The sequence below is a fragment of the Herbiconiux gentiana genome, from assembly GCF_024978135.1.
GTDB classification, from domain to species: Bacteria; Actinomycetota; Actinomycetes; order Actinomycetales; family Microbacteriaceae; genus Herbiconiux; species Herbiconiux gentiana.
This window is the reverse complement of the sequence record NZ_JANTEZ010000003.1, coordinates 509,028-566,103: the sequence shown is the minus strand read 5'-3', so window position 1 is coordinate 566,103 and position 57,076 is coordinate 509,028. Positions and strand designations below refer to the sequence as shown.

General features: G+C 70.4%; 55 protein-coding genes (2 of these 55 only partly in view). 45 read left to right on the top strand and 10 right to left on the bottom strand.

The features are described from left to right. From NVV95_RS09805 to glmM, 13 genes are all read left to right on the top strand, one after another. Positions 1-716 carry the final stretch of a PTS mannitol transporter subunit IIBC gene (locus NVV95_RS09805; protein ID WP_259486349.1) on the top strand. The gene continues 877 nt to the left of window position 1, outside the view, so 716 of the gene's 1,593 nt are visible here — the last part of the coding sequence; its start codon lies beyond the left edge, outside the window; it ends in the stop codon at positions 714-716. 28 nt (positions 717-744) lie between these two features. Then, positions 745-1,176, top strand: coding sequence for a PTS mannitol transporter subunit IIA (locus tag NVV95_RS09800; RefSeq protein WP_259486348.1), 432 nt, complete (start codon positions 745-747; stop codon positions 1,174-1,176). A 19-nt stretch (positions 1,177-1,195) separates the two neighbouring features. Then, complete coding sequence (locus NVV95_RS09795) at positions 1,196-2,350, top strand: mannitol-1-phosphate 5-dehydrogenase (protein WP_259486347.1); 1,155 nt, start codon at positions 1,196-1,198, stop codon at positions 2,348-2,350. A 117-nt stretch (positions 2,351-2,467) separates the two neighbouring features. Further along, positions 2,468-2,689 (top strand): translation initiation factor IF-1, encoded by a 222-nt coding sequence (gene infA, locus NVV95_RS09790; RefSeq protein WP_022883252.1) that lies wholly within the window; start codon positions 2,468-2,470, stop codon positions 2,687-2,689. An 83-nt stretch (positions 2,690-2,772) separates the two neighbouring features. Then, on the top strand, positions 2,773-2,889 hold the full coding sequence (rpmJ, locus tag NVV95_RS09785) for a 50S ribosomal protein L36 (RefSeq protein WP_066041129.1): 117 nt from the start codon (positions 2,773-2,775) through the stop codon (positions 2,887-2,889). Between the two features lie 127 nt (positions 2,890-3,016). After that, on the top strand, positions 3,017-3,394 hold the full coding sequence (rpsM, locus tag NVV95_RS09780) for a 30S ribosomal protein S13 (RefSeq protein ID WP_171703640.1): 378 nt from the start codon (positions 3,017-3,019) through the stop codon (positions 3,392-3,394). Positions 3,395-3,425: 31 nt separating this feature from the next. Continuing rightward, positions 3,426-3,824, top strand: a complete 399-nt coding sequence (gene rpsK / locus NVV95_RS09775; RefSeq protein ID WP_022896808.1) for a 30S ribosomal protein S11 — start codon at positions 3,426-3,428, stop codon at positions 3,822-3,824. 122 nt (positions 3,825-3,946) lie between these two features. Continuing rightward, a complete protein-coding gene (locus tag NVV95_RS09770) occupies positions 3,947-4,936 on the top strand; it encodes a DNA-directed RNA polymerase subunit alpha (protein ID WP_194679260.1) in 990 nt (329 codons plus the stop codon). Positions 4,937-4,995: 59 nt separating this feature from the next. Next, positions 4,996-5,565, top strand: a complete 570-nt coding sequence (gene rplQ / locus NVV95_RS09765; RefSeq protein WP_259486346.1) for a 50S ribosomal protein L17 — start codon at positions 4,996-4,998, stop codon at positions 5,563-5,565. A 66-nt stretch (positions 5,566-5,631) separates the two neighbouring features. Next, positions 5,632-6,516 carry a tRNA pseudouridine synthase A gene (locus NVV95_RS09760; protein WP_259486345.1) on the top strand — a complete coding sequence of 295 codons (885 nt, stop codon included), beginning with the start codon at positions 5,632-5,634 and terminating at the stop codon, positions 6,514-6,516. A 163-nt stretch (positions 6,517-6,679) separates the two neighbouring features. After that, a complete protein-coding gene (rplM, locus tag NVV95_RS09755; RefSeq protein ID WP_259486344.1) occupies positions 6,680-7,126 on the top strand; it encodes a 50S ribosomal protein L13 in 447 nt (148 codons plus the stop codon). Positions 7,127-7,173: 47 nt separating this feature from the next. Beyond that, the gene (gene rpsI, locus NVV95_RS09750; RefSeq protein WP_259486343.1) at positions 7,174-7,659 is read left to right on the top strand and encodes a 30S ribosomal protein S9; all 486 of its coding nucleotides are present in this window, start codon (positions 7,174-7,176) and stop codon (positions 7,657-7,659) included. A 26-nt stretch (positions 7,660-7,685) separates the two neighbouring features. Beyond that, on the top strand, positions 7,686-9,050 hold the full coding sequence (glmM, locus tag NVV95_RS09745; RefSeq protein ID WP_259486342.1) for a phosphoglucosamine mutase: 1,365 nt from the start codon (positions 7,686-7,688) through the stop codon (positions 9,048-9,050). A gap of 61 nt (positions 9,051-9,111) precedes the next feature. Here glmM and coaA read toward each other — a convergent pair whose 3' ends face one another. After that, entirely contained in the window at positions 9,112-10,059 is a 948-nt protein-coding gene (gene coaA, locus NVV95_RS09740) for a type I pantothenate kinase (RefSeq protein ID WP_259486341.1), read from the bottom strand. A 58-nt stretch (positions 10,060-10,117) separates the two neighbouring features. On the opposite strand from coaA, the gene glmS reads away from it, so the two are divergent. From glmS to NVV95_RS09690, 10 genes are all read left to right on the top strand, one after another. After that, a complete protein-coding gene (glmS, locus tag NVV95_RS09735; RefSeq protein WP_259486340.1) occupies positions 10,118-11,965 on the top strand; it encodes a glutamine--fructose-6-phosphate transaminase (isomerizing) in 1,848 nt (615 codons plus the stop codon). 6 nt (positions 11,966-11,971) lie between these two features. After that, complete coding sequence (locus tag NVV95_RS09730) at positions 11,972-12,331, top strand: holo-ACP synthase (RefSeq protein ID WP_259486339.1); 360 nt, start codon at positions 11,972-11,974, stop codon at positions 12,329-12,331. A 29-nt stretch (positions 12,332-12,360) separates the two neighbouring features. After that, positions 12,361-13,467, top strand: coding sequence for an alanine racemase (gene alr / locus NVV95_RS09725; protein WP_259486338.1), 1,107 nt, complete (start codon positions 12,361-12,363; stop codon positions 13,465-13,467). Further along, on the top strand, positions 13,464-14,612 hold the full coding sequence (gene alr, locus NVV95_RS09720) for an alanine racemase (RefSeq protein WP_259486337.1): 1,149 nt from the start codon (positions 13,464-13,466) through the stop codon (positions 14,610-14,612). Before alr (NVV95_RS09725) ends, alr (NVV95_RS09720) begins: the two co-directional genes overlap by 4 nt. Beyond that, on the top strand, positions 14,609-15,244 hold the full coding sequence (gene tsaE / locus NVV95_RS09715; protein ID WP_310796063.1) for a tRNA (adenosine(37)-N6)-threonylcarbamoyltransferase complex ATPase subunit type 1 TsaE: 636 nt from the start codon (positions 14,609-14,611) through the stop codon (positions 15,242-15,244). Before alr (NVV95_RS09720) ends, tsaE begins: the two co-directional genes overlap by 4 nt. A 113-nt stretch (positions 15,245-15,357) precedes the next feature. Further along, complete coding sequence (gene tsaB / locus NVV95_RS09710; RefSeq protein WP_259486336.1) at positions 15,358-15,969, top strand: tRNA (adenosine(37)-N6)-threonylcarbamoyltransferase complex dimerization subunit type 1 TsaB; 612 nt, start codon at positions 15,358-15,360, stop codon at positions 15,967-15,969. Continuing rightward, a complete protein-coding gene (rimI, locus tag NVV95_RS09705; protein WP_310796062.1) occupies positions 15,966-16,535 on the top strand; it encodes a ribosomal protein S18-alanine N-acetyltransferase in 570 nt (189 codons plus the stop codon). Before tsaB ends, rimI begins: the two co-directional genes overlap by 4 nt. Further along, positions 16,532-17,599 (top strand): tRNA (adenosine(37)-N6)-threonylcarbamoyltransferase complex transferase subunit TsaD, encoded by a 1,068-nt coding sequence (gene tsaD, locus NVV95_RS09700; protein ID WP_259486335.1) that lies wholly within the window; start codon positions 16,532-16,534, stop codon positions 17,597-17,599. The genes rimI and tsaD overlap by 4 nt, the downstream gene beginning before the upstream one ends. A gap of 103 nt (positions 17,600-17,702) precedes the next feature. After that, positions 17,703-17,987, top strand: a complete 285-nt coding sequence (locus NVV95_RS09695) for a DUF4190 domain-containing protein (protein WP_259486334.1) — start codon at positions 17,703-17,705, stop codon at positions 17,985-17,987. A 95-nt stretch (positions 17,988-18,082) separates the two neighbouring features. After that, on the top strand, positions 18,083-18,631 hold the full coding sequence (locus tag NVV95_RS09690; protein ID WP_259486332.1) for a DUF4190 domain-containing protein: 549 nt from the start codon (positions 18,083-18,085) through the stop codon (positions 18,629-18,631). 49 nt (positions 18,632-18,680) lie between these two features. Here NVV95_RS09690 and NVV95_RS09685 read toward each other — a convergent pair whose 3' ends face one another. Beyond that, positions 18,681-19,868 (bottom strand): THUMP-like domain-containing protein, encoded by a 1,188-nt coding sequence (locus NVV95_RS09685; protein WP_259486330.1) that lies wholly within the window; start codon positions 19,866-19,868, stop codon positions 18,681-18,683. A 139-nt stretch (positions 19,869-20,007) separates the two neighbouring features. Here NVV95_RS09685 and groES point away from each other — a divergent pair, with 139 nt between their 5' ends. The 3 genes from groES to NVV95_RS09670 all read left to right on the top strand — a co-directional run bounded on the left by groES (position 20,008) and on the right by NVV95_RS09670 (position 22,823). Next, positions 20,008-20,304, top strand: coding sequence for a co-chaperone GroES (groES, locus tag NVV95_RS09680; RefSeq protein WP_173183376.1), 297 nt, complete (start codon positions 20,008-20,010; stop codon positions 20,302-20,304). Between the two features lie 99 nt (positions 20,305-20,403). Then, a complete protein-coding gene (gene rarD / locus NVV95_RS09675) occupies positions 20,404-21,309 on the top strand; it encodes an EamA family transporter RarD (protein WP_259486329.1) in 906 nt (301 codons plus the stop codon). A gap of 155 nt (positions 21,310-21,464) precedes the next feature. Then, positions 21,465-22,823, top strand: coding sequence for an ABC transporter substrate-binding protein (locus tag NVV95_RS09670; RefSeq protein ID WP_259486328.1), 1,359 nt, complete (start codon positions 21,465-21,467; stop codon positions 22,821-22,823). A 69-nt stretch (positions 22,824-22,892) separates the two neighbouring features. Here NVV95_RS09670 and NVV95_RS09665 read toward each other — a convergent pair whose 3' ends face one another. From NVV95_RS09665 to NVV95_RS09645, 5 genes are all read right to left on the bottom strand, one after another. Beyond that, a complete protein-coding gene (locus NVV95_RS09665; RefSeq protein ID WP_259486326.1) occupies positions 22,893-23,363 on the bottom strand; it encodes a hypothetical protein in 471 nt (156 codons plus the stop codon). Between the two features lie 67 nt (positions 23,364-23,430). Next, complete coding sequence (locus NVV95_RS09660) at positions 23,431-24,255, bottom strand: ABC transporter ATP-binding protein (RefSeq protein ID WP_259486325.1); 825 nt, start codon at positions 24,253-24,255, stop codon at positions 23,431-23,433. After that, complete coding sequence (locus NVV95_RS09655; protein WP_259486476.1) at positions 24,252-25,211, bottom strand: ABC transporter ATP-binding protein; 960 nt, start codon at positions 25,209-25,211, stop codon at positions 24,252-24,254. The genes NVV95_RS09660 and NVV95_RS09655 overlap by 4 nt, the downstream gene beginning before the upstream one ends. A 31-nt stretch (positions 25,212-25,242) precedes the next feature. Continuing rightward, the gene (locus NVV95_RS09650) at positions 25,243-26,220 is read right to left on the bottom strand and encodes a branched-chain amino acid ABC transporter permease (protein ID WP_259486324.1); all 978 of its coding nucleotides are present in this window, start codon (positions 26,218-26,220) and stop codon (positions 25,243-25,245) included. Between the two features lie 14 nt (positions 26,221-26,234). After that, a complete protein-coding gene (locus tag NVV95_RS09645) occupies positions 26,235-27,515 on the bottom strand; it encodes a branched-chain amino acid ABC transporter permease (protein WP_259486323.1) in 1,281 nt (426 codons plus the stop codon). Between the two features lie 258 nt (positions 27,516-27,773). Here NVV95_RS09645 and guaB point away from each other — a divergent pair, with 258 nt between their 5' ends. The 8 genes from guaB to guaA all read left to right on the top strand — a co-directional run bounded on the left by guaB (position 27,774) and on the right by guaA (position 37,532). Beyond that, complete coding sequence (gene guaB, locus NVV95_RS09640; RefSeq protein WP_259486322.1) at positions 27,774-29,276, top strand: IMP dehydrogenase; 1,503 nt, start codon at positions 27,774-27,776, stop codon at positions 29,274-29,276. Between the two features lie 47 nt (positions 29,277-29,323). Then, positions 29,324-30,442 (top strand): GuaB3 family IMP dehydrogenase-related protein, encoded by a 1,119-nt coding sequence (locus NVV95_RS09635; RefSeq protein ID WP_259486321.1) that lies wholly within the window; start codon positions 29,324-29,326, stop codon positions 30,440-30,442. A 46-nt stretch (positions 30,443-30,488) separates the two neighbouring features. Continuing rightward, the gene (locus tag NVV95_RS09630) at positions 30,489-32,219 is read left to right on the top strand and encodes a glycerol-3-phosphate dehydrogenase/oxidase (protein WP_259486320.1); all 1,731 of its coding nucleotides are present in this window, start codon (positions 30,489-30,491) and stop codon (positions 32,217-32,219) included. A 181-nt stretch (positions 32,220-32,400) separates the two neighbouring features. Continuing rightward, positions 32,401-32,931: a cation:proton antiporter regulatory subunit gene (locus NVV95_RS09625; RefSeq protein WP_173183386.1), complete on the top strand. Its 531-nt coding sequence runs from the start codon at positions 32,401-32,403 to the stop codon at positions 32,929-32,931. A gap of 8 nt (positions 32,932-32,939) precedes the next feature. Then, positions 32,940-34,631 (top strand): cation:proton antiporter, encoded by a 1,692-nt coding sequence (locus NVV95_RS09620; protein ID WP_259486319.1) that lies wholly within the window; start codon positions 32,940-32,942, stop codon positions 34,629-34,631. After that, on the top strand, positions 34,628-35,479 hold the full coding sequence (locus NVV95_RS09615) for an SURF1 family cytochrome oxidase biogenesis protein (protein WP_259486318.1): 852 nt from the start codon (positions 34,628-34,630) through the stop codon (positions 35,477-35,479). Before NVV95_RS09620 ends, NVV95_RS09615 begins: the two co-directional genes overlap by 4 nt. 9 nt (positions 35,480-35,488) lie before the next feature. Then, positions 35,489-35,938, top strand: a complete 450-nt coding sequence (locus NVV95_RS09610; protein ID WP_259486317.1) for a DUF3817 domain-containing protein — start codon at positions 35,489-35,491, stop codon at positions 35,936-35,938. 28 nt (positions 35,939-35,966) lie between these two features. Beyond that, entirely contained in the window at positions 35,967-37,532 is a 1,566-nt protein-coding gene (gene guaA, locus NVV95_RS09605) for a glutamine-hydrolyzing GMP synthase (protein ID WP_445727692.1), read from the top strand. 138 nt (positions 37,533-37,670) lie between these two features. On the opposite strand, the gene NVV95_RS09600 is transcribed toward guaA, so the two are convergent. After that, the gene (locus NVV95_RS09600; RefSeq protein WP_259486315.1) at positions 37,671-38,654 is read right to left on the bottom strand and encodes a DUF418 domain-containing protein; all 984 of its coding nucleotides are present in this window, start codon (positions 38,652-38,654) and stop codon (positions 37,671-37,673) included. A 176-nt stretch (positions 38,655-38,830) separates the two neighbouring features. Continuing rightward, positions 38,831-39,640, bottom strand: a complete 810-nt coding sequence (locus NVV95_RS09595; protein ID WP_259486314.1) for a Bax inhibitor-1/YccA family protein — start codon at positions 39,638-39,640, stop codon at positions 38,831-38,833. A 161-nt stretch (positions 39,641-39,801) separates the two neighbouring features. Here NVV95_RS09595 and NVV95_RS09590 point away from each other — a divergent pair, with 161 nt between their 5' ends. Together NVV95_RS09590 and NVV95_RS09585 are read left to right on the top strand one after the other, a co-directional pair. Continuing rightward, a complete protein-coding gene (locus NVV95_RS09590) occupies positions 39,802-40,839 on the top strand; it encodes a glycerophosphodiester phosphodiesterase family protein (protein ID WP_259486313.1) in 1,038 nt (345 codons plus the stop codon). A 32-nt stretch (positions 40,840-40,871) separates the two neighbouring features. After that, positions 40,872-43,334, top strand: coding sequence for an ATP-dependent helicase (locus tag NVV95_RS09585; protein WP_259486312.1), 2,463 nt, complete (start codon positions 40,872-40,874; stop codon positions 43,332-43,334). 91 nt (positions 43,335-43,425) lie between these two features. On the opposite strand, the gene NVV95_RS09580 is transcribed toward NVV95_RS09585, so the two are convergent. Beyond that, entirely contained in the window at positions 43,426-45,690 is a 2,265-nt protein-coding gene (locus NVV95_RS09580) for a hypothetical protein (RefSeq protein ID WP_259486311.1), read from the bottom strand. 231 nt (positions 45,691-45,921) lie between these two features. On the opposite strand from NVV95_RS09580, the gene sucC reads away from it, so the two are divergent. From sucC to NVV95_RS09535, 9 genes are all read left to right on the top strand, one after another. Then, the gene (sucC, locus tag NVV95_RS09575) at positions 45,922-47,094 is read left to right on the top strand and encodes an ADP-forming succinate--CoA ligase subunit beta (RefSeq protein ID WP_259486310.1); all 1,173 of its coding nucleotides are present in this window, start codon (positions 45,922-45,924) and stop codon (positions 47,092-47,094) included. Positions 47,095-47,122: 28 nt separating this feature from the next. Then, positions 47,123-48,025, top strand: coding sequence for a succinate--CoA ligase subunit alpha (gene sucD / locus NVV95_RS09570; protein WP_259486309.1), 903 nt, complete (start codon positions 47,123-47,125; stop codon positions 48,023-48,025). Positions 48,026-48,167: 142 nt separating this feature from the next. Beyond that, positions 48,168-48,698: a hypothetical protein gene (locus tag NVV95_RS09565; RefSeq protein WP_259486308.1), complete on the top strand. Its 531-nt coding sequence runs from the start codon at positions 48,168-48,170 to the stop codon at positions 48,696-48,698. A gap of 46 nt (positions 48,699-48,744) precedes the next feature. Then, a complete protein-coding gene (locus NVV95_RS09560; protein WP_259486307.1) occupies positions 48,745-50,034 on the top strand; it encodes a cell division protein PerM in 1,290 nt (429 codons plus the stop codon). Between the two features lie 2 nt (positions 50,035-50,036). Continuing rightward, positions 50,037-50,630, top strand: coding sequence for a phosphoribosylglycinamide formyltransferase (gene purN, locus NVV95_RS09555; protein WP_259486306.1), 594 nt, complete (start codon positions 50,037-50,039; stop codon positions 50,628-50,630). After that, positions 50,627-52,285: a bifunctional phosphoribosylaminoimidazolecarboxamide formyltransferase/IMP cyclohydrolase gene (gene purH, locus NVV95_RS09550; protein WP_259486305.1), complete on the top strand. Its 1,659-nt coding sequence runs from the start codon at positions 50,627-50,629 to the stop codon at positions 52,283-52,285. Before purN ends, purH begins: the two co-directional genes overlap by 4 nt. Before the next feature lie 69 nt (positions 52,286-52,354). Beyond that, positions 52,355-53,560 carry a dimethylargininase gene (gene ddaH / locus NVV95_RS18390; RefSeq protein ID WP_269909042.1) on the top strand — a complete coding sequence of 402 codons (1,206 nt, stop codon included), beginning with the start codon at positions 52,355-52,357 and terminating at the stop codon, positions 53,558-53,560. 211 nt (positions 53,561-53,771) lie between these two features. Next, on the top strand, positions 53,772-55,586 hold the full coding sequence (locus NVV95_RS09540) for an ABC transporter ATP-binding protein (RefSeq protein WP_375163798.1): 1,815 nt from the start codon (positions 53,772-53,774) through the stop codon (positions 55,584-55,586). Then, positions 55,583-57,076 carry the 5' portion of an ABC transporter ATP-binding protein gene (locus NVV95_RS09535; protein WP_259486304.1) on the top strand. The gene runs 330 nt beyond the window's last position, so only the first 1,494 of its 1,824 coding nucleotides appear in the window; it begins with the start codon at positions 55,583-55,585; its stop codon lies beyond the right edge, outside the window. The genes NVV95_RS09540 and NVV95_RS09535 overlap by 4 nt, the downstream gene beginning before the upstream one ends.

Genomic DNA, 57,076 nt, shown 5'->3' with positions numbered 1-57,076 from the left:
TCCACGAGATCTACTTCCCGTACGTGCTGTCCAAGCCGATGACCATCCTCGCCGCCATCGCCGGTGGCGCGACCGGTGTCGCCGTGAACGTGCTGTTCAATTCGGGCCTGCGTGCCCCTGCCTCGCCCGGCAGCATCATCGCCGTGCTGCTGCAGACCGCGCCCGACAGCTACGTCGGCGTCATCCTCTCGGTGATCGCCGCCGCCGCGGTGTCGTTCCTCGTCACCGCCGTCATCCTCCGGGCGAGCCGCAAGCGCGACCTCGAGAACGAGGACGCCGGCGACCTCTCCGCCGCCATCGCGAAGACCCAGGCCAACAAGGGCAAGGAGTCCAGCGTTCTCGGCACCCTGAGCGCCGAGGGTGTCCCCGCCCGCGACGCCGAGGTCGTCGCCGAGCAGAGCTCGCTGCTGACGGATGCGCGTCCCATCGCGAACATCGTCTTCGCCTGCGACGCCGGAATGGGCTCGAGCGCCATGGGCGCATCGGTGCTCCGCAATAAGATCAAGAAGGCCGGCATCGAGGGTGTGACCGTCGTCAACAAGGCGATCGCGAACCTCGACGACGACGTGGATCTCGTGATCACGCAGCGCGAGCTCACGCCCCGGGCGCAGGAGCGCACCCCGAGCGCCGAGCACGTGTCGGTCGACAACTTCATGAACAGCCCCCGTTACGACGAGGTCGTCGAGAAGCTGAAGAACCAGCACGCCGCCAGCTAGGCGACGCGCACAGACGAAGGAGGAGCCCATGTCCGTCATCGAAGCCTCGCAGATCCGGTTGAGCGGTACCGCGCGCACCAAGGAGGAGGCGATCCGAGAGGCCGCCGACATCCTGGTGGCCGCCGGAGCCGTCGAGTCCGGGTACCTGGACTACATGCTCCAGCGCGAGGCGACGGTCTCGACGTACATGGGCAACCTCCTCGCCATCCCGCACGGCACGAACGAGGGCAAGGACACGATCCTCGACTCCGCGCTCTCGTTCGTGCGGTACGACGAGCCGCTCGACTGGGGCGGCGAAGAGGTGCGCTTCGTCGTCGGCATCGCCGGCAAGGACGGCGGGCACATGGACATCCTGACCAAGATCGCCATCGTGTTCAGCGATGAGGACGAGGTCGCCAAGCTGCTCGCCGCCGGAAGCCCCGACGAGGTCCTGCAGATCCTCGGCGACGTCAACGAGTAACCAACCCAAGGAGCACCACATGAAGGCCGTCCACTTCGGCGCAGGCAACATCGGCCGCGGATTCGTGGGGCTGATCCTCCACGACGCGGGCTACGAACTCGTCTTCGCCGACGTGAACGCCGAGCTGATCGACGCGCTCGCCGCCTCGACCAGCTACGACGTGCACGCGGTGGGGGAGAACTCCTCCACCCGCACGGTGACCGGCTACCGCGCCCTGAACAGCGGCTCCGACGAAGACGCCGTGGTGGCCGAGATCGCCACGGCGGAGATCGTCACCACGGCGGTCGGCCCGAACATCCTGAAGTTCGTCGCCCCCGTGATCGCGCGGGCGATCGAGGCGCGTGACGCCGCGCTGCCCCCGCTCACGGTGATGGCGTGCGAGAACGCGATCAACGCCACCGACGTGCTGAAGGGCGAGATCGAGGGCCGGGTGGGCGACGCGTCCGCGCTGTCGAAGGCCGTCTTCGCCAACACCGCCGTCGACCGCATCGTGCCGAACCAGGAGCCGGGCCACGGGCTCGACGTGACGGTGGAGGACTTCTTCGAGTGGGCGATCGAGGAGACGCCGTTCGAGGGCGCGCCGCCGGTCATCCCCGCAGCCCACTTCGTGCCCGACCTCGCCCCCTACATCGAGCGCAAGCTCTTCACGGTCAACACCGGTCACGCCACAGTGGCGTACCACGGCTGGGTCGAGGGGGCGACGACCCTCGCCGACGCCCTGGCGGTGCCGAGCGTGTTCACCGAGGTGAAGGCGGTGCTCGAGGAGACGAAGGCGCTGCTCGTGGCCAAGCACGAGTTCGACCCCGCCACCCAGGAGGCGTACCTCGAGAAGAACCTCGTGCGCTTCGCGAACCCCTACCTCACCGACACCCCCGAGCGGGTGGGGCGGCAGCCGCTGCGCAAGATCTCCCGGCACGAGCGCTTCATCGGTCCGGCCGCCGAGCTCGCCGAGCGCGGTCTGCCGACGGATGCGCTGCTGCGCGCCGTGGCGGCGGCGCTGCGTTTCGACGCCCCGGCCGATCCGCAGTCCGCCGAGCTGGCGGGCCTGCTCGACACGCTCACCCCGGAGGAGTTCACCGCGCAGGTCACGGGCATCGAGCCCGGGCATCCGCTGCGCGAGCGACTGCTCGAGACCGTGCGCGCCGCAGTTGCTTTTCGCTCGCCCGAGGAGTAATGGGCTCCTTGCAGAAAGGGCGCCCGTAGCGTAAGCTCGATCCTTGGTGTTTTCGGCCCGTTTTCGTGGGCCGATTTCGCATGACCAGCAGAATCTATTTTTAGTGACAGTGAGGCTATGGCCAAAAAAGACGGTGTTATCGAGATCGAAGGCGCGGTCGTCGAAGCGCTCCCCAACGCGATGTTCCGCGTGGAGCTGACGAACGGGCACAAGGTTCTTGCCCACATCTCGGGCAAGATGCGCCAGCACTACATCCGCATCCTCCCCGAGGACCGCGTGATCGTGGAGCTGAGCCCCTACGACCTCACCCGTGGCCGGATCGTCTACCGCTACAAGTAGGCCGCTCCTTCCGAGGAGCGCTGGAAAGTAACGGCCCGACGGCATTCCGCCGGGTACGAGGACAGCGAAGAAAGAAAAGAACGATGAAGGTCAACCCCAGCGTCAAGCCCATCTGCGAGCACTGCCGCATCATCCGCCGCAACGGCCGAGTGATGAACATCTGCAAGTCGAACCCGCGCCACAAGCAGCGCCAGGGCTAAGAAGTACCACCCCTCAATGGCAGTGTCAGAAGCCGCCCGGTGAGAGCCGGGCGGCGGACACCTTCGGTCGGAGGCCGGAGCACATTCACTGTCACAGACCTCCACACATCACCAGGAGATAGCCACAATGGCACGTCTAGCAGGAGTTGACATCCCCCGCGACAAGCGCGTGGAAGTTGCCCTCACGTACATCTACGGGGTCGGGCGCACGCGTGCGCTGAAGACCCTCGCCGACACCGAGATCTCGGGCGACATCCGCGTCAAAGATCTCACCGACGACCAGCTCGTCGCTCTCCGCGACTACATCGAGGGCAACTACAAGGTAGAGGGTGACCTCCGCCGCGAGGTCGCCGCCGACATCCGCCGCAAGGTCGAGATCGGCTCCTACGAGGGTGTCCGTCACCGCAAGGGCCTGCCCGTGCGTGGTCAGCGCACCAAGACCAACGCTCGTACCCGCAAGGGCCCGAAGCGCACCGTCGCCGGCAAGAAGAAGGCCGGCCGCTAAGCGCGCCGACTGACAGGACCAGGAGAGAATTATGGCAACCCCCAAGTCGGCTGTTCGCAAGCCGCGCAAGAAAGAGAAGAAGAACGTCGCCGTGGGCCAGGCCCACATCAAGTCGACCTTCAACAACACCATCGTGTCGATCACCGACACGACCGGTGCCGTCATCAGCTGGGCCTCCTCGGGTGGCGTCGGCTTCAAGGGCTCGCGCAAGTCGACTCCGTTCGCCGCGCAGCTCGCCGCCGAGTCGGCCGCCCGCCAGGCGCAGGAGCACGGCATGAAGAAGGTCGACGTCTTCGTCAAGGGCCCCGGCTCCGGCCGCGAGACCGCGATCCGCTCGCTCCAGGCCGCCGGCCTCGAGGTGGGCTCGATCAACGACGTGACCCCCCAGGCGCACAACGGCTGCCGGCCGCCCAAGCGCCGCCGCGTTTGACCTTTCCGCTGTAACCGCCGACGGAGCACCTCTGGGTGCTCCGTCGGTGAGGTCGTTTCTCACAACTCAATACCTCTGCCTATGAACGTCATATAGCGGACGTTCAGCCGAAAGGAATAACAGTGCTCATTGCACAGCGCCCCACTCTCACCGAGGAGAACATCTCGGAGTTCCGTTCGCGGTTCATCATCGAGCCGCTCGAGCCCGGCTTCGGCTACACCCTCGGCAACTCGCTCCGCCGCACCCTGCTCTCCTCGATCCCCGGCGCTGCCGTCACGAGCATCCGCCTCGACGGCGTGCTGCACGAGTTCAGCACGATCCCCGGTGTGAAGGAAGACGTCACCGAGATCATCCTGAACGTCAAGGGCCTGGTCGTCTCGAGCGAGCACGACGAGCCGATCACCGCCTACCTGCGCAAGCACGCGTCGGGCGAGGTCACCGCGGCCGACATCCAGGCTCCGGCCGGTGTCGAGATCCACAACCCCGAGCTCGTCATCGCCACGCTGAACGACAAGGCGAAGTTCGAGCTCGAGCTGATCATCGAGCGCGGCCGCGGCTACGTCTCGGCGACCCAGAACCGCAGCGAGTTCTCCGAGGCCGGTCAGATCCCGATCGACTCGATCTACTCGCCCGTGCTCAAGGTCACCTACCGCGTCGAGGCCACCCGTGCCGGTGAGCGCACCGACTTCGACCGCCTCGTGGTCGACGTCGAGACCAAGCCGGCGATCACCCCGCGCGACGCCATCGCCTCGGCCGGTCGCACGCTGACCGAGCTGTTCGGCCTGGCCCGTGAGCTGAACACCGCCGCCGAGGGCATCGAGATCGGCCCCGCGCCGGTCGACGCCGTGCTCTCGTCGGAGCTGTCGGTTCCGATCGAGGACCTCGACCTCTCGGTGCGCTCGTACAACTGCCTCAAGCGCGAGGGCATCAACACCGTGTCGGAGCTGGTCGCCCTCTCCGAGACGCAGCTGATGAACATCCGCAACTTCGGACAGAAGTCGGTCGATGAGGTGAAGGACAAGCTCGTCGAGCTCGGTCTCTCGCTGAAGGACACCGTTCCCGGTTTCGACGGCGCCCACTTCTACGGCGGCTACGACGACGAGAACGTCTGAGACGCTCGTTCGCCTGCTCCGACTCACCTGATCAACTGACCCACCTCTGGAGATAAGAAATGCCCAAGCCAACCAAGGGACCCCGTCTCGGCGGCGGACCGGCACACGAGCGCCTGCTCCTCGCCAACCTGGCTGCCGCCCTGTTCACGCACAAGAGCATCAAGACGACCGAGACGAAGGCCAAGCGCCTCCGCCCCGTCGCTGAGCGCCTGATCACCTTCGCGAAGCGTGGAGACCTCCACGCCCGTCGTCGCGTGCTCGGCGTGATCGGCGACAAGTCGGTCGTGCACGAGCTCTTCACCGAGATTGCTCCGCTCGTCGCCGAGCGCGACGGCGGCTACACCCGCATCACGAAGCTCGGTTTCCGCAAGGGCGACAACGCCTCGATGGTGCAGATCGAGCTCGTGCTCGAGCCCGTCACCCCGAAGCGCAAGTCGGCGAAGCCGGCTGCCGCCGCGGCTCCTGCCGAGGCCGAGGCCGAGGTCGTCGAGGAGGCTCCCGCCGAGGAGACCACCACCGACGCCGCTGCCGACGAGACCGGCACCGACGAGACCACCGAGGCTCCGGCCGAGGAGTCGACCGAGGCCGCTGCCGACGAGGCGCCCGCCGAGGAGAAGGACGCCAAGTAGGCTTCCCCCCTTTCGAAGGCCCCGCACCCGCAAGGGTGGCGGGGCCTTCGTCGTAGACTGGCTGCCGTGGATTCGACGACGGGGGAGTGGCGCCTCCGCCTCGACATCGCCTACGACGGCACCGACTTCTCGGGCTGGGCGAAGCAGCCCGGCCTCCGCACCGTGCAGGGTGTGCTCGAAGACGTGCTGGCCACCCTCTTCCGCCGCTACCCGCCCGCACCGCAGCTCTGGGTCGCGGGGCGCACGGATGCGGGGGTGCACGCCAGCGGTCAGGTGGCGCACCTCGACCTGGACGACGCGCAGCTGCGCAGCCTGCGGCGACGCGGCGACGACGCCCGGGGCATGGCGCCGGCCACCCTGGCCGCCCTGCTCGGGCAGCGGATGAACGGCATCCTCGGCGCGGACAGCGACGTGATGGTGCTCGCGTCCACGATCGCGCCCGCGGGCTTCGACGCGCGGTTCTCGGCGGTCTGGCGCCGCTACCGGTACCGGGTCAGCGACGTGCACGGGCGGCGCGACCCGTTGCTGCGACGAACCACCGTCCGGCATCCGGCGGCCCTCGACCTCGACGCCATGGACGCGGCGGCCCGCGCTCTGCTGGGCCTCCACGACTACGCGACCTTCTGCAAGCCCCGGGCGGGGTCGACGACGATCCGCACGCTGCAGTCGTTCACCTGGCGGCGCGACGACGACGGTGTGCTCGTGGCCGAGCTGCAGGCCGACGCGTTCTGCCACAGCATGGTGCGCTCGCTGGTAGGCGGCACGGTCTCGGTGGGCGAGGGGTCGCTGAGCGGCGAGGAGCTCGTGCGGCTGCGGGACGAGAAGGCACGGACGGGCGCCTTCCTCGTGATGCCGGCCAAGGGTCTGGTGCTCACCGAGGTGGGCTATCCGGCGGCCGCCGAGCTGGCCGATCGGGCCGAACGCACACGGGCGCGGCGCGAGCTCATTTGACCGGGTGGGTGGTATCGCCTATTCTTGATCTTTGGTGTCTGCGCCTCGTGCCGTTCACCCGAAGTTGAGCCCTCCATCGGCTGCCTTGCGACTGATCCAGTCCGCAAGACCCACCGGAGCGGGATTCACGAACTCCTCACTCGAACAAGAAAGCAGCACTACTGTGACGCGCACTTACTCCCCCAAGGCAAGCGAGGTCCAGCGCGGCTGGGTCGTCATCGACGCCACCGACGTGGTCCTGGGCCGCCTGGCCACCCACGCGGCCGCCATCCTCCGTGGCAAGAACAAGGCCACCTTCACCCCGCACATGGACATGGGTGACTTCGTCATCATCGTGAACGCCGACAAGGTCGCGCTCACCGGTTCCAAGCTGGCCCAGAAGAAGGCCTACCGTCACTCGGGCTACCCGGGTGGCCTCAAGGCCGTCGGCTACGCCGAGCTGCTCGAGAAGAACCCCGAGCGCGCCGTCGAGAAGGCGATCCGCGGCATGCTGCCGAAGACCTCCCTCGGTCGCGACCAGTTCCGCAAGCTCAAGGTCTACGCAGGCCCCGAGCACCCCCACGCGGCGCAGCAGCCGACCCCCTTCATCCTCGACCAGGTCGCCCAGTAGCGTCCCGCGTTCGTTCAGCAGACTCAGACAAAGGACTCATCAGTACCGTGGCGAAGATCGCAGACCAGATTGACGTGGCTCCCGAGAGCTACTCCACCGAAACCCCGGCCGACGAGGCGCCCCGCGCCCCCCGTGCCGTCCTCAACGTCTCCGGCGCTGCCGTGGGCCGTCGCAAGCAGGCCATCGCCCGCGTGCGCCTCGTTCCCGGCGCCGGCACCCTCGTGGTGAACGGCCGCGAGTTCGCGGACTACTTCCCGAACAAGCTGCACCAGCAGCTGATCACCGACCCCTTCAAGGTGCTCGACCTGATCGGCTCGTACGACGTCGTCGCGAAGATCACCGGCGGTGGCCCCTCCGGCCAGGCCGGCGCCCTGCGCCTCGCCATCGCGCGTGCCCTGAACGAGATCGACCGCGAGAACAACCGCGCCGACCTCAAGAAGGCCGGCTTCCTCACCCGTGACGCCCGCGTCATCGAGCGCAAGAAGGCCGGTCTCAAGAAGGCCCGTAAGGCATCGCAGTTCTCGAAGCGCTGATCGCTCTTCGGCTCTACGCTTAGCCTATGGCTCGCCTTTTCGGCACCGATGGGGTGCGTGGGCTCGCGAACCAAGACGTCACGGCCGACCTCGCCCTGCGCATCGCGCAGGCAGGCGCCCGTGTCCTTGGTGCCGCGGCCCGGGACGCCGGTCGACGACCGGTCGCCGTGGTCGCCCGCGACCCCCGTCAGTCCGGTGACTTCATCGCGGCCGCCGTCTCGGCGGGGTTCGCGAGCTCCGGCGTCGACGTCCTCGACGCCGGAGTGCTGCCGACCCCGGCGGCCGCGTTCCTGATCGCCGACATCGGCGCCGATTTCGGCGTCGTCATCTCGGCCTCGCACAACCCGGCGCCCGACAACGGCATCAAGTTCTTCGCCGCCGGGGGCAAGAAGCTGCCCGACGACGTCGAGATCGCCATCGAGGCGGCCCTCGAGCATCCGCAGCTCACCCCGCTCGGCGGCGACATCGGCCGCATCAGGCGCTTCGCCGACGCGGAGGACCGCTACGTGGTGCACCTGCTCACCACGCTGCCGCACCGCCTCGACGGCCTGCACGTGGTGCTCGACTGCGCCCACGGCGCGGCCGCCGGCGTCTCGCCCGAGGCCTTCAACCAGGCCGGCGCGCGCATCACGGTGATCGGCAACGACCCCGACGGCATGAACATCAACGACGGCGTCGGCTCGACGCACCTCGGTCAGCTGGCCGAGGCGGTCGTGGCCGCGGGCGCCGACGTCGGCATCGCCCACGACGGTGACGCCGACCGCTGCCTCGCCGTCGACGCCGACGGCAACGTCATCGACGGCGACCAGATCATGGCGATCCTCGCGCTCGCCCAGGCCGATCGCGGCCAGCTGCGGGAGAACACGCTCGTGGCGACCGTCATGTCGAACCTCGGCCTCAAGGTCGCCATGGCCCACCACGGCATCGAGATGCTCGAGACCCGGGTGGGCGACCGCTACGTGCTCGAGGCCATCAACGAGCGCGGGCTCAGCCTCGGCGGCGAGCAGTCGGGCCACATCATCTTCGCCGACCACGCCACCACGGGCGACGGCATCCTCACCGGCCTGCAGCTGGTGAGCCGGATGGCCGCGACCGGCAAGACCCTGGCCGAGCTGGCGGCGGTCATGAAGGTCTACCCCCAGACCCTCGTCAACGTGCGCGGCGTCGACCGCGACGGGGTGTCGAGCGACACCGTGCTCGCGAACGCGGTAGCCGAGGCCGAGGCCGATCTCGGTGAGACCGGCCGCGTGCTGCTGCGCCCGTCCGGCACCGAGCCGCTCGTGCGCGTCATGGTCGAGGCGGGCGACCAGGCCACGGCCGACCGCATCGCGGAGTCCCTCGCCGAGGTCGTGCGCCAGCGCCTCTCCACGGGCGTCGAACGCTCCTTCTGAGCCGATCGCGGGCCAGCTGGTCGCGGGCCAGCTGACCGCAGGCTAGCGGCCTGCGAGCTGCCTAGAGCTTGCGGAGGAGGACCTTGCCGACGCGGTGGTCGGCGTCCTTGCGGAGGACGAGGGTGGCGCGGGAGCGCGTGGGAAGCACGTTCTCCAAGAGGTTCGGCAGGTTGATCGAACGCCAGATCCGTCGGGCCGTCTGACGCGCCTCGTCGTCGGACAGGCTCGCGTAGCGGTGGAAGTACGACTTCGGGTTCGCGAAGGCGCCGTCTTTCAGGGCCATGAAGCGGGTCTCGTACCAGTCGGCGATGTCGTTCGTGCGGGCATCCACGTAGACCGAGAAGTCGAACAGGTCGCTCACCGCCAGGCGGTTGCTCGCCGGCGGCTGCAGCACGTTCAGGCCCTCGACGATGAGGATGTCGGGCTGGCGCACCACGATCTGGGCCTCGGGCACGATGTCGTAGCTGAGGTGCGAGTAGAACGGGGCGCGCACCTCGGGGTTGCCGCTCTTCACCGCGGTGACGAAGCGCAGCAGCGCGCGCCGGTCGTACGACTCGGGGAAGCCCTTGCGCTGCATCAGCCCGCGTCGTTCGAGCTCGGCGTTCGGCAGCAGGAAGCCGTCGGTGGTGACGAGCTCGACCCGGGGCGTGTCGGACCAGCGGGCGAGGAGCTCGCGCAGGAGGCGGGCCGTCGTGGACTTGCCGACGGCCACCGAGCCCGCGATGCCGATGACGAAGGGTGTGCTCTTCGAGGTCTCGCCGAGGTAGTCGGTGGTGGAGCGGTGCAGCTGCTTCGCGCTCGTGGCGTAGAGGTTGATCAGGCGGGCCAGCGGGAGGTAGACCTCCTCGACCTCGCGGAGGTTGAGCGGGTTGCTGAGACCCCTGAGCTGCACGATCTCCGTCTCGGACAGGGGCAGCGGGGTCGACGGCGCCAGAGCAGCCCAGTGCGCCCGATCGAACTCGGTGAAGGGGCTGAACTGCGCGAGGCCGGTCGAAGCGGAATCGGGCATAGGACTCCTATTCTGCACTGTCAGGGTCGCCCCGGATGCCTCGGATAGACTCGGGCCCATGTGTGGAATCGTGGGATACGTCGGTAACAACAGCTCTCTCGAGGTGCTCCTCGGTGGCCTCCGGCGACTGGAATACCGCGGCTACGACTCCGCCGGGGTGGCCGTCATCGCCCCCGACGGAACGATCTCGACCCGCAAGCGCGCCGGCAAGCTGGCCGTGCTCGCCGACGACCTCGAGGCGCGGCCGATGGCCGACGGCCAGACCGGCATCGGGCACACCCGCTGGGCGACGCACGGCGGCCCGACCGACGTGAACGCGCATCCGCACCTCTCGGCCGACGGCCGCATCGCGCTGATCCACAACGGCATCATCGAGAACTTCGCGGGGCTCAAGCAGGAGCTGCTCGACGACGGCTACGTCTTCGACAGCGAGACCGACACCGAGGTGGCCGCCAAGATGCTCGGCCGCGAGTACGAGGCCGGCGGCGGGCTCGCCGCAGCCCTCGGCCGGGTCGTCTCGCGCCTCGACGGCGCCTTCACGCTGCTCGCCGTGCACCAGGACGAGCCGGGTGTCGTGGTCGGCGCTCGCCGCAACTCGCCGCTCGTGATCGGCCTGGGCGAGGGCGAGAACTTCCTCGGCAGCGACGTCGCCGCCTTCGTCGAGCACACCCACCGCGCCCTCGCCATCGGCCAGGACCAGATCGTCGTGATCACCGCCGACGACGTCACCGTCACCGACTTCGACGGCGAGCCCGTCGAGACCCAGGAGTTCGAGGTCTCGTGGGACGCCTCGGCCGCCGAGAAGGGCGGCTGGTCGAGCTTCATGGCGAAGGAGATCAGCGAGGAGCCGGAGGCCGTGGCCAACACGATCCTCGGCCGCGTGGTCGACGGCCAGGCCGTGCTGCCCGAGCTCGAGGGCCTCGACGGGATGCTCGCGGGCATCGACCGCGTGATCGTGATCGCCTGCGGCACCGCCAGCTACTCCGGCCTCGTGGGCAAGTACGCCATCGAGAAGTGGGCCCGCGTGCCCGTCGAGGTCGAGCTGTCGCACGAGTTCCGCTATCGCGAGCCGGTGCTGAACGAGCGCACCCTCGTGGTGTCGATCAGCCAGTCGGGCGAGACCATGGACACGCTGATGGCCGTCAAGTACGCCATCGCGAACGGCGCCCGCACCCTCTCCATCTGCAACACGCAGGGTGCGACGATCGCCCGCGAGTCCGACGCCGTGGTCTACACGCACGCCGGGCCCGAGGTCGCCGTCGCCTCGACCAAGGCGTTCGTCGCGCAGATCACCGCGCTCTACCTCTTCGGCCTGCACCTCGCCCGCGTGCGCGGCACGCTCGACGCCGAGACCTCGGCGCACCAGCTCGCCGAGCTGCAGGGCATCCCCGCCAAGATCGAGCAGGTGCTCGGCAACGGTGAGGAGATCACGCAGCTGGCCAAGTGGATGTCCGACAGCCGTGCCGTGCTCTTCCTCGGCCGTCATGTCGGCTACCCGATCGCGCTCGAGGGTGCGCTGAAGCTGAAGGAGCTGGCGTACATCCACGCCGAGGGCTTCGCCGCCGGCGAGCTGAAGCACGGGCCGATCGCCCTGATCGAGCCCGGCCAGCCTGTGTTCGTCATCGTGCCGAGCCCGCGCGACCCGAACTCGCTGCACGCCAAGGTCGTGTCGAACATCCAGGAGATCCGCGCCCGCGGCGCCCGCATCCTCGCGATCGCCGAGGAGGGCGACGTGGCCGTGCTGCCGTTCGCCGACGAGGTGATCCGCATCCCGCTCGCGGCCCCGCTGTTCGAGCCGCTGCTCACGGTCATCCCGCTGCAGCTGTTCGCGATGGAGCTCGCCACGGCGAAGGGGCTCGACGTCGACCAGCCGCGCAACCTCGCCAAGTCGGTCACGGTCGAGTAGGCCGTCGTGATCGTCGGAGTCGGAGTCGACCTGGTCGACGTCGCCCGGTTCGAGCGCGCCCTCGAGAAGACCCCGCGCCTGCGCGAACGGCTGTTCACCGAGGGGGAGCGCGGCCTGCCCGTGCGCTCGCTGGCGGCGCGCTTCGCCGCGAAGGAGGCTCTGATCAAGGCGGTCGGGCACTCCACCCAGTTCCGCTGGCACGACATGGAGGTCGTCTCGAACGACGACCGCAACCCGGCCTTCGCCGTGGCGGGCGGGGTGGCGGCGGCGCTCGCCGAGCTCGGCGCGGCCCACCTGCACCTCAGCCTGACCCACGATGGCGGCACCGCGATGGCGTTCGTCGTCGCCGAGAGCGGTGCGGCGTGAGCGCGCCCTCCACACCAGAGGCTCCCACCGTGCCCGCGCTGCGTCGCGCCCACGTCGACGTCGCCGCCCTGCGGCGGAACGTCGCCACGGTCGCCGCCGCCGTCGCCCCGGCCGCGGTGATGGCCGTCGTCAAGGCCGACGGCTATGGCCACGGTGCCGAGCGCGCCGCCCGTGCCGCGCTCGCGGGCGGGGCCACCATGCTCGGCGTGGCCGACGTCGACGAGGCGCTCGCGCTGCGAGCCGCCGGGGTCGACGCCCCGGTGCTGGCCTGGCTGCACGACTCCGACCCCGACTTCCGCCGGGCCGTCGAGGGTCGGGTGACGCTCGGCATCAGCACGCGGCGGCAGCTCGACCGGGCGGCCTCGGCGGGGTCCGCCGCGTCGCCCGCGGTGCTGCACCTCAAGATCGACACGGGGCTCGGCCGGAACGGGGCCGCGCGGGGCGACTGGGCGGAGTTCTTCGAGACGGCGCGCGCGTACGAGACCCAGGGCCTCGTGCAGGTCGAGGGGCTGTTCAGCCATCTGTCGAACACGGGGTCCGACGACGACCGCGCCCAGCTCGCCGTGTTCGAGGAGGCGACCGCGCTGGCGCGGGCCGCCGGGCTCCGGCCGCGCATCCGTCACCTCGCGTCGACCGCCGGGGCGCTGCGGCTGCCCGAGACGCGACTCGACCTCGTGCGGCTCGGCATCGGGCTCTACGGGTTGTCGCCCTTTGACGACGCCGACTCCGCCGCCCTCGGGCTGGTGCCCGCGATGCGCGTGGAGAGCCGGCTGATCTCGGTGAAGCGGGTGGCGGCCGGAACCGGGGTCTCGTACGGCTACACCTACCGGCCCGCGACCGACTCGTGGCTCGGTCTGGTGCCGCTCGGCTACGCCGACGGCATCCCGCGCCACGTCTCGAACACGGGCAGCGTCTGGGTCGACGGCCAGGTGCACCGCATCGTGGGCCGCGTGGCGATGGACCAGTTCGTCGTCGACCTCGGCGAGCACGAGGCAGCGGTTGGCGACCGGGTCGTGCTGTTCGGAGACCCGGCGGAGGGCTTCCCCTCGGCCGACAACTGGGCCGAGGCCGCCTCGACCATCAACTACGAGATCGTCACCCGGCTCGGCCGGCGCGTGCAGAGGGTGGAGTCATGAGCGGGACGTCCGGCGCGGTTCCGGCCCGGCGCGCGGTGATCGACCTCGACGCCTTCCGGCACAACGTGCGCACCCTGTCCGAGCTGGCGAAGCCGGCCGAGACCATGCTCGCCGTGAAGGCCGACGCCTACGGTCACGGCATGGTGCCCCTCGCGCGGGCGGCCCTCGAGTCGGGCGCGAGCTCGCTCGCCGTGCTCGACATCCCGGCCGCACTGGCGCTGCGCGAGGCGGGCATCACCGCTCCGATCTTCGCCTGGATGCACGACCCCGACGCCCTCTTCGGCGAGGCGGCCGAGGCCGACATCGACCTCGGCATCTCGGCCGTGTGGCAGCTCGACGCCATCGCGGCGGCCCGCGCATCCGTCGCCCCTCGCGTGCACCTCAAGATCGACACCGGGCTCAGCCGCAACGGCGCCACCGAGGCCGACTGGCCGGCGCTCGTGACGGCGGCGCTCGAGCACGACCGGGCCGGGGCCGTGCGCCTGCACGCGGCGTGGTCGCATCTCGCCGACGCCTCGCCCGACGACGACGGGCTCGCGCTGGCGAAGCTCCGGCGCGCGGTCGAGGTCGCCGAGGGTCTGGGCGCCCGGTTCGAGAAGCTGCATCTCGCGGCGAGCTCGGCAGGCATCCGGATGCCCGAGGCGAGGCTCGACATGGTGCGCTTCGGCATCGCGGCCTACGGGGTGTCGCCGTTCGACGACCAGACCGCCCGCGACCTGGGGTTGCGGCCCGTGATGACGCTGACCGCCCCGGTGGCGTCGGTGAAGCGGGTGCCGGCGGGGCACGGCGTCTCGTACGGGTTCGCGTACCGCACCGAGGGGGAGACGACGCTCGCGCTGGTGCCGCTGGGCTATGCCGACGGCATCCCGCGCATCGCGAGCGGTCGCGCCTCGGTGTGGATCGGCGGCCGCCGGCACCCCGTCGCCGGGCGCATCGCGATGGACCAGTTCGTGGTCGACGTGGGCGACCATCCGGTCGAGCCGGGCGACGAGGTCGTCGTGTTCGGCGAGGGCGACCACGGCGAGCCCACCGCCGAGGAGTGGGCGGGCTTCGCCGACACCATCGGCGACGAGATCGTGGCGCGCATCGGCGCCCGCGTCGAGCGGGTGCACGTGGAGGGCGCGTCGGGCGGAGGCGGGCGATGAGCGCCGCGGAGCCGTCGCACGGGGCGGGGGCGGGGGTGGGGCGGTTCGCCGAGCTCGCCGCCGCCGTCGGGGCGGTCGCGTCGTCCGGTGCTGTCGGGGCTGTCGAGTCGGTCGGTGCCGACGAGGCGGGCGCCGCGGCTTCCGCACCGGTCTCGGCCGAGCTCACCGTCGACGACCCCGAGCGGATGCACGCGTTCGGCCTCGAGGTCGGGCGACGTCTCGGCGCGGGCGACCTGGTGCTGCTCGCGGGCGACCTCGGGGCGGGCAAGACCACCTTCACCCGCGGTCTCGGCGAGGGGCTCGGAGTGCGCGGCCCCGTGACGAGCCCCACCTTCGTGCTCGCCCGCACGCACCCCTCGCTCGTGGGCGGGGCGCCGCTCGTGCACGTCGACGCATACCGGCTCGGCTCGGCGCTCGAGCTCGACGACCTCGACATCGACTTCGAGCACGCGGTGGTCGTGGTCGAGTGGGGCGCCGGCCTGATCGAGGCGCTCGCCGACTCGTGGCTGTCGATCACGATCGACCGTCCGCACGGGGCGGGGCCGGCGCAGGACGACGAGCCCGACGAGGGTGCGGAGCCGGTGGAGCCGAGGCGGGTGTCGCTGACCCCGGTGGGCGGGCGCTGGTCGTAGCCCGGTGGGCGGGCGCTGGTCGTAGCCGCGGTCGGCAGGCCACGGTGGTAGCCGCGCTCGGGGGTGGCCGCGCATCCGGTCGTCGACGCAGCCGGGCGCGTTAGGCTCGTGGGGTGCTTCTCGCCATCGACACCTCAGCCGGAACCTCGGTCGCCGTGGTCGAGGGCGATCTCGTGCTGGCCGAGCGGTCGACCGAGGACACCATGCGCCACGCCGAGGTGATCGGCGAGATGATCGCGGCCGTGCTCGACGAGGCCGGCGTCGACCCGTCCCGCCTCGACGAGGTCGTGGCGGGCATGGGCCCCGGGCCGTTCACCGGGCTGCGTGTCGGCATCGCGGCCGCCCGAGCCTTCGCCCTCGGTATCGGCCGCCCGCTGACGCCCGCCGTCAGCCACGACGCGGTGGCGCTCGACGAGTGGTCGGCCGGCACGCGTGGCCCGCTGCTGGTGGTGACGGATGCGCGTCGACGGGAGCTCTACTGGTCGAGCTATGACCTCGGCTCCGACGCGGTCTCCCGCACCGACGGCCCCGGCCTCTGTCGCCCCGACGAGCTGCCCTACCCCGACGTCGAGCGGATCGACGCCACCCAGGTCTCGGCCGGGGCGCTCGGCCGGGCCGCCCTGATCCGCCGCGCCGCCGGACTGCCGGTGGAGTACACGGAGCCGCTCTACCTCCGGTCGCCCGACGTGACGGTGCCGGGGGCGCGCAAGCGGGTGACCCGGTGACCGACCCGTCGCCGGTGCCGCCCGCGTCGGCCGTGTCGCCCGCGCCGCCCGCGCCGCCCGTGCCGCCCGTGCCGGCCGTGTCGCCCGTGCCGCCCATGCTGCGACCGGCGACCGATGCCGACCTCGACGCGATCATGGCGCTCGAGGTGTCGTCGTTCACCACCGACGCGTGGTCGCGCGACTCCATGGCGCGGGAGCTCGACAGCCCGTTCTGCCACTATCTCGTCGCCGTGCGCGACGGCGGCGGCCTCGCGGGGTATGCCGGGCTGCTCTGCCCGGCGGGCTCGTCCGACGCGGACATCCAGACCATCGCCGTCGACCCCGCCGACCGCGGCCAGGGCCTGGGGCGAGCGCTGATGACCGCGCTGATGGCGGAGGCCGGGCGGCGACGCGCGACTCAGATCTTCCTCGAGGTGCGCGCCGACAACCCGGTCGCCCACGGGCTGTACCGCTCGCTCGGCTTCGACGACATCGCCGTGCGCCCGAACTACTACCAGCCCGACGGCGTCGACGCCGTCGTGATGCGGGCCGAGCTCGGCCGCCCCGCCGGAAGGACGACCGCATGACCCGCGAGCCCGTGGTGCTCGGCATCGAGACCTCCTGCGACGAGACCGGCATCGGCATCGTGCGTGGGCGCACCCTGCTGGCGAACGTCATCTCGTCGTCGATGGACGAGCACGCGCGTTACGGCGGCGTCGTACCCGAGGTCGCCGCCCGGGCGCACCTCGAGGCGATCAACCCCGCGCTCGAGGCTGCGTTCGCTGAAGCGGGCATCGGCTTCGCCGAGCTCGACGCCATCGCGGTGACGAGCGGCCCCGGCCTGTCCGGAGCGCTCATGGTGGGCGTCGGGGCGGCGAAGGCCCTCGCCGTGGCGACGGGAAAGCCGCTCTACGCCGTGAACCACCTCGTCGGCCACGTCGGCGCCGACGTGCTCGACGCCGAGCCGCTGGAGTACCCCACGGTGGCGCTGCTGGTCTCGGGCGGACACACCTCGCTGCTCGTCGTGCGCGACCTGGTCGGCGACGTCGAGCTCCTCGGCGAGACCATCGACGACGCCGCCGGGGAGGCGTTCGACAAGGTCGCGCGCATCCTCGGGCTGCCCTACCCGGGCGGGCCGCAGATCGACCGCGCGGCGGTCGGCGGCGACCCGACGGCGATCCGCTTCCCGCGGGGCCTGATGCTGCCGAAGGACCTGGAGCGGCACCGCTACGACTTCTCGTTCTCGGGGCTCAAGACCGCCGTCGCCCGCTGGGTCGAGAAGGCGCAGGACGCCGGCGAGGAGGTGCCCGTGGCCGACGTCGCCGCGAGCTTCCGCGAGGCCGTGGTCGACGTGCTGCTGACGAAGGCGTTCCGGGCCTGCGCCGACCTCGGCATCCCGCGGCTGCTGCTCGGCGGAGGGGTCGTCGCCAACGCACGCGTCCGGGAGGCCGCCGCCGAGCGGGCGGCGGCCCAGGGGGTGCAGCTGCGCATCCCGCCCCTGGCGCTCTGCACCGACAACGGGGCCATGATCGCCGCCCTCGGTGCGCAGCTGGTCGCGGCGGGGCACCGGCCGAGCGGCCTCGGCTTCGGGGCCGACTCGACACTGCCGGTCACCGAGATCCAGGTCGACGAGCTCGCCGCCCCGGCCTGAGCGGGGCGTCACTCCGCGTCACGAGGGGTCGTCGCGATTGACAGATTCTCAGACGCCCGCCACGATAGTGCCGTCCCCGTCTACCGCGATCTTGGAGCCTCCCGTGACGAACCCCACCCCTCCCGCCTACGCCGCCGGCCCCGTGGCCGAGCAGAAGTGGAACGTCCTCGCGATCGTCGCGTTCGTGATCTCGCTGCTGTCGTTCAACGTCATCGCCATCGTGCTCGGCGCGATCGCCCTCAGCCAGATCAAGAAGACCGGCGAGAAGGGCCGCGGCCTCGCGCTGGCCGGCATCATCATCGGTGCCGTCACCATCGTGTTCTACATCGTGCTGTTCATCGTCATCTTCGCGGTGGCGGCCAGCCAGGGCACGGTCACCACCTACTGAGTCGTCGGGCGCAGGCGGCTCCCGGTCGCCTGCGCCTACGATGTTGACGAACCAGGCAGCGCCGCCGGCCTGCCGCCACAGGAAAGGGTCACTCCGTGAGCGACACCACCCCTCCGGCCGCCGGAGAACCGCCCGTCCCGCCCGTCGCCCCGCAGCCGCCCGTCGGCGGCTACCAGTCGGCACCCCCGCCGCAGCCGCCGCAGCCGCCGCAGGCGCAGCAGCCGCAGGCGCAGCAGCCGCAGCCGCCCGCGCCGCAGCCGCCGGTGCAGCCGTACGGCCAGAACCCGCCGCCGGCCTACGGTCAGGCCCCGCAGCCGGGCTACGGCCAGACGCCGCCCCCCGGCTACCCGCCGCAGCAGCAGCAGCCGTACTACGGCTACCAGGCGCCGGTCACGCCCCCCATGAACACGCTGGCGATCATCACGATCATCCTCGCGTTCGTGTTCTCGATCGCCGGCATCGTCACCGGTCACATCGCGCTGAAGCAGATCGACCGCACCGGTGAGCAGGGCCGCGGGCTCGCGAAGGCGGGCCTCATCCTGTCATACGTGTTCACTGGCCTCGGCGTGCTGCTCGTGATCTTCTACATCGTCTTCGTCGTGCTGGCGATCGCGATCGCGGGCACCTCGGGCACGTACTACTAGGCCGCCCGCGCCCGCGGCCGGTGCGGCCGCCTCAGTCGGTGCGGCCGCCTCAGCCCACCCGGTCGACGAGCAGCGCCTCGTGCGCCCCGTCGACCCGGGTGAGGATGAGCGTGGCCGACTCCGGCCCCTTCAACGCCAGCCGCGTGCGCAGCGCCGCCGGGTCGACGTCGATGCCGCGCTTCTTGATCTCGAGTGTGCCGATTCGACGTTCCCTCAGGGCCCGCTTCAGCGCGGCCTCACTGGCCGGCAGCCGTTCCCGCACCCGGAAGGCCGAGGCGAACGGCGTCTCGACGACCTCGTCGGCCGTGAGATAGGCGATGCCGGCCGAGAGCATCCCGGCCCCCAGGCGCTCGGCCAGCGCGCCGATCAGCCGGGCACGGATGATCGAGCCGTCGGGCTCGTAGACGAACTCCCCGATCGGCCGCACCTCGGCGTCGTCGCTGTCGCCGGCCGCCGTGAGCTCGGCGGCACCGCCGTCGCGCACCACGAGCGCCGAGCGACGCACGCCGGAGCGGGCGAGCGCGCCGAACCACAGCCCCATCTCGACCAGCTGCCCGTCGACCGAGACCCACTGCGCCTCGGCGGAGCCCGGGATCTGGGCGCGATCGAAGCCCGGGCCGAGCTTGACGCCCACGGGCATCCGCTCGCCCAGCCCGAACGCGAAGCCGACCGAGGGGGAGTAGTCGTCGGGCCTCGTCAACCGGGAGGTCTCGCCGGTGCCGGCGGTGCGCCGGGCGGGGTCGAGGTAGACCGCGTCGACCCCGTCGAGCGCAACGCTCTCGGCGTCGGCGTGCACCACCTCGACGTCGGGGAAAGCGGCGAGGTTGTAGGCGGCCAGGGCGGCGGTGACCTCGTCGCGCTCGACCGCGAGCACGGGGATGCCGAGCGCGGCGATGGCCAGCGCATCCGCCCCCAGCCCGCAGCCGAGGTCGGCCACCCGCCGCACACCGGCATCGCGGAACCGACCGGCGTGCAGGGCGGCGACCTGCAGTCGGGTGGCCTGCTCGAGGCCGGCCTGGGTGTAGAGCAGGCGGTCGGCGAAGCCGCCGAACTTCGCCCGCGCCTTCTGCCGCAGCCGCGACTGGGTGAGGGCGACCGCGACGAGCTCGGGGGAGTGGCCCGCCTTGCGGAGGGCGGCGACCTGCCGCACCGCGTCGGCGGCCGAGTACTCGGGGAGCGAGTCGACGAGCCGGAGCCCCTCCGTGGTCAGCAGCAGCGACAGCTCGGCGGAGTCCATCCGGCCACGCTACCAAGCGCGGCGCGATTGTTGGCACTCGCGTTGCGGGAGTGCCAATGAAGCCCCTAAACTCGATTTAGCACTCTCGGAGTGAGGGTGCTAACCAGACGTTTTGTAACTGAGAAAGAAGAGGTCAACCGTGTCGGTCTCCATCAAGCCGCTCGAGGATCGCATCGTCATCAAGCAGGTCGAAGCTGAGCAGACCACTGCTTCCGGTCTCGTCATCCCTGACACCGCCAAGGAGAAGCCCCAGGAGGGCGAAGTCGTCGCCGTGGGCCCCGGCCGCATCGACGACAACGGCAACCGCATCCCGCTCGACGTCGCCGTCGGCGACAAGGTCATCTACTCCAAGTACGGCGGAACCGAGGTGAAGTACGGCGGAGAGGACCTGCTCGTGCTCTCGGCTCGCGACGTGCTCGCGGTCGTCGTCCGCTGACGCATCCTTCTTCACGCAGAACCCCCGGGTGGCCTGGCCGCCCGGGGGTTCTGTCGTTCCCGGCGCAGGGGCCTGTCCGCGCAGAGGTAGGCTGACGCGGTGCCCGACCGCTCCGCCCCCGCCCAGGCCTTCCGGGCCGGGCTCCTCTACGCCGTCGGCGCCTACGTGCTCTGGGGCGTGTTCCCGCTCTACTTCCTGCTCATGCAGCCGGCGGGGGCGTTCGAGATCGTCGCCTGGCGCATCCTCTTCTCGCTGGTGTTCTGCGCGGTGCTGCTCACCGCCACCCGCGGCTGGCGGCCCTTCCTCGCCATCGCGCGGCAGCCGCGCCTGCTCCTGCTGATGGGGCTCGCGGGCCTGCTGATCTACGTCAACTGGCAGACCTACATCCTCGGCACCCTCTCGGGGCAGGTGGTCGAGACCTCGCTCGGCTACTTCATCAACCCCATCGTCACCGTGCTGCTCAGCGTGCTCGTGCTGCACGAGAAGCTCAGGATGCTCCAGTGGACCGCCATCGGCATCGCCCTCGTCGCCGTGCTGGTGCTCGCCGTCGGGCACGGCTCGGTGCCGTGGCTCGCCCTCGTGCTGGCGGGCTCCTTCGGCACCTACGGGCTGGTGAAGAAGCACGTCGGCCCCCGCGTCGACGCGGTCAGCGGGCTCTCGCTGGAGACCGCCTGGCTGGCCCCGCTCGCCACCGTGCAGCTGATCATCGTCGCCGTGCTGCCGGGTGGAATCGTGTTCGGCACCGTCAGCCCGCTGCACACGGGGCTGATGCTGCTGTCGGGCGTGGCGACCGCGGTGCCCCTGTTGATGTTCGCCTCGGCCACGCGGCGGCTGCCGCTGGCCTACGTCGGCTTCATCCAGTTCGTCGCCCCCCTGCTGCAGTTCGCCATCGGGGTCTTCGTACTGCACGAGCCCATGCCGCCCGAGCGCTGGGCCGGATTCGCCGTCGTCTGGGTCGCGGTGCTGGTGCTGGTCGTCGACATGGCCCGGGCCGCGCGGCGCTGAGAGCGCTCCCGAGGTCACTGCGAGATAACGATTGTCCCGTGTTACATGGCTGTAACACGAGCGTATTGTTCCGGTGCCGATCAGCACATAGCGTGATGGCACGGCCGATTCTTCGAGTCTGCCGAGAAACTGCACACATTCACATAAGGAGCACCATGAGCGTATTTGCGAAGGCCTCGGCCTCGCGCTCGAAGCCCCTCTCGATCGTTGCCGGCGTAGCCGCGTTCAGCGCCACGGCCCTGCTGCTGGCCTCGTGCGCGTCGACGCCCGCGAGCGACGGCGGAGAGACCACCGCGGCGGCAGCACTCTGCGGCCCCGACGCGGCCACCGCAGCGGCCGACATCACGGCGACCGCGCCGGAGGCGGCCCAGACCCGCGAGACCAAGCTGAAGATCGGCTCCATCCTGCCGACGACCGGCTCGCTCGCGTTCCTCGGCCCGCCCGAGATCGCGGGTGTCGACCTCGCCATCGACGAGATCAACGCGTCCGCGTCGGGCGTCCTGGGCGGCAACGCCGAGGTCATCCACCGCGACTCGGGTGACACCACCACCGACATCGCCACCCAGTCGGCGACCGACCTGCTCAGCCAGGGCGTCTCCGGCATCGTCGGTGCGGCCTCGTCGGGTGTGTCGTTCACCTTCATCGACCAGGTGACCGGTGCGAAGGTCGTCCAGATCTCGCCGGCGAACACCTCGCCCGACTTCTCGACCTACGCCGACGGCGGGTACTACTTCCGCACGGCTCCGTCCGACGTGCTGCAGGGCCGCGTGCTCGGCAACCTGATCGTCAACGACGGCGCCACCAACGTCGGCATAATCTACCTGAACGACGCCTACGGCTCGGGCCTGGAGGAGAACGTCTCCAAGGCCGTCGAGGCCGCCGGCGGCACCGTCGTCGCCTCCGAGGCGTTCAACGAGGGTGACAGCCAGTTCAGCGCCCAGATCGACGCCGTCGTGGCCGAAGACCCCGACGCCATCGCGCTGATCGCCTTCGACCAGACCAAGGTCATCATCCCCGAGCTCGTGGGCACCAAGGGCTTCGACGGCAGCAAGGTCTACTTCGTCGACGGCAACCTGGCCGACTACTCGGCCGACTTCGACGCCGGCACCCTGAACTGCGCCAAGGGCACGCTCCCCGGAGTGCTCGCCGACGACGCGTTCAAGGCGAAGCTGCTCGGTGTGAACCCCGATCTGACCGACTTCAGCTACGGCGCCGAGTCGTACGACGCGGTCAACCTGATGGCTCTCGCGGCCGTCGCCGGTGGCGACGCCTCGGGCCCGACCATCCAGGCGAACATGAAGGCGGTCTCGGAGGGCGGCACGAAGTGCACCAGCTTCTCCGAGTGCGCCGACCTGCTCGCGGCCGGCACCGACATCGACTACGACGGCGTCTCCGGGCCCATCACCTTCGATGACAACGGCGACCCGACCGAGGCCTACATCGGCATCTACCAGTACGGCAGCGAGAACACCTACGCGCCGCTGAACGTGGAGTTCGGTTCGCTGGCCGGCTAGTCCGACCCGCACCACACCTGAAGGCCCGGTTCCCCTCGCGGGGGCCGGGCCTTTCGGCGTTCGGGGGCGCTAGCGGTCGAGTTGCCGCGCCACCGTCTGCACGAGCTCCCAGGTGGAGGGGTCGGCGAAGTCGAACGGGTCGAGCGTGTGGGCTATGACGGTGTCGCCGCAGGCCTCGACGTGTGTGGTCGGCAGGGCCGCGGGCGGCGGCAGACGATGCCAGGTGCGCGGGATGCCCGGCAGCGGCAGGGGCCCCAGGATGAGGTACCCCGTCGTCACCTCGCAGCAGCGCCGGCCCGGCTGGGTGCGCAGCACGAAGTTGCCCAGCTCGAACCGTCGGCCGCCCCAGGAGCCCCGGAAGCGCCGCAGCGTGCGCGGCTCGTGCCCCAGCTGGAACAGGGCGCCCTGCGCCGGCGCCCCGGGCGCCCGGCGCTCGTAGACGAGGCCGTTGACGGCCGCGAAGGACCGCAGGCGCGCTTCTCGGCGACCACGGGTCACCAGGGGCGCGATGACGAGCGGGGAATGCAGAAGGGTGGGCACCGACCGAGACTACGTCCGGGTCGATGCCCACCCTCGTGAGCAGTTACTGCCTAATGGCTCGGGGCTGCTAGTGCCCCTGGTCGGCGGCGAGCGTACCGAGGTAGAGCTCGATGACCTTCGGGTCCTTCATGAGCTCGCGCCCGGTGCCGGTGTACGCGTCCTTGCCCTGGTCGAGCACGTAGGCGCGGTCGCAGATCTGCAGGCAGCGGCGGGCGTTCTGCTCCACCATGATCACCGAGACGCCGGCGCGGTTGATCTGGTGCACACGCATGAACGTCTCGTCCTGACGCACGGGGGAGAGGCCGGCGGAGGGCTCGTCGAGCAGCAGCACCGACGGCTCCATCATGAGTGCACGCCCCATGGCGACCATCTGGCGCTCACCGCCCGACAGCGACCCGGCCCGCTGCTTGCGGCGCTTGCCGAGCTCGGGGAACAGCGTCGTGACGAAGTCGAACCGCTCGGCGAAGATGGTGGGCTTCTGGAACAGGCCCATCTCGAGGTTCTCCTCGATCGTCAGCGACGGGAACACGTTGTTGTTCTGCGGCACCATGCCGACGCCCTTGGAGACGAGCTTGTTGGCCTTGAGGCCGGTGATGTCCTCGCCCTTCAGCACCACGCGGCCGCCGCGGATCTTGATCTGGCCGAAGATGGCCTTCAGCACGGTCGACTTGCCGGCGCCGTTCGGGCCGATGATGCCGATGAGCTCCCCGGGGTACGCCTCGATCGTGCATCCGTTCAAGATGTTGACGCCGGGCAGGTAGCCGCCGACGAGGTCTTCGGTGCGCAGCACCGCGTCGCCGCGATCGGTCGGGGCCAGCGTGTGGCCACGCGAGGGGTCGGAGGAGAGGGCGTCGACCTGGTCGTTGACGTCGTTCGGGTTCAGATCGCTCATCGCTTGGTCTCCTCGACTCCTGCGGCGGGCGGGGTGTCGCCGTAGCCGGTCGCCTCCGCCTCGGGATGCGCCTCGTGCGCCTTGCGCTCGGCCTCGAGCACCGGGTTCGGTCCGTCCTCCATCAATTCGCCGAGGTCGGTGTCGTGGTGGGCGCCCAGGTAGGCGTCGATCACGGCCGGGTCCTTCATGACGGTCTCGGGCGGGCCCTCGGCCACGACGCGGCCCTCGGCCATCACGACCACCCAGTCGGAGATGTGCATGACCATGTGCATGTCGTGCTCGACGAACAGCACCGAGGTGCCGTCCTCCTTGAGGTTCTTGATGTGGCCGAGCAGCGACTGCGTCAGCGCCGGGTTCACGCCGGCCATCGGCTCGTCGAGCATGATCAGCTGCGGCTTCGACATGAGCGCACGCGCCATCTCGAGCAGCTTGCGCTGACCACCCGACAGAGAGGCGGCGTAGTCCTCGCGCTTGGCGTCGAGCTTGAAGCGGGCGAGCAGGTCGTCGGCGCGGGCCGTGTTCTCCTCCTCCTGCTTCTTCCAGAGCGGGCGGAAGAGCGAGGCGAACAGCTTCTCGCCCTTCTGGTCGGTGGCGCCGAGCAGCATGTTCTGCAGCACGCTCAGCCGGCCGAGCGACTTCGTCAGCTGGAAGGTGCGCACCATGCCCGAGCGCGCGACCTTGAAGGCGGGCACGCCCGCCAGCGACTTGCCGTCGAACTCCCACGTGCCCGTGTTCGGCTTGTCGAAGCCGGTCAGCAGGTTGAACATGGTGGTCTTGCCGGCGCCGTTCGGGCCGATCAGCGCGGTGATCTTGCCGCGCGGGATCTCGAGGTGATCGACGTCGACCGCCTTGAGGCCGCCGAACTGCCGCGTCACGCTGTCGGCGATGACGATGGGGTCGACCTTCGCGCATCCGGGCCCGACCTCGCCCTTGACGAGCGGGTGGGCCGTGGGGATGCCGGAGGCCGGCGCGGTGGAGGCGGGGAGATTAGACACTGAAGGACAGCTCCTTCTTGTTTCCGAAGATACCTTGCGGTCTGAAGATGACGAGCAGCATCAGGGCGACACCCACGAGGATGAAGCGCACCTGGCCCGCCTGGGTGGTCGAGAGGAAGCCGAGGGCCCCCGACTCGATGGCGCCGTACAGGATGCCCTGCGTCAGCGACAGCACGACCCAGAAGATCATCGAGCCGATGATCGGGCCGAAGATGGTGGCCGCGCCGCCGAGGAGCATGATCGTCCAGATGAAGAACGTCAGGCCCGTGGTGTAGTTCGCCGGCTGCACCGCGCGGGGCAGGATGAAGATGATGCCGGCGACCGAGCCGAGCACACCACCCAGCACGAGCGACTGCATCTTGTAGGAGTAGACGTTCTTGCCGAGGCTGCGCACGGCGTCCTCGTCTTCGCGGATGCCCTTGACCACGCGGCCCCAGGGGCTGCGCATGAGCAGGAAGACGAGCACGCTGGCGAGGATCACGATGACCCAGCCCACGATGCGCACCCACCAGTCGTAGGACGAGTAGGTGAACGGTCCGAAGCCGTAGGTGCCGTCGGGGATCGGGTTGATCGCCGCGAAGGTGCCCTTGAAGCCCGAGAGGCCGTTCGCCGCACCGGTGAAGTCGGTCAGGCCCGTGGTGGTGACCACGTACCTGACGACCTCGGCGGCCGCGATCGTTACGATGGCCAGATAGTCGGCCCTCAGTCGCAGCGTCGGTATGCCCAGGATGAACGCGAAGATCACCGAGCAGAGGATGGCGCAGAGCACCGCCACCACGAGGGGAGCCCCCGCGAGGGTCGGGATCGCGAAGCCGTAGGCCCCGATCAGGAGGAACGCCGCCTGACCGAAGTTCAGGAGGCCCGTGTAGCCGAAGTGGATGCCCAGGCCGATGGCCGCCAGCGCGTAGGCGGCGGTCGTCGGGCTGATCAGCTCGCCGACGGCGTTGCCGAAGATGTTTCCCCAGTCCATGAGTCTCTCCTTCCTTAACCGATTCGTTCTTTGCGCCCGAGGATGCCCTGCGGTCGCACGAGCAGCACGACGATGAGCACCACCAGGGCGGCGGCGTACTTGAGGTCCGGCGGGATGAAGAGCGTCGACAGCTCGACGAACAGCCCGACCACGATGGAGCCGACGAGGGCGCCGTAGGCGGAGCCGAGACCACCCAGGGTGACTGCGGCGAACATCAGCAGCAGCACCTGGAAGCCCATGTCCCAGGAGACCTGGCGGTACAGGGCCAGCATCACGCCGGCCAGGGCCGCGAGGGCTCCGGCGATCACCCAGACGATGCGGATGATGCGGTCGACGTCGATTCCGGAGGCGGCGGCGAGCGACGGGTTGTCTGAGACGGCCCGGGTCGCCTTCCCGATGCGGGTGCGGGTGAGGAACAGGCCCACCAGGAGCAGCACGACGACCGAGATGACCATGCTGAGCAGGGAGCCGGTGGTGATGCGCACGGGGCCGAGGACCACCGCATCCGACAGCCCGACGTTCATGGTCTTCGTGTCGCCGCCGATGTTCATCAGGTAGAAGTAGCGCAGGGCGATGGCGAGACCGATCGAGACGATCATCGCCTGTACGAGCTTGACGCCCTTGCGCCGGAGCGGCCGCCAGAGCAGCCAGTCGTTGAGGTAGCCGAAGACACCGCCGAGCACCAGGGCGATCACCATGGCGACGAAGATGTTCAGGCCGAGCAGCACCGCGAAGATCCAGGCGACGATGGCGCCGAAGGTGACCATCTCGCCGTGCGCGAAGTTGTTCAGGCCGGTGGTGCCGAAGATCAGCGTGATGCCGATGGCCGCCAGGGCGATCAGCAGACCGAAGTTGAGGCCGGCCGCGAGCCGCTGCAGGAACTGCTCGAAGAAGCCGGTGGTCTGCCGGGTGTCGGCGCCGAGCGGGAACGACCGGGTCAGCGTGTTCGTGAGCCACTCGTCTGCGCCGACCGTCGACGACGCCTTGTCGGCGTCGCGCAGTTCGACCCCGTCGGGCAGCGTCTCGGGGTCGAGCGTGACCGTGTACTCGCCCTTCTCGGGCACGACGACCGCCCAGCGGCCGGCGTCGTCGGTGGTGGCGGTCTCGCTGAAGCCGCCGCCCTCGACGGTGATCTCAGCCCCCGGGACGAGAGTGTCGCCGTCACGGAGCACACCGGTGATGGTGAGCGTGTTCGTGAAGTCGCTCGTGGGGGTCGGGGTCGGGGCGGGGGTCTCGGTCGCCGAGGCCGACAGGGCCCCCGAGCCCAGCACGATGCCGAGACAGAGGGAGACCACCGCCAACAGCATCGTGACGAGACGTACCCCGTGTCCGGTACGGATTCCTGCGATCAAGACAGCACCTCCTGAAGGAGAACCCCATGTGCAGTGGTGGGTTCTCCGCGCCTATGGTCGTAGCGACTCTGCTAGACCATACAGACGATTTGTGTCCACGGTGTTTCAGGTGGACATTCCGTCGTGCCCGTTATTTCTACACGGAATATCGGTGCGTGCCTAACGGTTACGATTGACCTACACTGCGCGCGAGGGAGAACGATGGACCAGCCGGATCCGTTCGGATTTGTCGGATTGACGTACGACGACGTGATGCTGCTGCCGGGTCATACCGACGTCATCCCGAGCGAGGCCGACACCTCGTCGCGGCTGACCAAGCGCATCGAGGTCGCCACCCCGCTGCTGTCGGCGGCGATGGACACGGTGACGGAGTCGCGCATGGCGGTCGCCATGGCGCGTCAGGGCGGTCTGGGCATCCTGCACCGCAACCTGTCGATCGTCGACCAGGCCGAGCAGGTCGACCGCGTGAAGCGCAGCGAGTCGGGCATGGTCACCGACCCGGTCACGACGACTCCGGATGCGACGGTCGCCGAGGTCGACGCGCTCTGCGGCATGTACCGCGTGAGCGGGCTCCCCGTGGTCGACGGTCAGGGTGTGCTCGTCGGCATCGTGACGAACCGCGACATGCGCTTCGTCTCGCCGTTCGAGAAGCAGACCACGTTCGTGCGCGACGTCATGACGAAGATGCCGCTGATCACCGCTCGGGTCGGGGTCGACCCCGATGACGCCGTGGCCATCTTCGCGCAGCACAAGATCGAGAAGCTGCCGATTGTCGACGACGCCGGGCGGCTCTCGGGTCTCATCACCGTCAAGGACTTCGACAAGAGCGAGAAGTACCCGAACGCCACCAAGGACTCGGCCGGCCGACTGCGCGTCGGTGCCGCCATCGGCTTCTTCGGTGACGCCTGGCAGCGCGCCACCAACCTGCTCGACGCCGGTGTCGACGTGATCGTGGTCGACACGGCCAACGGCGACAGCGCGGGAGTGCTGGAGATCATCCGTCGCCTGAAGAGCGACCGGGCGTTCGCCGACGTCGACGTCATCGGCGGCAACGTGGCCACCCGCTCGGGCGCGCAGGCGCTCGTCGACGCGGGGGCCGACGCGATCAAGGTGGGCGTCGGGCCGGGCTCGATCTGCACCACCCGTGTCGTCGCCGGTGTGGGCGTGCCCCAGGTGACGGCCGTCTACGAGGCGTCGCTCGCCGCTCGCGAGTCGGGTGTGCCCGTGATCGCCGACGGCGGTCTGCAGTACTCGGGCGACATCGCCAAGGCCCTGGTGGCCGGTGCCGACACGGTGATGCTCGGCTCGCTGCTCGCGGGCTGCGACGAGAGCCCGGGCGACCTGGTGTTCGTCAACGGCAAGCAGTTCAAGAACTACCGGGGCATGGGCTCGCTCGGCGCGCTGCAGACCCGCGGCGAGAAGACCTCGTACTCGAAGGACCGGTACTTCCAGTCCGACGTCCCCTCCGACGACAAGCTGATCGCCGAGGGCATCGAGGGTCAGGTGCCCTACCGCGGCCCGCTCGCGAACGTGGCCTACCAGCTAGCCGGCGGCCTGCGCCAGTCGATGTTCTACGTCGGCGCGCGCACCATCCCCGAGCTGAAGCAGAAGGGCAAGTTCGTGCGCATCACGGCGGCGGGCCTGAAGGAGTCGCACCCGCACGACGTGCAGATGGTGGTCGAGGCCCCCAACTACCGTCGCTGACCCGCGGTCTCGAAGCCTTTCGGTCCCTGTCGATAGGATGGGGTGTGATGGAAATTGAGATTGGGCGCGCCAAGCGCGGGCGCCGCGTGTACTCGTTCGACGACATCGCGGTCGTGCCGTCGCGGCGCACGCGCGATCCCGAGGACGTGTCGACGACGTGGTCGATCGACGCGTACCACTTCGACATCCCGGTGCTCGCCGCCCCGATGGACTCCGTGGTCTCCCCGCAGACCGCCATCATGATCGGCCAGCTCGGCGGCGTGGGCGTGCTCGACCTCGAGGGTCTGTGGACGCGGTACGAAAACCCCGAGCCCCTGCTCGAGGAGATCCGCACCCTCCCCGAGGGCGGCGCGACCGAGCGCATGCAGCAGATCTACTCGGAGCCCATCAAGCCCGAGCTCGTCACAGCACGACTGGCGGAGATCCGGGCATCCGGAGTCACCGTCGCCGGCGCCCTGTCGCCCCAGCGCACCCAGGAGCTCTACGAGACCGTGGTCGCCGCCGGCGTCGACCTCTTCGTCATTCGCGGCACCACCGTCTCGGCCGAGCACGTCTCGAAGAACTCCGAGCCGCTCAACCTGAAGAAGTTCATCTACGAGCTCGACGTGCCCGTGATCGTGGGTGGCGCCGCCACCTACACCGCGGCCCTGCACCTCATGCGCACCGGCGCGGCCGGAGTGCTCGTCGGCTTCGGCGGAGGAGCGGCCTCGACCACCCGGGCGACGCTCGGCATCCACGCCCCGATGGCCACGGCCGTCGCCGACGTGGCCGGCGCGCGCCGCGACTACATGGACGAGTCGGGCGGCCGTTACGTGCACGTCATCGCCGACGGCGGTCTCGGCACGAGCGGCGACATCGTCAAGGCCATCTCGGTCGGCGCCGACGCGGTCATGCTCGGCAGTGCGCTCGCCCGAGCATCCGACGCCCCCGGAGCCGGCTGGCACTGGGGGGCCGAGGCGCACCACGCGCAGCTGCCCCGCGGTCAGCGCGTGCACGTGGGCCAGGTCGCCCCGCTCGAGCAGATCCTCTACGGCCCGTCGCCCGTCTCCGACGGCACGGCGAACCTGATGGGCGCCCTGCGGCGCTCGATGGCCACCACCGGGTACAGCGATCTCAAGGAATTCCAGCGGGTCGAAGTGGTTGTCGCCCCGTACCGGGTTGACTAGCGTGAAGAGGGACGCTACGAGCGACTAGCTCACTGAGGAGAGTCCCATGGCCACGACGACGTCGGTATCGCACTCCACCAAGATCGGGCCCGACGACCGTCGGGACGCGATCGCCTCGCTGAAGGACAAAGAGCTCGACATCCTCGTGGTCGGCGGCGGCATCGTCGGCACCGGCGCCGCGCTCGACGCCGTCACGCGGGGGCTCCGCACCGGGCTCGTCGAGGCGCGTGACTGGGCCTCCGGAACGTCGAGCCGCTCCTCGAAACTCGTGCACGGCGGCATCCGCTATCTCGAGCAGCTCGACTTCCGCCTCGTGCGCGAGGCGCTGATCGAGCGGGGCCTGCTGCTGCAGCGCATCGCGCCGCACCTCGTGAAGCCCGTCCGCTTCCTCTACCCCCTGAACAAGCGGGTGATCGAGCGTGCCTACATCGGCGCCGGCATGCTGCTCTACGACATCTTCAGCTACTCCGGCGGCCGCCCGCCCGGGGTGCCGCACCACCGGCACCTCTCGCGCAAGCAGGTGCAGGAGCTCATGCCGAGCCTGGCGAAGGATGCTCTGATCGGCGGTATCACGTACTACGACGCCCAGGTCGACGACGCCCGCTACGTCTCGAGCCTCGCCCGCACCGCCGCGTCGTACGGCGCCCACATCGCAAGCCGGGTGCAGGTCGAGGGGTTCATCAAGGTCGGGGAGCGGGTCGTCGGCGTGCACGCGCACGACCTCGAGACGGGTGAGAAGTTCGACATCCGTGCCAAGCAGGTGGTCAACGCCACCGGGGTCTGGACCGACGAGACCCAGGCGATGGTGGGGGAGCGCGGGCAGTTCAAGGTGCGGGCCTCGAAGGGCATCCACCTCGTCGTGCCCCGTGACCGGTTCCAGGGAAAGTCGGGCCTGCTGCTGCGCACCGAGAAGAGCGTGCTGTTCGTCATCCCATGGGGCCGGCACTGGCTGATCGGCACGACCGACACCGACTGGAACCTCGACAAGGCGCACCCGGCCGCGACCGCCGCCGACATCGACTACCTGCTCGAGCACGTCAACAAGGTGCTCGCCGTGCCGCTCACCCGGGAGGACGTCGAGGGTGTCTACGCCGGTCTCCGGCCGCTGCTCGCCGGCGAGAGCGACCAGACCTCGAAGCTCTCGCGCGAGCACCTCGTGGCGCACTCGGTGCCCGGGCTCGTGGTGATCGCGGGCGGCAAGTGGACCACCTACCGCGTAATGGCGAAGGACGCCATCGATGCCGCCGTCTCGGCGCTCGACGGCAAGATCTCGCCGTCGGTGACGCAGGACATCGCGCTACTCGGCGCCGAGGGGTACAAGGCGGCCTGGAACAAGCGGGAGAAGATCGCACGGCGGTTCGGCGTGCATCCGGTTCGCATCGAGCACCTGCTGAACCGCTACGGCACGCTCACCGACGAACTGCTCGCCCTGATCGCCGACGACCCCTCGCTCGCCGAGCCGCTGCCCGGCGCCGACGACTACATCGCCGCCGAGGTGGTCTACGCAGCCTCGCACGAGAGCGCGCTGCACCTCGACGACGTGCTCGCCCGGCGCACCCGCATCTCGATCGAAGCCTGGGACCGCGGGGTCTCGGCCGCTCCCGTCGCCGCCCGCCTGATGGCCGGGGTGCTCGGGTGGGACGACGCGCAGGTCGAGAAGGAGGTCGCGGTGTACCTCGAGCGCGTGGAGGCGGAGCGCGCGAGCCAGCTGCAGCCCGACGACGAGTCGGCCGAGCGGGTGCGGCTCGCGGCGCCCGACATCGTGCAGACCGACTGAGGTTCGGTGGCGGGGGCGGGGCGGGCCGGTGGCGGTGCCCGGGCCGGTGTCGGTGCATCTTCTCATGCACCGCTCCGCCCTGTGCGAACACCGTCCCCAGGCGACGGGCTCCGGATGCCCCTCCACTAAACTGGGATCACCGACGGGCGCTCGTCCGCGGTGAGCCCAGGAGGAGACGGCCATGGTCGACGTGAAGCGCGTGAAGCTTCCCGGAGTCGGAGTGCTGCACACCTTCGTGACGAGCGACGGCGGCAAGGTCGGCGTCATCGCCCACCGCTCGGGCCACAGCGACCTGATCAGCTTCAGCGACGACGAAGACGGCGACGCCACGAAGGTCTCGCTCCGCCTGTCCGACGACGAGGCGCACACCCTCGCCGAACTGCTCGGCGGCACCCAGATCACCGAGTCGCTGACGGCGCTCGACCAGATCCCCGGGCTCAGCATCGACTGGTTCACCGTCGACTACGAAGACCACATCGCCGGTCAGCCGCTCGGCAGCCCGGCCGACCGCGGCATCGCCGGCCTCACGGTCGTCGCCGTCGTGCGCGGAGACTCCGCGAACCCCGCCCCCGCCCCCGACTTCAAGGTCTTCCCCGGCGACACCCTCGTGGTCGCCGGCTCCCCGGAGAAGGTCGCCAAGGCATTCGCCTTCTTCCGCACCGGTGAGCTCAAGGCGAAAGCAGGAGTCGTCGACGGTCCGCCCGGAAGCTGAGCGGGCGCGTGCATCTCGGTCCCGACCTCCTCGTCCTCGGCGTCCTCTTCGTCCTCGCCTACGTGCTCGGCCGGCTCGGCAAGCAGATCGGCCTGCCCGCCATCCCGATCTACATGGTCGTGGGGCTCCTCGCGAGCCCGTACTTCGGCTGGTTCCCGATCGACTTCGTGCACGGGGAGTACATCGAGCTGATCGCGGTCTTCGGGCTCATCCTGCTGCTGTTCAATCTCGGTCTCGAGTTCGATCTCGACGAGTTCGTGGGCAACGCGGGCAAGCTCATCGTCTCGGGCGGCTCGTACATCGCGATCAACATGGTCGTGGGCTTCGCCTTCGGCTTCCTCGTGGGGTGGGGCACGCGTGAAGCCCTCGTCATCGCGGGCATCACGGCGACCTCCTCGAGCGCCATCGTCACGAAGCTCCTGATCGAGCTGAACCGGCTGGCGAACCGTGAGACGCCGATGATCCTCGGCGTCACCGTGGTCGAGGACGTCTTCATCGCGATCTACCTCGCCATCGTCTCGGTCGTGCTCTCGGGCGAGACCGAGATCTGGCCGGTGGTGGGAAAGCTCGGCATCTCCTTCCTCTTCCTCGTCGTCATGTTCACGGCGGCGCGCTGGGGCGGGCGGTTCGTCTCGCGCATCTTCCGCACGAAAGACGACGAGCTGTTCACGATCCTGTTCTTCGGGCTGGCGATCATGTTCGGCGGCCTGGGTGAGATCCTCGGGGTGACGGATGCGATCGGGGCGTTCCTGATCGGGCTCGTGCTGGGCGCGACCCGGTACCGCAACCGCATCGAGCACATCGCCATCCCGCTGCGCGACGTGTTCGGGGCCTTCTTCTTCCTGAACTTCGGCCTGGGGCTCGACCCCTCGAAGTTCCCCGACGTGATCGGGCCGGTGCTGGCCGCGGTCGGGATGACCGTGGTGCTCAACATCGTGGCGGGTCAGTTCGTGGCGTGGCTGAACGGGCTCGGGCCGCAGGCAGGCATCAACACGACTGCCATCCTGCAGAACCGGGGGGAGTTCGCACTCATTCTCGCGACGCTGGCGCTGGCGGCCGGGCTCGACGAGCGGATCCAGCCGTTCGCCGGTCTGTACGTGCTGATCATGGCGATCATGGGGCCGATCCTCGCGGTGAACTCCGAGCGCATCGGGGCGGTCGTGCTGGGGACGAAGCGGAAGAAGGCGCGGGCCGTCGCGGCTGCGGCTGGGGCGGTTGCGGGCGATGCGGCCGGTTCGGGCGGGCCTTCGGTTGCCGGCGGGTCCGCGGTTGCGCGCGGGTCCCGTGCCGGTGGATCGACCGGCGGCCTCGAACGGGACGAGGCCATCGCCCTGATGGAGGCCGCGACGGCCGGCGCCGCGGGCGGCGGAGGCCGAGCATCCGGCACCCCCGCCGGGGCGGCGGGCGACGTGCAGTTCAATGACGACCGGGCGGCCGCCAACGCGGGCGACGGGGATCGCGTCGACGCCGGCGGGCGCGACAGCGAGCGGAGCGACAGCGGACGGATCGACGGGGGCCGGTTCGGGGAGCGGCCCGACAGCGGCGGGTTCGACAGCGACTACGACGATTACGACACCTCGTTGCGACCCGGCCGCGGTGACGGCGACGGTGCCGGCGACCCTGCGATCGAGCGGCTGATCGAGCAGGCGATGCTGCAGTCCGACGACGAGAGCCCCCGAGCGAGAGACGGCGACCAGTGAGCACCACGGGAACCCCGGTGAACACCCGAACCCCCGCCCGCCCCACGCTCGGTGGCGTCATGCGGCGCCCGCGGTGGATCGCGACGCTGCTGCTCGCCCTCGCGGTGGCGGCCGGGTTCGCGGCGCTCGGGCAGTGGCAGCTCGACCGCGCGGTCACGACCGGCACCTCGGTCAACAGCGCCAGCGAGACGGTGCTGCCGCTCGAACAGGTCGCCGCTCCGCAGCAGCCGGTGGTCGAGACGCAGGCCGCCCAGCGCGCCGAGGTGACGGGGGTGTTCGTGCCGTCGGGCTTCGACTACATCGCCGACCGGGTCAACGACGGCGACACGGGGTACTGGGTGATCGGTCAGGTGCAGGTCGCCGACGAGGCCGATACCTACCTCGCGGTCGCCCTCGGCTGGACCGCCTCGGAGGACGAGGCGCGCGCCACCGCGTCCGCCCTCGCCGAGTCGGAGTCGACGACGCCCGAGCAGATCCTGGGCAGGTACTTCCCGACCGAGGGCCCGGTCGCACCGAAGCCGTCGGCCCCGACCTCGCTCGACGGCGGTCCGCTGTCCTCCACGATGTCGGTGGCCGAGCTGATCAACCGCTGGTCGCAGTTCGACGACGACGCGGAGGTCTACGGCGGCTATCTCGTGCTCGACAGCGCCCCGCAGCCGCTCACCGCCATCGACTCCCCGGAGCCCGACCGCTCGGTGCAGCTGAACTGGCTCAACATCTTCTACGCCGCCGAGTGGGTGGTGTTCGCGGGCTTCGCCGTCTACCTCTGGTACCGGCTGGTGCGAGACGCCTGGGAGCGGGAGCTCGAGGAGCTCGACGAGTCGCTCGCCCCAGACGGGCGCGGGTAGGCTGGATCCATGGCACTCGCACCCAAACCGAACGACTTCCCGCGCATCCGCGGGGCGGTGAAGTTCTACCAGGTCGCCTCCATCATCACCGGTGTGCTGCTGCTCCTGCTCTGCGTCGAGATGCTGCTGAAGTACACCCCGCTGGGTCTCGAGGTCGAGCTCGGCGGGCGCAACGGCCTGCTCGCCCTGGTGCCCGACGGCACGGTCACGGCGGTCAACCTGAGCACGGGCATCCTGATCGTGCACGGCTGGTTCTACGTGGTCTACCTCTTCTCCGACTTCCGCCTCTGGAGCCTGATGCGCTGGCCCTTCCTGCGCTTCATCCTGATCGCGCTCGGTGGCGTCATCCCCTTCCTCTCCTTCTTCCTCGAGGGGCGCATCGCCCGCGAGGTGAGGGCCTACCTCGCCTCCCGCGAAGCGGAGCTGGCGAAAACCGACACCGTGGAGGCATCCCATTAGCGGAGCAGAGACCCCCGACCACGACGAGCTGACCCGCCCGGTGCTCGTCGTCGACTTCGGCGCCCAGTACGCCCAGCTCATCGCGCGCCGCGTGCGCGAGGCGAGCGTGTACTCCGAGATCGTGCCGCACACCATCACGGCCGAAGAGGTCGCGGCCAAGAACCCCTCGGGCATCGTGCTGAGCGGCGGCCCGTCGAGCGTCTACGAAGACGGCGCCCCGGCGTTCGACTCGGCGATCTTCGACCTCGGGGTGCCGACCATGGGCATCTGCTACGGCTTCCAGGTGATGGCGAAGGCCCTCGGCGGCGAGGTCGCCAAGACCGGCGCCCGCGAGTACGGCTCCACCGACATGGCGGTCGACGACCAGGGCGGCGGCGAGCTGCTCGCCGAGCAGCCCGACGCCCAGACGGTGTGGATGAGCCACGGCGACTCCGTGGTGAAGGCGCCCGAGGGCTTCGAGGTGCTCGCCCGCACCTCGTCCACCCCCGTGGCGGCGTTCGCCAACAAGGAGCGCGGCCTCTACGGCGTGCAGTGGCACCCCGAGGTCAAGCACACCCCCTACGGGCAGGACGTCATCGTCAACTTCCTGCACCGGGCCGCCGGCATCCCCGCCGACTGGAACCCGGGCAACGTCATCGCCGACCAGGTCGCCGCCATCCAGGCCCAGGTGGGCTCGGGGCGCGTCATCTGCGGTCTCTCGGGCGGGGTCGACTCGGCCGTCGCCGCGGCGCTCGTGCACAAGGCCGTCGGCGATCAGCTCGTCTGCGTGTTCGTCGACCACGGTCTGCTGCGTCAGGATGAGCGGCGACAGGTCGAGGAGGACTACGTCAAGTCCACCGGCGTGCGGCTGGTCACGGTGGATGCGCGGGAGCAGTTCATCTCGGCGCTCGCCGGCGTGAGCGACCCCGAGCAGAAGCGCAAGATCATCGGGCGCGAGTTCATCCGCACCTTCGAGCAGGCGCAGGCCGACCTCATCGCCGAGGCTGCGGCCGACGGAGACCCGATCCGCTTCCTCGTGCAGGGCACGCTCTACCCCGACGTGGTGGAGTCGGGTGGCGGCAGCGGCACCGCGAACATCAAGAGCCACCACAACGTCGGCGGTCTGCCGGAGGACCTGCAGTTCGAGCTCGTCGAGCCGCTGCGGGCCCTGTTCAAGGACGAGGTGCGCGCCATCGGCCGCCAGCTCGGCCTGCCCGACGAGATCGTCTCGCGGCAGCCGTTCCCCGGCCCCGGCCTCGGCATCCGCATCGTCGGCGAGGTCACGGCCGAGCGCCTCGACCTGCTGCGCGAGGCCGACGCCATCGTGCGCGCCGAGCTCACCGCCGCCGGGCTCGACGCCGAGATCTGGCAGTGCCCCGTGGTGCTGCTGGCCGACGTGCGGTCGGTGGGCGTGCAGGGCGACGGGCGCACCTACGGGCATCCGATCGTGCTGCGGCCCGTGTCGAGCGAAGACGCGATGACCGCCGACTGGACGCGCCTGCCCTACGACGTGCTGGCGCGCATCTCGAACCGCATCACCAACGAGGTGAGCGGCGTGAACCGCGTGGTGCTCGACGTGACGTCGAAGCCGCCGGGAACGATCGAGTGGGAGTGATCCCGCGTCGGTGAGCTCTGAGGAGCCCCGCCGATCCACCCGCGTCAGTCGACCGGAGCCGGATCGACGGGGCTCCTCCGGCGTTCGGGCGTCATGCCCGCCGGAGGGTGGCCCACGGCCGAGTGGCGGTCGCCCGCGTCACACCTTCCGCTGCCCGGGCCACGGCCGATGGGTGGTCAGCCGGCTGAACAGCCACTCCAGCGGCCCCTGCGCGAAGACGACTCGCCACACGCACGCGAGCACCAGCGACGGGACGGCGAACGCGAAGAACAGCGGAACCGACTGCCAGCCGAGCCACTCCTCGTGCGGCACCACCTCGACCGCGACCGCGATGCCGAGGATCTGCGCCGTGTAGATGGTGAGCGGCATCGAGCCGACCGCCGACAGCGGCCAGAGCGCGCCTGTCGAGATGCGCCGCACGGGCGCGGCGGCCGAGGACGTGAGCCAGACGAGCGCGCCGACCACCGCGACGGCGAGACCTCCGGAGGCGATCACCTCGGCCGTGCTGTCGTCGTGGGCCAGCACCGGCGACCCCAGCGCACCGGCCACCGCGTAGCCCAGCACCGCGGCCAGCCCGCCGGCGGCGACGAGCACGTACTGGGTGACCCGCCGACGCAGGTCGCTGCGCGCGATCAGGATGCCGACGGCCAGGTAGGCGAGCCAGACGGGCGCCGGATACGCACCGGTCAGCCAGCGCACCGGGAAGTAGGCCCAGGGGTCGTCGAGTGCGGTCGCGAGCCCACCGACCGTTCCCTCGAGCCCCCGGCTGATCGTCTCGACCAGCCACGGCCCGGCGAGTGCGGCCGCGGCGGCGACGGCGGCGACGATCCAGCGCGGGGCGTAGAGCAGCGGCAGCGCCACGAGGAAGAGGAACCCGTAGGTGTCGAGGATGATCGCGATGGGTGTCTGCAGGAAGGTCAGCAGCACGCCCAGCACGATGAGCAGGATGCCGCGGAGCAGCACGATGCGGGCGACGCGGCCCCGGGCATCCGGAGCCGGCCGCCGGAAGCCGCCCGACATGAGGCCCAGGGAGACGCCCGCGATGGTGGCGAAGAGGATGGAGGAGCGGCCGTCCCAGACGAACTCGCCGTCGCCCTCGGGCACGGTGTGGGCGGCGAGCATGCCGAGCAGCGCGAGACCGCGGGCGGCGTCGAGGCCGGTGAGTCGCCCAGCAGCGGTGCGCGCCGAACGGGCCGCGCGGGTGAGGGCGGCCCTCCGGGAACGACGAACGGGGCCGTCCTCTCGGACGACCCCGTTCGTTTCGCTGATGGCGGGCTCCGGTTAGCTGCGGAAGACGACTAGTTGCGGAAGATGGCGATCATGCGGAGCAGCTCGAGGTACAGCCAGACGATGGTGGTCATCAGGCCGAACGCGCCGGTCCACCCGTACTTGCGGGGGGCGCCCGACTGCACGCCGCGCTGGATCATGTCGAAGTCGAGCACCAGTGAGTAGGCCGCCATGATGACCACGACGACACCGATGACGATGCCGATCCAGCCGCTGCGCAGACCGAACGGGTCGGTGACCACGCCGGTGAGCATGAGCACGAGGTTCAGCAGCGAGAACACGCCGTAGCCGACCATCGCGATGAGGAACACCTTGGTGGCGCGCTTGGAGGCGCGGATCTTGCCGCTCGCGAAGAGGGCCAGGGTGACACCGAACACGGCGACCGTGGCGAGCACGGCCTGGATGACGATGCCCGACCACTGGTACTCGAAGAAGCTCGAGATGGCACCGATCGCGAGACCCTCGAAGGCCGCGTAGGCCAGGATCAGCGGGACGGACGGCTCGCGCTTGAACGCGTTGACGAGACCCAGCACGAAGCCGACGAGCACGCCGACGATCATCAGGCCGAGGCCGAGCACCGTCGGGACGGGCCAGTTGGCGAGGAAGCCGACGACGCCGGTGACGAGGAACACGGCGAACAGGCCGGCCGTCTTCATGATGACGTCGTCGTAGCTCATGCGGTCGGTCTCGGCGGGGCCCGCGGCCGGGCGCTCGTAGAGCTCCTGGAGACCGTCTGCGGTCATCGTGGGGGTCTGGGCCACCGCCTTGCCGTTGAACACCGGATTCCGGGTGAAGGCGGGGTTGCTGGAGGACGCTGCCATGTCAGTCTCATTCTGTGCTGTGAGGGTGATCGTGGTTGCTACAAACGTAGTCCACCGATTACAGGAAATGCCTGGGCATCGGCTCGATCCGTGCCGTGAGCGGCGGTGTTCGCCGAGGGCGCAGGGGCGGGCGGGCGACACCGGGGCGTAGCGTGTGGGGCGTGATCAGAGAAGCGGATGCCCGGCCCCTCGTCATCGGCCACCGAGGCGCCAGCGGCTACCGGCCCGAGCACACCGCGTCGGCCTACGAGCTGGCGTTCGCGCTGGGCGCCGACGCGGTGGAGCCGGACGTCGTGCTGACGCGCGACGGGGTGGCGGTCGTGCGGCACGAGAACGAGATCTCGGGCACGACCGATGTCGCCGAGCATCCGGAGTTCGCCGAGCGCTGCAGCACGAAGCGCATCGACGGCCACGAGCTGACCGGCTGGTTCACCGAGGACTTCACCTGGGCCGAGCTGCAGACCCTGCGGGCGCGGGAGCGACTGCCCGAGGTGCGGCCGGCGAGCCGGAGCTTCGACGGGCGGTTCGGCATCCTGCGGCTGGCCGACGTGCTGCGGATCGTCGACGAGGCGTCGTCGGCGTCGGGGTCGCTGCGGCGGGCCGTGGTGGAGCTGAAGCACGTGGCGTACTACGACTCGATCGGGATGCCTTATGCCGAGATCGTGGCGGGGGAGCTGGCGTCGGCGGGGTGGGCCTCGCGCCCGGGGCAGCTCGTGGTGGAGTCGTTCGAGAAGACGGCCCTCTCGGGCCTGCGGGCGCGCGGGGTCGAGGGGAGCTGGATCTACCTGCTCGAGGACACGGGATCACCGGCCGATCTCGTGGCGGCGCAGGGGTCGTCGGCGCCGGACTACGCGTCGTTCCTGACGCCGTCGGGGCTCGCGTCGCTGGCGGGGGAGGTCGACGGGATCAGCCTGGACAAGGCGACGATCATGCCGCGGGACGTGCAGGGGTCGGCTCACCGGGTGAGCGACGTGGTTTCTCGGGCGCGCGCCGCCGGGCTGTCGGTGTTCGCCTGGACGCTGCGCGCCGAGAACCGGTTCCTGCCGCGGAACTACCGGCTGGGGCGGGACAAGTCGGCGTTCGGGGCGTGGGAGGAGGAGTTCGCGGCGATCCTGTCGTCGGGGGTGGACGGGGTGTTCGCGGATCAACCGGATCTGGCGGTTCGGGCGTTGGAGCTCGTGGAGTCGCGGCGGGGGTGAGCGTCGGTGGTGCGACCTAGACTTGTCGGAGCATGAGCGACACCACTACTCCCCGTCTCCAGCCGGTCGTCGTCGACCCCTCTTCGTCCTCGTCGACGGGCGAAGACGACGAGCTGCTCGCCGGGCTGAACCCCGAGCAGCGGGAGGCCGTGGTCTACCGCGGGCAGGCACTGCTCATCGTCGCGGGAGCGGGCAGTGGCAAGACGCGGGTGCTCACGCACCGCATCGCCGGGCTGATCAAGAGCGCGGAGGCGTGGCCGAGCCAGATCCTCGCGATCACCTTCACCAACAAGGCGGCGGCCGAGATGCGCGAGCGTGTCGGGCACCTGCTGGGGCAGGTCGCCGAGGGCATGTGGATCTCGACGTTCCACTCGGCCTGCGTGCGCATCCTGCGCCGGGAGGCCGAGAACTTCGGCTTCACCAAGAGCTTCACCATCTACGACTCAGCCGACTCGCGGGCGCTCGTCAAGCGCATCATCAAAGACCTGCAGGCCGACACCTTCGGCTTCACGGTCTCGCAGGTCACCGCGAAGATCTCCAAACTCAAGAACGAGCTGGCCGACGCCGACAGCTACGCCCGGCAAGCGAACTTCAACGACCCGCAGGAGGCGATGTTCGTCGAGTGCTTCCGGGCCTACAGCCGGGCGCTGCGTGAGGCGAACGCCTTCGACTTCGACGACCTGATCAGCCAGACGGTCTTCCTGTTCCGGGCGTTCCCGCAGGTGGCCGAGAAGTACCAGCGGCGGTTCCGGCACATCCTCGTCGACGAGTACCAGGACACGAACCACGCGCAGTACTCGCTCATCCGCGAACTCACCAAGGCGCCCGAGTCGAACGAGCTCTCGGGCCTCGCGTCGTTCGGCGGCGGCGGGGCGTCGCTGACCGTCGTCGGTGACTCCGACCAGTCGATCTACGCCTTCCGCGGGGCCGACATCCGCAACATCGTCGAGTTCGAGCGCGACTTCCCCGGAGCCCGCGTCGTGCTGCTCGAGCAGAACTACCGGTCGACGCAGAACATCCTCTCGGCGGCCAACGCCGTCATCTCCAACAACTTCGACCGCAAAGACAAGAAGCTCTGGACGGCCGTCGGCGACGGCGAGAAGATCGTCGGCTTCACCGGGTACTCGGGGCACGACGAGGCGCAGTTCGTGGCCGACGAGATCGCCAAGCTGCACGAAGGCGGCATGGCGTACAACCAGATCGCCGTCTTCTACCGCACCAACTCGCAGACGCGAGCGCTGGAGGAGATCTTCATCCGGTCGGCGCTGCCCTACCGGGTGCTCGGCGGCACGAAGTTCTACGAGCGGGCCGAGATCAAGGATGCGATGGCCTACCTCTCGGCCGTCGCGAACCCGTTCGACGGGCTGGCGCTGCGGCGCATCCTGAATACGCCGAAGCGCGGCATCGGGCCGGCGACCGAGACCGCGCTCGCGGCCTTCGCCGAGCGCAACGAGATCAGCTACCGCGAGGCGATGCGCCGGGCGAAGGAGCTGAGTCTCGGGCCCAAAGTCACCGGGGCGATCCTGCAGCTCGCGGGGCTGCTCGACGACGCGAGCGAGCTCGTCGACCCGGCGCGGGTCGGTGGCGAGGCTCCCGTCAGCGAGGTGCTGCAGCTGCTGATGGAGAAGAGCGCCTACGTCGCGACGCTGCGCGCCAGCCGTGACCCGCAAGACGAAGCGCGGGCCGAGAACGTCGAGGAGCTCCTCGCGGTGACGAAGGAGTTCAACCGCAACAACCCCGACGGCACGCTGCTCGACTTCCTCACCGAGGTGTCGCTCGTGGCGGCGGTCGACGACCTCGACGACTCGAGCGGAACGGTGTCGCTGATGACGCTGCACACCGCGAAGGGGCTGGAGTACGACGCGGTCTTCCTCACGGGCGTGGAGGAGGATCTGCTGCCGCACCGCATGTCGGCCGGCGAGCCGGGCGGCCCTGCCGAGGAGCGGCGGCTGTTCTACGTGGGCATCACGCGCGCGCGGAAGCGGCTGTTCATCTCGCTCGCCATGACGCGGGCGCAGTTCGGCGAGACGGCGGTGGCGATGCCGAGCCGGTACCTGCAGGAGATCCCGGCGGAGTTGGTGGAGTGGATCCAGTCGCCGGGGATGGCGTCGCGGGGTGGGAGTGATTCGCGGGCGCTGGGCGGGGGGCGTGGCGGGGGATACGGGTCGCGGTTCGGGGCTGGGTCTGGTTCAGGTTCGGCCTCGGTTTCGTCGGGGGGCTCGGGTTCGCCGCGCTTCGGTGCTGCCGGCGGCTACGGGCTGCCGCCGGGGCCGCCGCGACCGAAGACGGAGTGGGCGAACCGCGTGACGGGCCAGGTGCGCGACAACGGCGACCTCACCCTGGTGCCCGGTGACCGCATCAAGCACGCCGACTTCGGCGAGGGCCGGGTCAATCAGGTCACGGGCGAGGGCGCCAAGCGTGTGGCCCACGTGAACTTCGAGGCGGTCGGGGCGAAGAAACTCCTGATCAAGATCGCCCCCATCGAGAAGCTCTAGGGCCGGCTCGCGCCGGGCCCGGTGGTCTCGCCGGCGCGCGCCGGAGCCCCGCAGCTCATCGGGGTGGAGCGGCGGGGCTCGTGAAGGGTGGTCAGCGGCGCCGGGTGCCGATCCTGGTGCCCGCGAGGCCGGCGATGGCGAGGCCGAGGACGAGCGCGCCGATGCCGACGGCGGTCGCCATGGCAGTGGGTCCGGCGGAGGCGCCGGTGAGGGGCAGGTGGCCGGCCGCCGGGGGTGCGGGCGGGGCCGGCGGTGTGGGCGGTGCGGTGGACGCGGGCGGTGGCGTGGTGGCCGGGGGAGCCGTCGGAGGTGCCTCGAGCGAGATCGCCTCCGAGGCGTGGACGCGGTGATCTGCGAAGGCGGGGATCAGGGCGGCATCGACGGGCTCACCCACCGCGATCTCGTTGCCGCCGGTGCTGGCGCCGGTGCCGGTGCTGGCATCGCTGGCGCCGTCATTGTTGCCGTCGGTGTCGCTGTGGATTTCGGTGGCGGTGGCGCTGTCTGCGTCGGTCGCGGTGGCGGTGGCGGTGTCTGCGCCGGTGGCTGCGGCGCGGTCGTCCGTCGGAGGCGCGACGAGCGCAGCGACCGTTCCGGCCCCGGGGAGCGACGTCGGGGTGGAGCCGTCGGACTCGGTGACGAAGTAGTAGTGGCCCGGGGTGGAGATCGGGAGGCACGCGGTGACGTGGTCGCCGTCGGTGGCGAGGGTGGTCGTGGTGCGGCCGGCCACCGGGAAGTCGCGCCAGTCGTCGGGGGTCGACTCGAGTTCGGGCAGGGCCGGGAGCGGGCCCAGGAGGGTCGAGCGGACCTCGACGGGTTCGATGCCCGGCGGGAGGCCCTCGAGGTGGAGGCTGTCGGCGATGCAGGTGGGCGCCGTGATGGAGAGCACGCCTGATGCTGTCCTCGCGTCAGCCGCGACGGGGGCGTCGAGGTCGTGCGGGCCTCGGTCCGCAGCGAGGGAGTCGAGGTCATGTGGGCCGGGGGCCGACGGCCGAGGGGTGGGTGAGGGGGTGGGCGGAGGCGCCGTGACGCGGGTGGCCGTGGTGGAGAGGGTGGGCGCGGCCGGCGCGAGGGTGGTCTCCGCGGCGACGCCGAAGCGCGACGTCCAGGGGCGGAGGCGGGTGCCGCCCTGGGCGGGTGGGGTGCGGGTGGGGTCGATGGAGTCGGTCCAGACGTAGAAGCCGGGGGACGGGACGGTGCAGGGCGGGGAGTCGTAGCGGCGCGGTCCGGCTGCCGCGAGGGTCTCGACCGTGCAGACGACGGGGGATCCGGCGGGTGCGGTCTCGCTCTCGACGGGGGCCGCCGGGAACGGGCCGTGCAGCACGCTCGTGACGACCACCGGGATGGGCGCGAGGGACCCGTCGGCCGCGGTGTACACACCCCATGTCGTGCCGGCCGGCGAGGAGGGATGAGCGTCGAGGTGCAGGGCGTCGCTCAGCGCGTCGCCGGGCTGCACGATCGCCGCGCTCGTCTGCGTCTGCACCCGGGGCGCGAAGGGCAGCTCGCTGGGGGCGGTCGCCCGGGTGCTCGCTCGGGCGTCGCGGGGGTACGGATGATCGACCAGCAGGCTCTGGTTCGGGCCGGTGTTGCGCCCGAGCCGGAAGCCCGGACCGAAGGGCAGCGCCCGGTACTCCACGGTGACCGACACCGTCTCGGTCGTGCCGCGCTGCGCCGGGAGGATCGGCACCGAGGTGCCGTTCGGGACGGAGCGGCTCGTGCTGCCGTCGGCGAAGGTGGCTCCGGTGAGCACTAATTGCCCGGAGAAGGACCCGGCAGGAACCGACGCGCGCCCGGCGAGGTAGTCCACCAGGAGTTCCGACCGTACCGAGCCGCCCGGCCCCTCGAGCTCGAGAGAGACGGTGGCCGAGACACCGGTCGAGGCGCCGCCCGGCCCATCGGCCCGGGACAGGATGTGGTTCGCCGCGATGACCACGTCACCCGCCGAATCGTTGGCCCGCCGGGCGAACCACGCCTGATCGTGGCCGCCGAGGCCCGCCACCGTCCACGTGGCCAGCTGCGCCGAGGCCGCCGAGAGCGGGTCGGCGGGCGAACCGAAGTTGCGTGAGATGTAGGCGAGCCGCGCCGAGTCGGCCGTCGAGTACGAACCGGTCGTCGAGCCGTCGACGTAGGTGACGTCGGTGCCGGCCGGCTGGGGCTTCTCGACGTCGAGGCAGTAGCCGGTGTTGCCGTCGTCGAGCAAGTAGGAGCCGATCCACGACGCATGATCGCCCTCCCACATCACCCCCTGCCCGTGGGCGAGGGCCCTGACCGCGAGGGCGGGCCCCGCGGCGAGGAGGCTGCCGAGAGCCAGGGCGGCGGTGGCGAGGAGGACGGAGAGGAGGCGGAGGCGTGGGTTCATGCGGACAGCGTGCCGGGCGGGCATCCGGAAGCCGACGCGGGAGGCGCGATCTGTGGAGGACGACGGGAGACCGGGGGCGGTGCAGGAGGAGTCGAAGGAGAGCGTCGGCGGGCGGGGGTAATGTTCTAGGTGGTGTCCGGAGCGACGGAGCGGAACCTGACCTCCGTCGCGCCGTGAGTCATGTCCTGCGTCACTGCCAGGGCGACGAGTTGAACGGATTGGAAGACCAGCGTGGATCTATTCGAATACCAGGCCAGAGACCTCTTCGAGAGCTACGGCGTGCCCGTGCTCCCCGGAATCGTCGCCGACACCCCTGAGGAGGTGCGCGCGGCGGCCGAGAAGCTCGGCGGCGTCACCGTCGTCAAGGCCCAGGTCAAGGTCGGCGGCCGCGGCAAGGCTGGCGGTGTCAAGGTGGCGAAGACGCCCGACGACGCCGAAGAGGCGGCGAAGGCGATCCTCGGCCTCGACATCAAGGGCCACGAGGTCAAGCGGGTCATGGTCGCCGGCGGCGCTCGCATCGCCGAGGAGTTCTACTTCTCGGTGCTGCTCGACCGCGCCAACCGCTCCTACCTCTCGCTGACGAGCTACGAGGGCGGCATGGAGATCGAGCAGCTCGCCGTCGAGCGCCCCGAGGCCCTCGCCCGCATCGAGGTCGACCCCATCGCCGGCATCGACCTCGAGACCGCGAAGTCGATCGCCACGCAGGCGAACTTCCCGGCCGAGCTCGTCGACAAGGTCGCCCCCGTCTTCGTGAAGCTGTGGGAGGTTTATAAAGGCGAAGACGCCACACTGGTCGAGGTGAACCCGCTGGTGCTCACCGAGGAGGGCGAGATCGTCGCCCTCGACGGCAAGGTCTCGCTCGACGAGAACGCCGACTTCCGTCACCCGGGCCACGAGGCCCTCGAAGACGCCGAGGCGGCCGACCCGCTCGAGGCCAAGGCCAAGAAGCTCGGCCTCAACTACGTCAAGCTCGACGGCCAGGTCGGTGTCATCGGCAACGGTGCGGGTCTCGTCATGTCGACGCTCGACGTCGTGTCCTACGCGGGCGAGAAGCACGACGGCGTCAAGCCGGCGAACTTCCTCGACATCGGCGGCGGAGCCTCGGCGCAGGTCATGGCCAACGGTCTCGACGTCATCCTCGGCGACGAGCAGGTCAAGAGCGTGTTCGTGAACGTCTTCGGCGGCATCACCGCGTGCGACGCGGTGGCCAACGGCATCGTGGGCGCCCTCGAGGTGCTCGGCGACACCGCCACCAAGCCGCTCGTGGTGCGCCTCGACGGCAACAAGGTGGAGGAGGGTCGCGCGATCCTCGAGAAGGCGGCGCACCCGCTGGTCACCCTGGCCCTGACGATGGACGACGGCGCCGACAAGGCCGCCGAGCTCGCTGCAGCGGCGAGCAAGTAAGCGGCGAGCGAAGTAGAGGACGAGAGACATGTCGATTTTTCTGAACAAGGACTCCAAGGTCATCGTGCAGGGCATCACCGGCGGTGAGGGCACCAAGCACACCGCCCTCATGCTGAAGGCCGGCACCCAGGTCGTCGGCGGCGTGAACGCCCGCAAGGCCGGCACCGTCGTCAGCCACACCGACAAAGACGGCAACGCCGTCGAGCTGCCGGTCTTCGCCACGGTGAAGGAGGCCATCGAGGCCACGGGCGCCGACGTCTCGATCGCCTTCGTGCCGCCCGCCTTCTCGAAGGACGCGATCATCGAGGCCATCGACGCCGAGATCCCGCTGCTCGTCGTGATCACCGAGGGCATCCCGGTGCAGGACTCGGCCGAGGCCTGGGCCTACGCCAAGCAGAAGGGCGAGAAGACCCGCATCATCGGCCCGAACTGCCCCGGCATCATCACTCCCGGTGAAGCGCTCGTCGGCATCACCCCGGCGAACATCACCGGCAAGGGCCCGATCGGTCTCGTCTCGAAGTCGGGCACCCTGACCTACCAGATGATGTACGAGCTGCGCGACCTGGGCTTCTCCACCGCCATCGGCATCGGCGGCGACCCGATCATCGGCACGACGCACATCGACGCGCTCGCCGCGTTCGAGGCCGACCCCGAGACCAAGGCGATCGTGATGATCGGCGAGATCGGCGGCGACGCCGAGGAGCGTGCGGCCGACTTCATCAAGGCGAACGTCACCAAGCCGGTCGTCGGCTACGTCGCGGGCTTCACCGCCCCCGAGGGCAAGACGATGGGCCACGCCGGTGCGATCGTGTCCGGCTCGGCCGGCACCGCCCAGGCGAAGAAGGAGGCCCTCGAGGCCGCCGGCGTGCGCGTCGGCAAGACCCCGAGCGAGACCGCGGCGCTGCTGCGCGAAGTTTACGCGGCCCTCTAGTCACAGCGAGTGCACGACAGTCACACCGCGTGCACGACGACGGCCCGTCCCGGTGAGGGGCGGGCCGTCGTCGCATCCGCCGACCTGTCACACTGTGCAGAGCGATTCACACGAACGACACGAGGCGATGAGGAGGCCGGCCGTGACCGACCACGACGCGACGACGGATGCTCCGGCCGCCCTCTCTCTGCGGCGACGCCTGCGCCACGAACTGGTCACCCCCGAGTCGATCTACGGCACCATCATCGTGAGCGCCCTGATCGTGGTGGTCGACGACGACGAGAACGACTTCCAGTTGCTGGTCGGCGTCGGCAGCACGGTGCTCGTGTTCTGGCTCGCCCACGTCTTCGCCTTCACCATGGCGCACCACGGCCGACGGGGCCCCACCCAGCTCGGCATCAGTGCCGCGCTCGGCCGGGCGCTCGAGCACTCCACCGGGCTGCTGCTCGCCGCGGTCGTGCCCATGGCCGTGCTCGGTCTCGGGGCGGCGGGGGTGCTCGACGAGGGCACGGCGTACCTCGCCGCGCTCTGGGTCGGGGTGATCGTGCTCTTCCTGCTCGGCGTGCTCGCCTTCGTCGAGCGCGGCGCCCGCTGGTACTCCTGCCTCGCGGGAGGCCTCGCGACCGCGCTGCTCGGGGTGGCCGTGATCGTGCTCAAAGCCGTCTTCCACTGAGCGTCGTCAGTCCTTCCGGCGAGCCTGCGGGTAGGCTCGGCTCCGCATGAATCGCCCAGCCACCGCCCTCCTCGCCGCTCTCGACGCGGTCATCGCCGTAGCCATCGGGGTGGGCATCCCGCTCATCCCGCTGACGATCCTCTGGGCCGCCCAGTTCGGGCTCGCCGTCGACTGGCTCGCGTTCTGGCGGGCCTCCGGCGATCTGTGGCTGCTCGGTCACGGCGTCGACCTGCTGCTCACGATCGACCCGGCGCTCGCGCTGCGGCTCGGGGTCGCGGGGGCCGAGCTGCCGTTCGAGGTCGGTATCGCACCGCTCGGTCTCGCCCTGGTGACCGTGCTGCTCGGGCTGCGCTCGGGTCGGCGGCTCGGCCAGACCCCCTACCCGCTCACCGGGGCCGCCGTGGGTGTGCTCGTCGTGGCCCTGCTCGCGCTGCTGGTCTCGCTGAGCGCGCGCGACGTGGCCGCACTGCCCTCCGTGGCGCAGAGCATCCTCTTCCCCGCCGGTGTGTGGGCCATCGGCCTCGCGCTCGGGTACGCCTCGGCGCCCCGTCGTGCCGCCTCGCTCGAGCTCGCACAGGGCTCGAGGCCCCGCCAGGCGATCGCGCGCCTGGTCGACCGCGTCGACGCGGGGGATCGCGCCCTCGTCGCGCTCGCGCTGCGCGCCGGCACCATCGCGGCCGCGGGCGTCGTGGGCTTCGCCGCGCTGGCGATGGCCGTCGTGCTGGTGCTGAACTTCAGCTCGATCGTGGGGCTGTACGAGAGTCTGCAGGCGGGCATCCTGGGCGGAGTCACGCTGACACTCGGTCAGCTGGCGCTGCTGCCGAACATCGTGCTGTGGACCGCGGCGTGGTTCGTGGGGCCGGGCTTCGCGCTCGGCACCGGCACCTCGGTGTCGCCGCTCGGCACGCAGCTCGGGCTCGTGCCCTCGCTGCCGGTGTTCGGCGCCCTGCCCGAGAGCGCGCCCGTCTTCGCCTTCGTGGGCCTACTCGTGCCGATCGGCATCGCCTTCGCCACCGCGGCCCTGCTGAGACCGGTCTACCTCGACCGGGTGCGCGGCTCGAGCCCGCGCGGCCGTCTGGTGCGGCTGGGGGCGACGGCGGCCGGCGGGGGACTGGTGGGGGCGGGCATCCTGGCCCTGCTGACGGTGTGGGCGGGGGGAGCGGCCGGCCCCGGACGGCTCGCCGACGTGGGCGCCGACCCGGGCGCCGTGCTGCTCTGGGCGTTCGTCGAGTTCACGCTGGCGCTGCTGCTGGGCCTGCTCGGCGGGGCGAGCTGGCGTCCCGGATCTTCCGACAGGACGACGAACGGCGCCAGGCCGCCTGCCGATACACTGTGACGGTGCTCTCGCTCCTGGTTCTGATCTCCGGAGGGGGCTCCAACCTCAGGGCCCTGCTCGAGGCCTGCCGCTCGGCCGACTACCCGGCCCACGTCATCGCGGTCGGCGCCGACACCGAGGCCCCCGGGCTCGCTCATGCCGAGGAGTTCGGCGTGCCGAGCTTCACCGTGCTTCCCTCCGCTTTCGAGAACCGCGCCGCCTGGGGCGCCGAGCTGCTCGAGCAGATCGAGCGCTGGCAGCCCGACCTGGTGGTGTGCGCCGGCTTCATGCGCATCCTGCCGCCCGGGGTGGTCGCGGCCCTGACGCCCCGACTGATCAACACCCACCCCGCGCTGCTGCCGGCCTTCCCGGGAGCCCACGCCGTGCGCGACGCGCTCGCCGCCGGCGCCGAGGTCACGGGGGTCACCGTGCACGTGATCGACGAGGGCGTCGACACCGGGCCCGTGATCGTGCAGCGCGAGGTCGCCGTGCGGCCGGGCGACACCGAGCACACCCTGCACGAACGCATCAAGACCGTCGAACGCGAGCTGCTGGTGCAGGCCGTGCGCGACATCGCCACCGGACACGTCGATCTCGAGGAGACAGCAGCACGATGAGCGGACCGCAGCACGACCCGAGCCTCTACAGCCACCGCGACACCGTCCCGGTGCGCCGGGCGCTGATCTCGGTCAGCGACAAGACCGGCCTCGCCGACCTGGTGGGCGCGCTCGCCGCGTCGGGCGTCGAGATCGTCTCCACCGGGTCCACGGCCAAGGCCATCGCGGCCGAGGGGGTCGCGGTCACCGAGGTGAGTGAGATCACGGGCTTCCCCGAGTCGCTCGACGGTCGGGTGAAGACGCTGCACCCCGGGGTGCACGCGGGCATCCTCGCCGATCTGCGCCTCGAGTCGCACCGGCACCAGCTCGACGAGCTGGGCATCCGGCCGTTCGACCTGGTGGTCGTGAACCTCTACCCCTTCCGTGAGACCGTGGCCTCGGGCGCCGCGCCCGACACGGTGATCGAGCAGATCGACATCGGCGGCCCGGCTCTCGTGCGCGCCTCGGCGAAGAACTTCGCCAACGTCGCGATCGTCGTCTCGCCGAATCGCTACGACGACGTCATCGCCGCCGCGGCCACCGATGGCACCACCCTGTCGCTCCGCCGTGCGCTCGCGGCCGACGCCTTCGCTCACACCGCCTCCTACGACACGGCCGTGGCGGCCTGGTTCGTCGAGCAGCTGGGCGGCGGGGCGAGCGAGGCCCTGGCCGAGGCTGAGCAGGCTGAGCACAGCGAGCAGGCGACGGATGCTCGGCCGGGCTTCCCCGACACCCTCCAGGTCTCGGCGGCGAAGGCCTCCACCCTCCGCTACGGCGAGAACTCCCACCAGCAGGCCGCCGTCTACGCGCTGCAGGACGGGCACGGCATCGCCCAGGCGACGCAGCTGCACGGCAAGGAGATGTCGTTCAACAACTACGTCGATGCCGACGCCGCCGTGCGCGCGGCCTACGACTTCGCCGAGCCGGCCGTCGCGATCATCAAGCACGCGAACCCCTGCGGCATCGCGATCGCCGACGCGAGTGCGCCCGACCCCATCGCGAACGCCCACGCCAAGGCGCACGCCTGCGACCCCCTCTCCGCCTTCGGCGGCGTCATCGCGGCGAATCGCACGGTCACCCTCGCCATGGCCGAGTCGGTGAAAGACATCTTCACCGAGGTGCTCATCGCGCCGGCCTTCGAGGGCGAAGCGCTCGAGGTGCTGAAGACCAAGAAGAACCTGCGGCTGCTCACCCTCCCCGAGGGCTTCGGTCGTGAGGCGCTCGAGCTCCGCCAGATCTCCGGCGGCTTCCTGGCGCAGACCCCCGACGGCTTCGACGGCCTCGACACGGCGTCGTGGACGCTCGCTGCCGGTTCGCCCGCGGACGCCGCGACGATGGCCGACCTCGAGTTCGCGTGGAAGGCGTGCCGCTCGGTCAAGTCGAACGCCATCCTGCTCGCCTCGGGAGGCGCCTCGGTCGGTGTGGGCATGGGCCAGGTCAACCGGGTCGACTCCTGCCGGCTCGCGGTCACCCGCGCCGGCGATCGCGCCCAGGGCTCGGTCGCGGCCTCCGACGCGTTCTTCCCCTTCGCCGACGGCGCCGAGATCCTGATCGCCGGCGGCGTGAAGGCCATCGTGCAGCCGGGCGGCTCGGTGCGCGACGCCGAGGTCGTCGAGGCCGCCGAGAAGGCCGGCGTCACCATGTACTTCACGGGAGAGCGGCACTTCTTCCACTGACCACCGCCTCGGGCGGCAGTCAGGCCGCTCGCCGAAAGCGTTCAGCCACTGTCACCTAAGGTTCTCTGCATGACTTCGTTCCGCCTCCGGTCGCTCACCGCATCGGTCGTCGCCGCCGCGGCGGTCGCCCTGATCGCGATCGCGGCCGCCGATCTCGCCTACTTCGTGGCCAACCAGCAGAACCCCCAGGTGTTCCCGGTCTACAGCGAGTACTTCCTCAACTCGACGCTGCTGCTGTTCGTGTTCACGGCGGTGTTCGGGCTCGTCGGGGCCTTCCGGCGCTGGTACACCGCGCTGATCGCGGGAGTCGTGTCGGGCGTGGTCGCGGCCCTCGTGGGCACCGGCGTCTCGGCGCTGGTCGCGGGGGTCGACTTCGGAGCCATGGTCGCCCCGCTCGTGGCCACGCTCGTCGGCAACAACCTGATCTTCGTGCTGGCCGCCGTTCTCGCCTCCGTGCTGCTGGCGCCGCGCATCCATTCGCGCATCGCCATCACCGAGCAGCAGGAGGTGCTGCGCAAGAAGTACGTGCTCGTGCGCCGCCCCGCCGAATCGCTCGCCGAGGGCATCGTCACCCACATCGACCGCGAGAGCGTCGACGTCGACCTCGCCGAGGAGCAGTGGGAGGCGTACGTGGCCGCCCTCTCCGGCGGCGGCTGGGAGCCGATTGAGGTGCCGGTCGCCGACGACCTCCCCGACTCCGTCTTCGTGGAGGACGCGGTGGTCATGTTCGGCGCTCTCGCCGTGCTGGCGAGCCCCGGCGCCGAGTCGCGCGAGGGCGAGATCGCCGCGGTCGAGGAGAGCGTGCGCGCGCTCGGTCTCGAGGTCACCCGCATCGAGAAGCCCGGCACGCTCGACGGCGGCGACGTGCTCAAGGTGGGCATGACGGTGTTCGTCGGCAAGGGCGGCCGCACCAACGCCGAGGGCATCCGGCAGCTGCGCAAGATCCTGGCGCCGCGCGGGTACTCGGTGGTCGCGGTGCCGGTCACGAAGGCCCTGCATCTGAAGAGCACCGTCACCGCGCTGCCCGACGGCACGGTCATCGGCTACCGTCCGCTGGTCGACGACCCGTTCGTGTACGACCGCTTCCTCGAGATGCCCGAGCCGAGCGGCGCCCACGTGGTCGTGCTCTCCGACGACACGGTGCTCGTGGCCGCGTCGGCGCCCGAATCGGTGCGGCTGATCGAGGGCCTCGGCTACCGGGTGATCGCGGTCGACATCTCCGAGTTCGAGAAGCTCGAGGGCTGCGTCACCTGCCTCTCGGTGCGCGTGCGCTGAGCACTTCTGCTGCACAGGCCGCGTCGATTCCGGATGCCCGAAACCGCGTCTTGCGTGTCGTCGACCCCCGGGGCTAGTCTGTAAGGCTGCCGCGACGCCGGATCCCCTCGGAGGGGCCGGCCTTCTTTCTCCTGCCCATCGAGCGGGGGAATCAGCGCGCGCAGCGACGCGTTGTGTCACGAGCACAGCGCGCAGCACACGAGGACGAGACATGCAGAACCAGCGAGACATGCAGAACGAGACCGAGCCCAGGCGCGCCGGAACGGTGGCGACGCTCGCCCGTCTGCGCCCGTACGCGGCGGCGGCGCTGCCCCGCATCTACACGGCCATGGTTGCCTCCCTGCTCGCCAGCCTCGTCGCCCTCGCGATCCCGCAGGTGCTGCAGTGGATGGTCGACGGACCGCTGGCCGACGGCGACGCCTCCCAGGTCTGGGTCGCGGCGGGAATCGTGCTGGGCCTCGGGGTGCTCGAGGCCGTGCTGATCGGGCTGCGGCGGGCCCTGGTGCTGACTCCCGGAACTCACGTCGAGTCGCGCATGCGCAACGCGCTGTACGCGAAGCTGCAGGACCTGCCGGTCACATTCCACGACCGCTGGCCGAGCGGTCAGCTGCTCTCGCGGGCCGTCAGTGACCTGAACCTCATCCGGCGCTGGCTGTCGTTCGGGTTGGTGCTGCTGGTGGTCAACGTGCTGACCCTCGTCGGCGGTCTGATCATCCTGATCGTCATGAACTGGGTGCTCGGGCTGATCTTCGCCGCGGCCGCGCTGCCGGTGATCGCCTACGGCTTCGCCTTCGAGCGCAAGTACTCCTCGGTGGCCCGGCGCAGCCAGGACCAGGCAGGCGACCTCGCGACGAGCGTCGAGGAGTCGGTGCACGGCATCCGGGTGCTGAAGGCGTTCGGGCGCTCGCGCTACGCGCTCAAGCGCTTCGAGTCGCAGGCCGAGGAGCTGCGCGGCACCGAGATCGAGAAGGCCAAGGCGATCGCGGGCATCTGGCTCTACCTCACGCTCATCCCCGACCTCGCCTTCGGCGTCTGCCTGGTTGTGGGCGTGTGGCTGGCCTCGGTCGGGCAGTCGTCGGTGGGCGAGCTCGTCGCCTTCTTCGCCACCGGCACCGTGCTGCTGTTCCCGATCTGGTCGATGGGCTACTTCCTGGCCATGACGCTCGACGCCAAGACGGCCACGCTGCGCTTCTTCGAGGTGATGGATGCGCCGAACACCATTCGCGACCCGGCCACGCCCGCAACCGCGCGCGGCGGCGCCGGCGAGCTGCGCTTCGACGACGTGCACTTCCGCTACCAGGACTCGCCGGACGCCTTCCCCGATCTCGTCGACGGCGTCACGCTGACCGTGCGCCCCGGGGAGACCATGGCGCTGGTCGGGTTGACCGGCTCGGGCAAGTCGACGCTGACGGCGCTGACCACCCGGCTCTACGACGTCACCGGGGGAGCGGTGCGGCTCGACGGTGTCGACGTGCGTGACCTCACGCGCGAACAACTGCGGTCGCGGATCGCCATGGCGTTCGAGGAGGCGACGCTGTTCAGCAAGACCGTGCGGGAGAACGTGCTACTCGGCCGGCCCGACGCCTCGGAGGCCGAGCTGCGCGAAGCGCTGGACATCGCCCAGGCGCAGTTCGTCGACGAACTGCCCCACGGCCTCGACACGAAGGTGGGTGAGGAGGGGCTGAGCCTCTCGGGCGGTCAGCGGCAGCGGCTCGCGCTGGCCCGGGCGATCGCGGCCAAGCCGAGCGTGCTCGTGCTCGACGACCCGCTGTCGGCGCTCGACGTCGACACCGAAGCGCTGGTGGAGGCGGCCCTGCGCCGGGTGCTCGCCACCACCACAGCGCTGATCGTGGCGCACCGTCCGTCGACGGTCGCGCTCGCCGATCGGGTGGCCCTGCTCGAGGACGGGCGGATCACGGCTGTCGGCACCCACTCCGAACTGCTCGCCACGAGCGAGCACTACCGGTTCGTGATCTCGAGCCTCGAGGCCGAGACGCACGCCGCGTCCGAGGAGGTGAGCTCATGACCGACCAGCCCGACCAGTCCGTCGAAGGCGTCGAGGGCGAGGAGCGCGATGACCTGAGCAAGGCCGAGAGCCGGCAGATCCGCGCGCGTTCGGTGCGCCTGCTGGGTTCGCTCGTGCATCCGATGCGCGGCAAGCTGGCGCTCGCCGTGGTGGTCGTCGTGATCAGCACCATCTCGCAGGTCGCCGGCCCCTCGATCATCGCCTACGGCATCGACACCGGCCTGCCCGCCCTGCTCGCGCAGGACTGGATGCCCGTGGCGCTCGCCGGGCTCGCCTACCTGCTGGCGGGTGTGACCGGGGCGCTCCTGATCGCGTGGTTCACCATCCTGTCGGCGCGCATCAGCCAGGCCATCCTGTTCGACCTGCGTCGGCGGGTGTTCCTGCACACCCAGCGACTGAGCCTGGAGTTCCACGAGAGCTACACCTCGGGGCGCATCATCTCGCGGCAGACGAGCGACCTCGACGCCATCCGCGAGCTGCTCGACTCGGGCATCAACCAGCTGGTGCAGGGCGTGCTCTACATGCTCTTCACCGCGATCGCGCTGTTCCTGCTCGACGTCGAGTCGGGCTTCATCCTGCTCGCGTCGCTGGTGCCGCTGCTCGTGCTCACCCGGTGGTTCCAGCTGCGTTCGCAGCGGCTCTACCGCCGCACCCGGGTCGCCTCGGCGCGCCTGATCGTGCAGTTCGTCGAGACCATGACGGGCATCCGGGCCGTGAAGGCGTTCCGCACCGAGAAGCGCAACGAGCGCGAGTTCGGTGAGCTCGTGGAGCAGTACCGCGAGTCGAACGCGAAGGTCATCCGGCTGTTCGGCGTCTACGACCCGGGGCTCGTGCTGATCGGCAACGTCGCGGTCGCTGTGGTGCTCCTCGTGGGCGGCTTCCGGGTGATCGACGGCGGGCTCGAGATCGGCGTGCTGCTGGCCGCCGTGCTCTACACGCGCCGCTTCTTCGACCCGATGGAGGACATGGCGATGTTCTACAACGGCTACCAGAGCGCCACGGCGGCCCTCGAGAAGATCTCGGGGGTGCTCGAGGAGCGGCCGAGCGTCGCCGACCCCGAGAAGCCCGTCGACCTCTGGCACTCGGCGGGCCATGTGGCCTTCGAGGGCGTCGAGTTCGGCTACACGGCCGACCGGCCGATCCTGCCGCACTTCGACCTCGACATCCCGGCCGGTCAGACCATCGCGCTGGTCGGCTCGACCGGTGCGGGCAAGACCACGCTGGCCAAATTGATCTCGCGCTTCTACGACCCGAGCGCCGGCCGGGTGACGCTCGACGGCATCGACCTGCGGGAGCTCCACCCCAAGGACCTTCGCCGCGCCATCGTCATGGTGACCCAGGAGGCCTACCTGTTCTCGGGCACCGTCGCCGACAACATCGCCATCGGCAAGCCCGACGCGAGCCGTGACGAGATCATCGCCGCCGCCCGTGCCGTGGGTGCCGCCGGCTTCATCGAGGGTCTCCCGAACGGCTACGAGACCGACGTCAAC

What these genes read in the sequence shown, in the direction of transcription:
- rpsK (WP_022896808.1), top strand. Translation starts at nt 3,426, where the DNA reads ATGGCAACCCCCAAGTCGGCTGTTCGCAAGCCGCGCAAGAAAGAGAAG.
- NVV95_RS09595 (WP_259486314.1), bottom strand. Translation starts at nt 39,640, where the DNA reads ATGGCAGCGTCCTCCAGCAACCCCGCCTTCACCCGGAATCCGGTGTTC.
- coaA (WP_259486341.1), bottom strand. Translation starts at nt 10,059, where the DNA reads ATGCCCGATTCCGCTTCGACCGGCCTCGCGCAGTTCAGCCCCTTCACC.
- NVV95_RS09540 (WP_375163798.1), top strand. Translation starts at nt 53,772, where the DNA reads ATGCAGAACCAGCGAGACATGCAGAACGAGACCGAGCCCAGGCGCGCC.
- NVV95_RS09660 (WP_259486325.1), bottom strand. Translation starts at nt 24,255, where the DNA reads ATGAGCGATCTGAACCCGAACGACGTCAACGACCAGGTCGACGCCCTC.
- glmS (WP_259486340.1), top strand. Translation starts at nt 10,118, where the DNA reads ATGTGTGGAATCGTGGGATACGTCGGTAACAACAGCTCTCTCGAGGTG.
- NVV95_RS09600 (WP_259486315.1), bottom strand. Translation starts at nt 38,654, where the DNA reads ATGCTCGCCGCCCACACCGTGCCCGAGGGCGACGGCGAGTTCGTCTGG.
- purH (WP_259486305.1), top strand. Translation starts at nt 50,627, where the DNA reads ATGAGCGGACCGCAGCACGACCCGAGCCTCTACAGCCACCGCGACACC.
- glmM (WP_259486342.1), top strand. Translation starts at nt 7,686, where the DNA reads ATGGCTCGCCTTTTCGGCACCGATGGGGTGCGTGGGCTCGCGAACCAA.
- ddaH (WP_269909042.1), top strand. Translation starts at nt 52,355, where the DNA reads ATGACTTCGTTCCGCCTCCGGTCGCTCACCGCATCGGTCGTCGCCGCC.
- NVV95_RS09560 (WP_259486307.1), top strand. Translation starts at nt 48,745, where the DNA reads ATGAATCGCCCAGCCACCGCCCTCCTCGCCGCTCTCGACGCGGTCATC.
- NVV95_RS09635 (WP_259486321.1), top strand. Translation starts at nt 29,324, where the DNA reads ATGGAAATTGAGATTGGGCGCGCCAAGCGCGGGCGCCGCGTGTACTCG.
- NVV95_RS09650 (WP_259486324.1), bottom strand. Translation starts at nt 26,220, where the DNA reads ATGGACTGGGGAAACATCTTCGGCAACGCCGTCGGCGAGCTGATCAGC.
- NVV95_RS09610 (WP_259486317.1), top strand. Translation starts at nt 35,489, where the DNA reads ATGGCACTCGCACCCAAACCGAACGACTTCCCGCGCATCCGCGGGGCG.
- sucD (WP_259486309.1), top strand. Translation starts at nt 47,123, where the DNA reads ATGTCGATTTTTCTGAACAAGGACTCCAAGGTCATCGTGCAGGGCATC.
- tsaD (WP_259486335.1), top strand. Translation starts at nt 16,532, where the DNA reads ATGACCCGCGAGCCCGTGGTGCTCGGCATCGAGACCTCCTGCGACGAG.
- infA (WP_022883252.1), top strand. Translation starts at nt 2,468, where the DNA reads ATGGCCAAAAAAGACGGTGTTATCGAGATCGAAGGCGCGGTCGTCGAA.
- NVV95_RS09685 (WP_259486330.1), bottom strand. Translation starts at nt 19,868, where the DNA reads ATGGACTCCGCCGAGCTGTCGCTGCTGCTGACCACGGAGGGGCTCCGG.
- NVV95_RS09630 (WP_259486320.1), top strand. Translation starts at nt 30,489, where the DNA reads ATGGCCACGACGACGTCGGTATCGCACTCCACCAAGATCGGGCCCGAC.
- rplQ (WP_259486346.1), top strand. Translation starts at nt 4,996, where the DNA reads ATGCCCAAGCCAACCAAGGGACCCCGTCTCGGCGGCGGACCGGCACAC.
- NVV95_RS09580 (WP_259486311.1), bottom strand. Translation starts at nt 45,690, where the DNA reads ATGAACCCACGCCTCCGCCTCCTCTCCGTCCTCCTCGCCACCGCCGCC.
- NVV95_RS09625 (WP_173183386.1), top strand. Translation starts at nt 32,401, where the DNA reads ATGGTCGACGTGAAGCGCGTGAAGCTTCCCGGAGTCGGAGTGCTGCAC.
- NVV95_RS09670 (WP_259486328.1), top strand. Translation starts at nt 21,465, where the DNA reads ATGAGCGTATTTGCGAAGGCCTCGGCCTCGCGCTCGAAGCCCCTCTCG.
- guaB (WP_259486322.1), top strand. Translation starts at nt 27,774, where the DNA reads ATGGACCAGCCGGATCCGTTCGGATTTGTCGGATTGACGTACGACGAC.
- rpmJ (WP_066041129.1), top strand. Translation starts at nt 2,773, where the DNA reads ATGAAGGTCAACCCCAGCGTCAAGCCCATCTGCGAGCACTGCCGCATC.
- tsaE (WP_310796063.1), top strand. Translation starts at nt 14,609, where the DNA reads ATGAGCGCCGCGGAGCCGTCGCACGGGGCGGGGGCGGGGGTGGGGCGG.
- NVV95_RS09585 (WP_259486312.1), top strand. Translation starts at nt 40,872, where the DNA reads ATGAGCGACACCACTACTCCCCGTCTCCAGCCGGTCGTCGTCGACCCC.
- NVV95_RS09795 (WP_259486347.1), top strand. Translation starts at nt 1,196, where the DNA reads ATGAAGGCCGTCCACTTCGGCGCAGGCAACATCGGCCGCGGATTCGTG.
- alr (WP_259486337.1), top strand. Translation starts at nt 13,464, where the DNA reads ATGAGCGGGACGTCCGGCGCGGTTCCGGCCCGGCGCGCGGTGATCGAC.
- rpsM (WP_171703640.1), top strand. Translation starts at nt 3,017, where the DNA reads ATGGCACGTCTAGCAGGAGTTGACATCCCCCGCGACAAGCGCGTGGAA.
- NVV95_RS09800 (WP_259486348.1), top strand. Translation starts at nt 745, where the DNA reads ATGTCCGTCATCGAAGCCTCGCAGATCCGGTTGAGCGGTACCGCGCGC.